Genomic DNA, 41,379 nt, shown 5'->3' with positions numbered 1-41,379 from the left:
GTATACGCGCGCGAGGAGCGAAGCATCGGCGCTCAATAGGCCGCTTTCTCTCCGGTCTTCCAGATGGTGCGGAGGATGATGGAGATGTCGAGCCAGAAGGTCCAGTGCTCCATGTACCAGATGTCGCGCTGCACGCGCCCTTCCATCTGCCAGAGTTCTTTGGTCTCGCCACGGTAGCCCGTCACCTGCGCCCAGCCCGTGATGCCGGGTTTGATTTGGTGGCGCAGCATGTATTTGTCGATCAAGGCACTGTATTGTGCGGTGTGGACGAGCATGTGGGGGCGAGGACCGACGAGGCTCATGTCGCCCAAGAAGACGTTGATGAGCTGGGGGAGTTCGTCGATGTTGGTGCGGCGCATGAGTTCGCCCACGTAGGTTTTGCGTGGGTCGTTGCGGGTGGCTTGTCGGCTGTCGGCATCGGCATTGACGCGCATGGAGCGAAACTTGTAGCACCAAAACTCCTTGCCGTCCTCACCGCTGCGCTTCTGCTTGAAGAAGATGGGGCCACGGCTGGTGAGTTTGATCCACGTGCCGAAAATGAGGAGGAGCGGTGGGAAGAACACGAGGAGAGCGAAGGTGGACATCACGAGGTCGAACGTGCGCTTGATGATTCGGTTGGTCATCTTCTCCAGCGGTTCGCGGCGGATGGAGAGGATGGGCACATCGCCGCCGAGGGTTTCAAACTCCACGCGACGCCTGAGATAGGTCGTCACGTTGGGCACGACGTAGAAGCGGATGAGGTGGTTTTCGCAGAAATTGATGATGGGCATAATCTCCGCCGACCGCGTTGAGGACAGTCCGCAGAACACCTGGTCGAGCCAGGGATAATGTTCGTGCAGATAGTTCACCGCACGCTCGGGAAGGCCGAGGTAGGGGATGTGGGCCGAGAAGGCGGAAACCTCTTGGTCGGCAAAATAGCCCATAGCGTTGTAGCCGGTGTGCTTGTTGAGCACCGTCTCTCGAAAGACGCCTTCCAAGCTCGCTTCATTGCCGATGAGCACAATCTGGCAACTGTTGCGCCCGCGCCGACGCACCACTTTGAGCAAGCGGCGCAGGATGATGCGACTGATGGCAGCCAGCACGAAGAAGGCGGGATAAATCGTCCAAAATCCACGCATCTCCCGCGCATTGTCCACAAGCAGATAGGTGGAAGGAATGCCGATGGCAGCCAAGAGGACGCTGCGCTGAAAGATGTTGCGCACAATCTGGTCGAGGCGCACGATGCGCAGATGGAGCACCACGCTGTTGCGGCCGATGAACAGCAGGTAGATGAGCGTGTTGAGCACAAAGAGTTTGAACACATCAAGGGTGAGGATGGTCTCAATGTCGCTGAGCCATCTGAAACCAATGAGGATGAGCAAGAGGAGGATTAAGTCCCCCACCATCACGAGAGCGGGGAGCATCCGGTCGAACTTTGTGGAGAATTTCATAGGTAATGAGATAAATGCCTATTTAAGGCCGAGAGGCGTTATGGGTATTGGGCAAAAGTAATCATTTGTTTTGATTTAGTAGAGTTTGCATCTACAAAAAGTTCCTTTTTGTATGAAATAAAACGATTTACTTGGAAAGGCTGTCTTTTTTTGCACAGTAGAAGTGGAGGAATTGCCCCTCTTTTCTTTCGCAACCGCACAGAAAATTGTAACTTTGCTCCACACAAACATACAACTCTTTTCCATCCATGAAACAAACCCAACTTCCCTTCCTCCTCTCTTCCATGGCCGCCTTTGCCATGGTGGGCGGTGGATTGTCCCCCCTCGCACTTGCGGCACAAAACAGCGACAAACTGCAACTCGTGCAGACCGGCCCCGGCAATCTGGCCAAAACCAAGATTTACGGTGCACGCAAAATCAACGACCACGCCGTAGAACTGCTCAACGAACGTGGGCAGAAAATCACCATCGACTTCTACGGCCCCAACATCTTCCGATATTTCCAAGACTCCGTGAGCAACGCTGTGCGAAAGCCCGTCGCCAAGCCCGAGGCCGACATCCTCGTGGAGCAACCCCGCAAGGCGGCCGGCGAGGTGCAGCTCGTCACTTCCGACCGCTACTACACCCTCGCCACAGCGGCTGTGGAGGTGAAGATCGACCGCGTGACCGAAACCCTTTCCGTGACCGACCTCCGCTCCAACCGCGAGGTGTTGCACACCACTGCCGCCCCGACTTTCCAACAAGAAGGCGTGGGACTGACGCTGGCGTGCGAAGACAATGAGTTCTTCTACGGCGGCGGTGTGCAAAACGGCCGCTTCTCCCATCGCGGACAACGCATCGCCATCGAAAACACCAACAACTGGGTGGACGGAGGTGTGGCTTCGCCCACACCTTTCTACTGGTCGACGGCGGGCTACGGTGTGATGTGGCACACCTTCAAGCCCGGTCACTACGACTTCGGCGCGGCAAAGAAGGGCGAGGTGGAACTCTATCATTTCGACAAATACATCGACCTCTTCTTCATGGTCGATGCGCAGCCCACGGCCTTACTCAACGACTTCTACCAACTCACGGGACACCCTGTCCTATTGCCCAAATTCGGTTTCTACGAGGGGCATCTCAATGCTTACAACCGCGACTACTGGACAGAGGCCAAGGACGGCAAGGGCTTCATGAAGTTTGAAGACGGCAAGACCTACAACGAAAGCCAAAAGAACAACGGCGGCATCCGCGAGAGCCTCAACGGCGAACTCAACAATTATCAATTCTCCGCCCGTGCCGCTATCGACCGCTACATCAAGCACGACATGCCGCTCGGCTGGTTCCTCCCCAACGACGGCTACGGCGCCGGCTACGGACAGACCGCCACGCTCGACGGCAACATCGCCAACCTCAAGAGCTTTGGCGACTATGCCCGCTCGAAAGGCGTGGAAATCGGCCTCTGGACACAGAGCGACCTCCATCCCAAAGACAGCATCGAAGCCCTCTTGCAGCGCGACATCGTGAAGGAGGTCAAGGACGCCGGCGTGCGCGTGCTCAAGACCGACGTGGCCTGGGTGGGCTGGGGCTACAGTTTCGGACTGAATGGTGTGGCCGATGTGGGCAAAATCATGCCTTTCTACGGCAACAATGCCCGCCCCTTCATCATCTCCCTCGACGGCTGGGCCGGCACACAGCGCTACGCCGGCATTTGGAGCGGCGATCAGACAGGCGGTGAGTGGGAATACATCCGTTTCCACATCCCCACTTTCATCGGTTCCGGACTCTCGGGACAACCCAACATCTCTTCCGACACCGACGGCATCTTCGGCGGACGCAACATCCCCATCAATGTGCGTGAGTTCCAGTGGAAGACGTTCACTCCCATGGCGCTCAACATGGACGGCTGGGGCGCCAACCCGAAGTATCCCGAAGCGTTGGGCGGAAAGAGCGTGGCACTCAACCGCTGGTACCTCAAACTCAAGAGCGAACTGATGCCTTATCTCTACACCGCTGCTCACGAGGCGGTGAGCGGACGCCCCATGATTCGCCCCATGTTCATGGAAGAGGCCAACGCTTTCACCCTCGGCAAGCGCACGCAATATCAGTTCATGTGTGGTGATGCTTTCCTCGTGGCCCCCGTCTACCAAAACACCGCCGCCGACAAGGAGGGCAACGACCGCCGCGACGGCATCTACCTCCCCAAAGGCACGTGGATTGACTACTTCACGGGCCACCGCTACGCCGGCGGACGCATCCTCAACCACTTCGATGCGCCCCTCTGGAAACTTCCCGTGCTGGTCAAGGCCGACGCCATCATCCCGATGACGAACCCCAACAACAACCCGGGCGAAATCCGCAAAGACTTCCGTGCCTACGAGATTTATGCCGACTGCGGAACGACGGCCGAAGAATATGACGACGACGGCCGCACCACGGCCTACCTCAACGGCGAGGGCATGACCACACAACTCCACACGAAGGTGAAAAAGGACGTGCTCACCCTGCACATCGACAAGGCTGTGGGCAACTTCGACGGTCTCGTCCCCGACAAGCAGACGGAACTGCGCATCAACGTGACGGCAGCCCCCAAGCGCCTCACTGCTCGTGTGGGCGAAAAGAAGGTGAAACTCACCCGCGTCGCCACCCGCGAAGCCTTCGACCAGGGCGACAACGTGTGGTTCTACGACGCGCGCCCCAACCTCAACCTCTGGGTGAAGCCGGGCGAAGAGAGCGTGGGAGAAGTGGTGAAAAATCCGCAACTCCTCGTCAAGGTGGAGAAGACCAATGTGAAGTACAACGCCCTCTCGCTTGAGGTGAAAGGCTTTGTCTTCAAGCCCGCCGAACACCTCCTCACCCACCGCGGCCCGCTCGCCGCCCCTGTGCTCGACAAGGGCCGGAGCGACCTGCAAGCCTACACCCTCACTCCGGCTTGGAACAAGGTGGACAATGCCGACTACTACGAGGTGGAGTTTGACGGACAGCTTTACAGCACCATCCGCGACACCCGCCTCCTCTTCGACCAGCTCACTCCCCTCACGCCCTACTCCTTCCGCCTCCGCGCCGTCAATGCCGATGGCGCCGGACCGTGGAGCACCTTCAGCCTCAACACCGTGAGCGACCCGCTCGAATGGGCGGTGAAGGGCGTGCGTGCGCAAACCACCGTGGCCAACCAAGGCGGGCAGGGCACCGACAAACTCTTCGACCGCGACCTCAAAACGATGTGGCACACGGCGTGGGACAACAGCAAGGCGCTGCCCTTCGACATGATTGTCGATCTCCGCGCCGTCCACCAGCTCGACCGCATCGAATACGTGCCTCGTGAGGGCGCCGGCAACGGCACACTCCTGCGCGGCACTTACGCTCTCTCTACCGACAGACAGACGTGGAGCGAACCGACCGCCTTCACGTGGACGAAGGACGATGCTCACAAAACCCTCGCCTTCACCGCCGACCAGACAGCACGCTACGTCAAGTTCCACATCGACGAAGCGGTGGGCGGCTATGGTTCGGGCCGCGAGATGTATGTCTTCCGCCGTCCCGGCACAGAGGGTGTCATGCAGGGCGACATCAACCGCGACAAGCGCGTGGACGAAAACGACTTCACCTCCTACATGAACTACACCGGCCTGCGCCGCGGCGATGCCGACTACGACTACGTGGCCATCGGCGACATCAACCGCAACGGCCTCATCGACGCCTATGACATCTCCTGCGTGGGTGTGGAACTCGATGGCGGTGTGAGCAATGCCAACACCAAGGTGAGTGGTGCCCTCGTGCTCACGCCTTCGGCCAAGGCCTTCAAGGCTGGTGACGTGCTGGAGGTGAAGGTGAGCGGCAAAGACCTCCACGCGGTCAATGCCCTCAGCTTTGCCCTCCCCTACAATGCCGACGAACTCGAATACCTCGGCCTTGACCTCAAGGGGATGAAGGAACTGGTGAACCTCACCTACGACCGCCTGCACTCCAACGGCAAGAAGGCGCTCTATCCCACCTTCGTCAATCGCGGCAACAACTTCCTGCTCGAAGAGGGCGCTCCCGAACTCTTCACCATCAAGTTCCGCGCCAAGAAGGACGGTCGCTTCAACCTCCGCCTCCAAGACGGCCTCCTCGTCGACCGCAACCTCGGCACCGTCAGCTTCGACTGACGCACGCCGTCTCCCGGGCGCTCATCCCGCACACTTCCAAGAAGCCGCATCGCTCCCACGATGCGGCTTCTTTGCGTCTTTCTGTTTTCCTTCGTGACAATGTGCTCAAAACGAAATCGGGCTGACCTTCAATCAGCACGCTTACTGCGACCGTCCTACCCCACGAGAACGTGGAGTGGTTCAAAGGCATTGCTTTCAGCAACAGCAGCCAACTATACGAAAGAGGAGACTTAAGCACTGCCATGGCAAAAAAACTCATCCTTCTTTTGAGAATACTCGTCCACTCCCTTTCGAGTAGGAGCGTTTTTATGTCACACTTTCCACCACTTTGCTGGACGAAAAGAGGCTTAAGGGTCAAACTCTCTTGTAGGACAATTCAAATTCTCTTATAAGACAATTTCGGTCTTCATAGGAGGAAGATGGATCATCGGTGTATTCAAATAAAAAAAGGCTTAATGGTCAAATGTACTCCTGAAAGAGGTCATAATGCTCTCTTTTTCATACCTTTGCAGGTACTCATAGTACTATAATGGAAATTCATCGTAAAAAAAGTGTCCCAAATGCGGTTCTCATGAAGTAATCCGCAAAGGAGTTAAAGGTGCAGCCTCATATTGGTATTGCAAGATTTGTCTAAGTTATTTTAGTGGTCGTTGGAAGGTCAATAAAGCAGCTATAGTAGAGTTCTACTTACAAGGACGCCATACACTGCATGAAACAGCCCAAAAGTATGGTATTCCAGTTTCTACTCTACAACGATATCTCAAAAACGCGTCCAAAACTCAGAACGTGACCCTTTCGATTCATCCCATTCCAATAACGCTACAAATGGAGGCCACGTATTGGGGTCGAAACTTTGGAGTCGTCATTTTTATGGATGCTTCAACGCACCGAGTCTTACACTATCGCTTCTTGCGTAGTAAGGAACGAGTTTGTGATTATCAAGCCGGCATTTCTTATCTCCAAAATCAAGGCTTTACAATTGGAGCCATTGTAAGTGATGCATTATCAGGCATTAAGGAGGCTTTTCCAGAGATTCCTTATCAGTATTGTCAGTTTCATCAACTTCAGCGAATACGACATTTGCTCACAACTAATCCACGTTTGCCTGTGGCCAAAGAACTCACGTCTTTGGCACACCGGCTTACACAAACGAATCATTTAGATTTTGAACAATCTCTTGAAAAGTGGGAGCAAAAGTGGAAAGATTTTCTACAAGAAAAGACTTATGGAGAAGAGGGTAAATGGCATTTCACTCATAGAAGAACGCGAAGTGCTTTTTACAGCTTAAAACGCAATCTAAATGCACTATTTACCTTTGAAAAATTCCCTATCCATCAGGTTCCGCGCACTAACAAGGCTATAGAGTCTCTCAATTCTGTATTGAAGATGAGATTGCGTATTCATCGTGGACTTTCGATAGAAAAGAGAGAACTGCTTATCGGAAACATATTAGGAGCTTTCAACCCCGATAAACACTAAGGATTTGAGCTATTCTAGGAGTACATTTGACCATTAAGCCAAGAATCCCTTCACGCTGACGGCAGGTTTCGTAACGGGTAATCCTACCCGCACCTACCAATGGCAGCGCAGTTTGGACAAGACCACGTGGACGAACATCGCAGGTGCTACGGACCAGACGTACACAGAGACGCAGCGCTATGGTTCGATTGTTTACTACAAGCGTATCACTTCTGCCGGTACGTGCTCTACGGAAAGCCCCATCATTACGGTGCGCTTCAAGAAGCGCTATCCTGCTATGGTGAATCCCCACCTACGCCAGCGTGTGCTGACGGAGTGATAAACTTACTTTTCTCTACAACTACGTAAGTGTACGTGGTTATTTGACCGAGGCCCTCCTGCCCCGAACGATGTATAGCTATTATGAGTTATAGCAATATGTGTGAGAGTACATCGTTACGGAAAGGAGCGGCCTCGGTTTTCTTTTTTTGGAGAGCCCATATCAGAATATCTTGTTTGCAGATAACAAAGCAGGAAAAGTTTTTCCTACTTTTTTGTTCGACCAAAAATGTTTACAACCCACTTTTTTGAGGAGAAAGTTCGTTTTCTCCAAAATAATTTGTTACTTTTGCTCAGTTTACCAAAAATGCCCACCTACTTATGAGCGAACTCCGAGTGATTATCAGCGGAGGCGGCACGGGAGGACACATCTTTCCGGCCATCTCCATCGCCAACGAAATCCGTATGAAGCGTCCCGATGCCCAAATCCTCTTTGTGGGGGCCGAAGGGCGCATGGAGATGCAGCGCGTCCCCGCTGCGGGCTACCCTATCGAGGGATTGCCGATAGCAGGATTTGACCGCAAACGCCTGTGGCGCAACTTCGGAGTGCTGATCAAAATCTTCAAGTCCAAACGCAAAGCGCGCCGCATCGTCCGCGAGTTTCGGCCGCAGGTGGCGGTGGGCGTGGGCGGCTATGCCAGCGGACCCACACTGAGTGTGTGCGGCGACATGGGCATCCCCACGTTGCTGCAAGAGCAAAACTCCTATGCCGGAGTGACCAACAAACTGCTTGCTCGCCGCGCTCGGCGCATCTGTGTGGCCTATGAGGGTATGGAGCACTTTTTCCCGGCCGACCGCCTTGTGCTGACCGGCAACCCTGTGCGACAAAATCTGCTCCACCCTGCCGCCGGTCGCGCCGAAGCCTTAGCCGCTCTCGGGCTGGAAGAAGGGAAGCGCACGGTGCTCATCATCGGCGGCAGTCTGGGCGCCCGTACCCTCAACGAAAGTGTGCTCCACCACCTGGCGCTGATTGAGGGGCAACATCACCTTCAGTTTCTGTGGCAGACGGGTAAGTTTTACAGCCAAGAAATTGCCGAGCGCCTGAAAGCCCAAGGTTGTCCGAAAAACCTCCACGTGACGGAGTTTGTCGCCGACATGGCTTCGGCCTATGCCGTGGCCGATTTGGTGATCAGCCGTGCCGGTGCATCGAGCATCAGCGAACTGTGCCTGCTGGGCAAGCCCTCTATCCTCGTGCCTTCGCCCAATGTGGCCGAAGATCACCAGACACACAACGCCATGGCACTGGTGCACAAAGACGCGGCGCTGCTGATGAAAGACGCCGAAGCCGTGGCACAACTCCTCCCGCTGGCTATTGACACCGTGCAAGACAGCGCCCGCCTGCAACTCCTCTCGCACAACGCGCAGCTGCTGGCCAAACCCCATGCAGCAAGCGACATTGCCGACGAGGTGATTCGGCTCGCCGAAGCAACCCAATCTTGAAAGGGCGTTTTTCCCACGAGTCGTTTTTCCACGAAAAAGAAAAAAGGAGAAAACGCTTGCACAACAAACGCTTTCTCCTCACTGCAACACTCCACTACTCACTACACGAACCCTCAACAGGTCATGACACCCTATACATCCGTCTATTTCCTCGGTGCCGGCGGCATCGGTATGAGCGCTTTGGAGCGCTATTTTCTCAAGCAAGGTCTGCACGTGGGCGGCTACGACCGAACCCCTTCGCCCCTGACCGACGCCCTGAGCAAGGAGGGCGCAGACCTCCACTTCGAGGACGACCCTGAGTGCATCCCCGAGAAATTTCGCCACCCCGAGCACACCTTGGTAGTCTACACCCCCGCCATTCCTGCCGACCATCGCGAGATGGCGTGGTTCAAGGCCGAAGGCTTTGAGCTCCGGAAGCGTGCCGAAGTGCTGGGCGTACTGACGCGCCAAAAGAAAGGACTTTGCGTGGCGGGGACGCACGGCAAAACGTCGACATCGGCCATGACCGCACACCTCCTCCATCAAAGCAGTGTGGGGTGTAACGCCTTTTTGGGGGGCATTACCAAAAACTACGGTACGAATTATCTGCTCTCTGAAACGAGCGACTATGTGGTGATTGAAGCCGATGAGTTCGACCGCTCTTTCCATCACCTCCGCCCTTACGCCACGGTCATCACCTCGGCCGATGCCGACCACCTCGACATCTACGGCACGGAAGCGGCCTATTTGGAGAGTTTCGCTCACTACACCAGTCTCATCCAGCCCGGTGGAGCGCTTGTCGTGCATCGCGACCTACGTTTTGAGGAGCGTCTGCAAACTGGTGTGCGCCGCTACGACTATGCCCGCACTGAAGGCGACTTCCACGCCGAAAACATCCGCATCGGCGGCGGGCGCATCGTCTTCGACCTCGTTTCACCCATCGAAAATGTGCGCGACATCGAACTGGGCGTCCCCGTGAGCATCAACATCGACAACGGCATTGCAGCTTGTGCTTTGGCACAGATTGCCGGGGTCGATGCCGACAGCATCCGCCGCGCCATGGCCTCGTTTGGTGGAGTGGATCGCCGCTTCGATTTCAAAATCAAGACGGACAAATGTGTCTTCCTCAGCGACTATGCACACCACCCGGCCGAAATCCGACAAAGCATCCTATCGCTCCGTGAAGTGTTCGACGGTCGCAAAATCACCGCCATTTTCCAACCCCACCTCTACACCCGCACCCGCGATTTCTATCACGAATTTGCCGACGCCCTCTCCATGCTCGACGAGGTGATTTTGCTCGACATCTATCCCGCACGGGAAGCCCCGATAGCGGGTGTGACTTCGCAAATCATCTTCGACTGCCTCCGTCCGGACATGCAAAAGCGCCTGGCCCACAAGGAAGACCTACCGCAGATTGTGGAAGAAGGCCATTTCGACGTGCTCGTCGTCCTCGGTGCCGGCGATGCCGACAACTATTGCGCACAACTGACCGAAATCCTCCAACGAAAATAAACGCTTTTCTTTCTCCTCGCTATGCGCACTGTGCTCAAACTTCTCCTCCTGCTGGGCATCACCGGCTACTTGATTTTCGTGGTGATTAAGTTCTCCACGCATCAGGACGCATCGCAGTGCAAAAGCGTCAACATCGTCATCGCCGACAGCGCACAAGCCACCCTCATCACCGCCGCCGATGTGGAACAGATGCTGCGCAAACACAGTCTCTACCCCTTGGGGTGGTCCATGAAGGACATCAGTCCACTCAAGATTGAACAAAAACTCAATGCCGACCCCTTCATCGAACACACCCTCTGCGTCAAAACCCCGGGGCAAAACGTACAAGTGGTGGTGAAACAACGCCTTCCCCTCCTGCGCATCCTCTCCGAGAACGGTGACGACTACTATCTGGACAACAAAGGCATTCGAATGGAAGCTCGTGGCTACGAAGCCGACGTGGCCGTGGTGACGGGACATGTCGACCACCGCTTTGCCAAAGTTCATTTGGTGGAACTGGGACGCATCCTCCACAACGACCCTTTCTGGCAGGCACAAATCCAGCAAATCAACGTCACTCCCCATCACGACATCGACATGGTGATGCGAGTGGGCGACCCAATTGTGCATTTCGGTGCACCCGAGAATTTTGCGCGCAAACTCCGCAACCTCCGTGCGTTCTACGAAAAAGTGCTGCCGCAAGTGGGTTGGCACCGATACAAAGAAATCTCCGTGGCCTATGGCAACCAAGTCATCGGCATCAAATCATCGCAAAAATAAAATATATCAGATATGGCAAAAGAGAACTCCAACAGCTTTGTGGCTGCCATTGTGCTCGGTTCTTCCAAAGTGACGGGCATCGTGGGGCGTAAAGAGCCCGAAGGCATCATCAATGTGCTCGCCTATGTCGCCATTCCCTCTGTCGACTTCATCAACAAGGGGTGCGTGTTCAATGTCGAGAAAATGACCACCAACCTCAAAACCATCCGTGAGCGGCTGGAGGAGCAGGTCAATCGCAGCATCGGCCGGTTCTACGTGGCCATCGATTGCAAGGCCACGCGCTCCATCATCCACAGCATCAACAAGGAGTATCACGAACGCCTCACCATCACCCAAGAGTTGCTCGACAACCTCCTCGTGCTCAATCGTGAGGAGAAAGCTGCCGACCGCCTCTATCTGGAATCCATCCCCTTCGAGTATAAACTCGGCACCATCGTCACCACCGAACCGCTGGGCGTGATGACCGAAAGCATTCACACACAATTCCTCAACATCTCCTGCAACGCCACTACGGTGGAAACCATCGAAACGTGCTTCCGCAAAGCCGGATTGCCCATCGAGCGCACCACTCTGGCCGCCACCCAACTGGCCACGGTGGTCACCTCCGAACAGGAGCGCACCTCAGGCTGCGTGTTTGTCGACATGGGCAGCGAAACCACCACGGTGGCCGTCTACAAGGGCAAACTCCTGCGCCATCTGGCCGTCATCCCCTTGGGAGGGGCCAACATCACCCGCGACATCGCCAACATCCTCAACTGCGAGGAGAGCGAAGCCGAAACCCTCAAGCGCACCTATGGCTATCCCGACATACAGCACCTCGACGACGACTCCGACCAAATCATCCCCTTGCGCGATGGCAACCGCACCTATAAGCAAGGCGACCTCTACGACATCATCGGGGCACGCGTGGAGGAGATAGTGCAAAACATCAAGCACCAAATCGACCTTTCCGGCTTCACCCGCGAAAATCTCGTCAACGGACTTTTCCTCATCGGTGGTGCCGCCCAACTGCCCAACATCGGCCGGGCTTTCGATGCCCACTTCAAGGACTGGAACATCCGTTTCTCCAAGACGCCCACCCGCCTGAGCGTGAGCTGCGAAAACCGCAACTTCAACGACGGCGGCACGTTCAACGTTGCCCTGGCGATGGTGGTAAACGGGGAGGCCAACTGCAACGCCGGCGAACGCACCGTGCAGAAGGACTTGTTTGAAAGCCATCCCACACCCACTCCTGCCGACCCCGCGCCGGAATCCGCTCCCACCCCTGCTCCCGAACCGGAATCGGAGCCGCAAGAGCCCACTCCCACGGTGAAGGAAAAGAGCAAGACTTCCATCTTCTCCAAATTCTTCTCCAAGACCAAGAAGACCCTTTCCGGGCTCGTCACCGAAGAGGATTAAAGAGAGGGCTAAAAATCTCACCTCCCTCTTTTGTGCTGTTCCACTTTCTCTCTCTATTCATTTTGCCATTATGTCCGACACCCTTTCTCCTGAACAAGATAAAGCCCTCATCCTCGACATCGAAATTCCGGAAACTACGCCCGCTGCCCCCCGTCCCTCGGCAGCGTCCGAGTCGCCCCGCAGCCATGCCGTAGATATCGACATTCCCTCCACAACCCCCAAAATCATCAAGGTGATTGGTGTGGGTGGCGGTGGTGGCAACGCCGTCAACTACATGTACCGCACCGGCATGCACGATGTCAACTTTGTGGTCTGCAACACCGACTCCAAAGCACTGGCCGACTCTCCCGTGCCCCACCGCCTGCAGTTGGGACACGAAGGTCTCGGCGCCGGCAATCGTCCCGAACGTGCCCGACAGGCCGCTGAAGAGAGCATCGATCAAATCCGCGAAATGCTCGACGACGGCACCAAGATGGTGTTCATCACCGCCGGTATGGGTGGGGGCACCGGCACCGGCGCTGCTCCCGTCATTGCCCACGAAGCCAAAGAGAAGGGCATCCTCACCGTGGGCATCGTCACCATCCCCTTCCGCTTTGAGGGCAACAAGAAAATCGACCAAGCCCTCGACGGTGTAGATGCCATTGCCAAAGAGGTGGACGCCCTCCTGGTCATCAACAACGAGCGCCTGCGCGAGATTTATCCAGAACTCACCATCCGCTCGGCTTTCGACAAGGCCGACAACACCCTCTCTGTGGCCGCTCGCTCCATCTCCGAAATCATCACCATGCACGGCATCGTCAATCTCGACTTCCAAGACGTCGGCACGGTGCTGCGCGAAGGCGGAGTGGCCATCATGTCCACCGGCTACGGCGAAGGCGAAAACCGCGTCACCAAGGCCATTCAAGACGCCCTCCACTCCCCGCTGCTCAACAACAACGACATCTACAACGCCAAGAAGATTTTGCTCGCCATCACCTTCTGCGCCGAAAGCAACGAAGGCGGCACCAGCGAACTGATGATGGAGGAGATGAACGAGGTGCACCAATTCATGTCGTCCTTCCAAGACGATGTCGAAACCAAATTCGGCCTCTCCACCGACAACTCCTTGGACAAGAAAGTCAAAATCACCATCCTCGCCACCGGTTTCGGCATGAACGCCGTGACCGGCATGCGCGAAAAGATAGAAGCACAGACCGAAGCCGAAGCCAAAGCCGCCGCCGAATGGCGCGTGGAGCTCGAAGAGCGCCGAGGATCGTACTATGGTTTCACCGACAACCACGGCGTGCAGCGCCGATTTGTCAAGGTGTTCCTCTTCGAACCCGAAGACCTCGAAAACGAGGAAATCATCACCCTCGTCGAAGCCATGCCCGCCAGCAAGCGCACCAAGGACTACCTCAACGGCATCAAATCCAAATCGACCACCAACCTACCCTTAAACCCCATCATCGATGCCTAACGAACTCATCGACCTTCCTGAAAAGGAAAAAGCGCCCTCTTCCGCTTCCATCATCAAGGTGATTGGTGTGGGCGGCGGCGGCGGCAATGCCGTGGGCAACATGTACCGCGAGCGCATCGAAGGCGTTCGCTTCTTGGTGTGCAACACCGATGCCAAGGCGCTGCAAGACTCTCCCGTGCCCGACCACATGCAGCTCGGCGAGGGACTCGGTGCCGGTGGACGCCCCGAGGTGGGAAAGCGACTGGCCGAAACCCACTTGTCGAAAATCCAAGAAGCCTTCGACGACAACATCAAGATGGTGTTCATCACCGCCGGCATGGGCGGTGGCACCGGCACGGGAGCCGCTCCCATCGTGGCCCGCGAAGCCATGAAGCGCGACATCCTCACCATCGGCATTGTCACCATCCCCTTCAAGTTTGAAGGCAATAAGAAAATCGACCAAGCCCTCGATGGAGTCGAAGCCATGTCGAAAGAGGTCGACGCCCTCCTTGTCGTCAACAACGAGCGCCTCAAAGAGATCTATTCCGACTATTCCGTGGCGGAAGCCTTCCGCAAAGCCGACGACACCCTCACCAAGGCCGTCCGCTCCATCGTGGAAATCATCAACATGCACGGCACGCAAAACCTCGACTTCCACGATGTCGACACCTGCCTTCGCGGTGGTGGTGTGGCCATCATGTCGAGTGGCTTCGGGCGCGGCGACGGCCGCATGACCAAAGCCTTTCAAGACGCCCTTGAGTCGCCACTCCTCAACGACCGAGAAGTCAAGCGCTCCCGCTCCCTACGCGTGGCTTTCTTCTATCCTCCCGAAGCCACCGGTAACAGTCTGATGATGGACGAGATGCAAGAGGTGGATTCTTTTATGGAGGGTTTCCTCCGTGATGTCGATACAAAATGGGGAATGGCAGAAGATCCCAACCTCACCGACGAAGTCAAAGTGACCATCCTCGCCTCCGGCTTCCGTCTCGACCCTGAGGAGGAAGAAGAGGCGCAAGAGGGCACCATCAGCCTCGAAGAGATGGAACACGAACGTGCCCTCGACGAGCGACGCCGACAAGCCTATGGCGACACCCAAAAGCGCCAACGCTACAACCGCATCTTCCTCTTCTCCTCCGAAGACCTCGAAAACGAGAAACTCTTAGAGGCGGTCGATGCCCTCCCCGTCTATAAACGAACAGAAAATGACATCCGCCACTTCCGCAGCATTGCCAATCAAGCTGCGGCTTTGGAGGTGATGGTCTAATCCCCTATCCCTACACATCCAATTATGCTTTTCGATCAAATCAGTGCCGACATCATGGCGGCCATGAAAGCCAAAGACAAAGTGCGCACACAAGCACTCCGCAACGTCAAGAAATACTTCATCGAAGCCAAAACAGCTCCCGGCAACAATGGTGAGCTCTCCGACGAAGCCGCCCTCAAAATCATTGCCAAACTCGTCAAGCAAGGTCGCGACACTGCCCAACTCTACACCGAGCAAAATCGTCCCGACCTGGCCGAAAGCGAACTGGCTGAGGTGGCGGCCATCGAGAGTTACCTCCCCAAACCTCTCTCCGACGAAGAACTCACCGCTGCTCTCCGCGACATCATTGCCCAAGTCGGCGCCACCTCGGCCAAGGACATGGGCAAGGTGATGGGTGTAGCCTCCAAGCAGCTCGCCGGAAAGGCCGATGGACGCGCCATCAGCACGAAGGTCAAGGAACTCCTGGCCTAAGGTTTTTCTCCTCCCGATGCTCCCTCACAGAGATGGAAGTTCCCCTGCGAAGTTCCATCTCTGTTGTTTTTAGTCTCCTCTTGCAAATGCCCCTCACAAATATATAGACATCTCGCCGGCCAAAAGCGCCACTCGCTCCCGACTTTAACACGGATTTAACACTTTGGGGCGAAAGTCCGGCACAGCATCAAAAGGCAGAACACGCACACCGGAACTCAGGAAGTGCCCAGCCACTTCGCCTCCCAAGGAGCGAGCCACATTTTCCTCAGAGGTAGTTTTGTTTTTCTCTGAAGTAGATGAAATTACCTCAGAGATAGTTTTATCTTTCTCTGAGGGGGGGTCGTTTTTCTCTGAGGGAGCCGGCACACGCCTCGGCTCGCACGCGTATACACTACACAATACCCACGTTTTTTACCTTCACTGCCTTCACCACACCCACCAATATGCGCGCTCCACCTCCCGAGATTTGCCGTTTGCCTTCACCTTTGCCTTCACCCATAAACCAAAGATTTTCAAGCACTTTCGCCTCTGGTGAAGGCAGTGAAGGCAAAAAACAGTCCCTATTGTAGGGTATACGCGCGCGAGGGCAGGATTCTCTTGACTGATGAACAAAGGTGAGATGAGGAAAGGGGGAAGCAAAGAGATATTAATTAATACTGAACACATACTTAGTTCCCACCCAAATAGAGTCATGTAACAACAAAATGAAGTCTTTTTTGTTAAAAGCGCCCAATAGTCAAACAATTATTGATTATCAATTTTGATAACAGAAATAATTGCATTATTTTTGTACCATTAAATCATGGCTGAACATTTATGAATATCACATCAGAAGACGAAGCTCTACTCGAATTATATGAAAATGGTAAGACATCAGACAAGAGATACAGAAGACTGCCGGTCCAAGTGATAAAAGGGTACAAGAAAGCCGTTGACTACATGAAAGCTGCTCGACGAATCGAAGATCTCTATCGCTTGAAAGGATTAAATTACGAAGCGTTGCATGGTGACAGAAAAGGACAAGAGTCTGTACGTTGCAATGACGCTTGGCGATTGATTTTCCAAAGTTCTCCTCTCGATGGAAGCATTATCATTACAGAAATAGAATTATTAGAAATATCATATCATTATGACTAAGTTTAGTTTTAATCAGGCAGTACCATTTGAGGCAACTCATGTGGGAGAAGTGATAAAAGATGAACTCGCTGCACGCAACATGAAGCAGAGCGAGTTGTCCGAACTCACAGGCATACAGAAGTCCATTCTGAATGATGTCATAAAAGGTAAACGTTCTCTGACACCCGAAATGGCATTATTGTTGGAAAATGCCCTCGACATTTCTGCTACATTTCTCATGAACATTCAAACCCAGTACGAACTTGACTGTGCGAAACAGAGTGAAAGAGTTGTGTTGCAAACTAAAATGCTGGAGATTTGGAATGTTCTCAAAGAACAAGTGAGTACGCAATTCTTTAGAAAGGTCGGTATTATCAAAGGCAACCTCATCGAGGATGTCAATCGCATCTTCGAGGTGTTTGGAGTAGATAATTTGGATGATTTCTTTGGTCTGAAAGCCAAGGAAATGGAATTGTCATATTATTATCGCAAGTCCGAAAAAGTAACAACCAATCCTGTTGATATTTTATCTTGGAAATACTATTGCTACTATCTTTCCAAAAACGATGAGTCGTTATTGGGAATCTTTGAGAAAAATCGTGTTTACTCACTGACTAAGGAGCTCAATAATGTTTTCAAGGAAAATTCAGGAACGGTCAAAAAAACAGGCAAAGTACTGAATAGGTATGGTATACGTTTTATGGTTGTCAAAAAGGTTGGGCAAGTACCTGTAGATGGAATGTCTTTCTGGATGGGTAATCATCCTACTATCGTTGTCACAGAGCGTATCTCATCTATCGACAATTTCGCCTTTACAATCTTACACGAAGTCGGACACGTTTATAGTCATCTTACGAAAGACGGAAAGGCTATGATTAATATGTTTGATGAAAAGAAAGATTCTGAAGAATATGAGGCAGACAATTTTGCTTTGAATGCAGTTGTCCCAAATGCTGACTGGAAAAAGTTCTTGGCAAGAACTCGTGATGTTGTGCCTTACAAAATTGCTCCTTACATTAAGGAGGAGGCTGACAAATATGAGGTAAATCCTCAAATTCTTTTTGGAAGGTATAAGCACGACATTGGTATATACAGAATCAGAAATTACTTTAATTCGAGAATTTTATAGTCGTCTAAGTAGGTGTTCAGAAAGAATTGACACAAGGGTAGTATCAAAGTAGAGAACATCCTACGATGAAGATAACTACGATTAATATTTAAGACCTTACTTATCAGTAAACAGCCACGATTTGCTTCTGATTCAAACAAGCAAATGGCTGTTTTTATTTTATGTAACCTGAGTTCGGTCTAAGAAAACGCCTTAAAAAGATTCCGCCAACTAGTTAAATAGTTGGCGGAAATGTTGGTCAATACAGACAGAGTTTGTAACTTTATAGGTGAAAATCAAAACGTTACAAATGGATTCTTCTGCATTGACACCTACAAAGGTACTCGAAATTTTCTACATAATCGACGATTTCTGCAAGGAATTTGAACCCCATCTCGCCAAAAAGCCGCTTCCGACCTCTGATAAGAAGAGGAGAAAGAGGGCTTTTGTGATGAGTGACAGCGAGATTATGACCATTCTCGTGGCTTTTCAACTCTCACAATATAGAAATCTCAAAGCTTTCTATCTCATGATTTGCCGGGAGTGGAGGAGTCTCTTTCCCAAAGTTCTATCTTACAACCGCTTCGTAGAACGTCAAAAAATGGTGGCCGTCAAACTCTCTTTGTTTCAGCAGATTCATTGTGCCGGCAAATGTACGGGATTCTCCATCATCGACTCTACGCCCATCAAGGTGTGTCATGTCAAGAGAAGTCATCGTAACAAGGTCTTCTTGGGAACAGCCCAAAAGAGCAAAGGAACCATGGGATGGTACCATGGTTTCAAACTCCATATCATCATCAACGACATGGGGGAAATCGTGGAATGGAAACTCACCAAATCGACGACAGACGACCGTATTCCTTTGAAAGAGAGTAGCTTTACGAAAAAGATATTTGGAAAGCTCTATGCCGACAAGGGATATATTTCCAAGAGTTTGTTTGACGAACTCTTTGTCGATGGCATTCATCTTGTGACCAAGATACGCAAAAATATGAAGAATCAGTTGATGGACATGAGCGATAAGATAATGCTTCGCAAACGTTCTCTTGTAGAAACCGTCAACGACGAGTTAAAGAATATCGTGCAGATTGAACACACCCGCCATCGGAGTTTCGATGGATTCTGCGTCAATCTTATAGCAGCCATCACAGCCTATCATTTCCTGACCAAGAAACCTAAGCTTGACCTCGAGATTATCGAGAGAGAAAGGTCGATTGCTTAGACCGAACTCAGGTTTTATGTAGGAAAAACGTTCGTTTCAGCGACATTTTCTACAAAGAGAGTGAAAAGACTCATCCAAGCGTCCTTCCAGATCGTCGGACAGAAAAAAACGTAACAAGACATGATACTTTGGAACCTCATCCACGGATGCCACCGCAAGAGCGAAGGGTGCCGACATTGCTACGTGTTTGCCCGCGATGAGCAACACGGCATCGACACCAACCTTGTGCGCAAAACGACCACCTTCGACCTGCCGATGAAGCGCAACCGACGGGGCGAGTGGAAAATCCCACCAGGCCGTCGGGTGATGACGTGCTTCTCGTCGGACTTCTTCCTCGAAGAGATGGACGCTTGGCGCAGCGAGGCTTGGCAGATGATGCGGATGCGCAGCGACCTGACGTTCTATATGGTCACCAAGCGCCCCGAGCGCATCACCTCGTGCCTGCCTCCCTTTTGGGAGGAACTGAAATCGCGCCTCTATCTCTGCTGTACGATGGAGAACCAGCGTTGCGTGGACGAACGTCTGCCCCTCTTTCTGCACACACCTCTCGTGCACCGCGAAATCATTGTCGAACCGATGCTTGAAGCCGTAGACTTCCACGGCAAGTTGGGAGGTATCGAACGCATCACGGTGGGCGGCGAGTCGGGGCTGAACGCCCGCCCCTGCCACTACGAATGGGTTTTGGACGTACGGCGTCAATGTCGGGAAGCCGGCATCGGATTTCACTTCAAGCAGACGGGAGGCAACTTCCACAAAGACGGAAAGCACTATCGATTGCCCCATCGCGTGCAACTCTCGCAGGCTGCCCGTGCCGGCATCGACCTGCCCTGATGGCGCAAGGAAGAAAGGAGGAAACGATGCCTTTTTTTGCAGTAGAAGTTGCTCCACTGCCGAAAAAGGCGTAAATTTGTATCGGTGAAACCTAAGTAGGTGTTCCAAATTAATGGATACCCTCTTTGTTTTCTTTTCCCCGTGAGAAAACTCCTTCTGCTCTGTGCCGGCGGTACGCTCAGCACACAAAACCTACACCTGCTGCCCCAACCTGAACGTGTGGAGCAACGCACTGCCCCACCCTTCCGAATCACCCCCGCAACGCTCAATAATCTCTCTGCCCACCGACACATGAACATCTCCCACGAACACTGGATGCAGCGCTGCCTCCAACTGGCACGCAACGGCAGTCTCACCACCTCGCCCAATCCCATGGTGGGCGCAGTCATCGTCTATCCCGACGAGCAAGGCGGGCGCATCCTGGGCGAAGGCTACCATATCCGTCCCGGCGAAGGTCATGCCGAGGTCAATGCTCTCCGCAGTGTGTCCCCGGCCGATAAGGCGCTACTCCCGCAGTCGACCATCTACGTCAGCCTTGAGCCTTGTGCCCACTACGGCCGCACTCCGCCCTGCGCTGCCCTCATCGTGCGCAGCGGCATTCGTCGGTGTGTGGTGGGTTGCGTAGACCCTTTCAGCAAAGTGGGTGGCCGCGGCATCAAGATGATGCGTGAAGCCGGAATAGAAGTCATTGTGGGCGTGCTTCGCGAAGCGTGCATCGACCTCAACCGTCGCTTCTTCTGCGTCAACGTCCTGCGCCGCCCCTTCATCACCCTCAAATGGGCAGCCAGTGCCGATGGGTTCATCGACCGCTGCCGTACCCTCGATGCCGAAGGCAACCCCATCGGGCGTCCGGCACAACTTTCCACCCCCACCACCCTGCTGCGGGTGCATCGGCTTCGGGCAGAACATGAAGCCATTCTTGTGGGACGACGCACCTTTGAACTCGACCGCCCGGCACTCACCGTGCGCCATTGGCCCGGTCGCTCTCCCCTGCGCTGCGTGCTGGGAAGTGTCGATGAGCGCGCCCTGCAAGCGGGTTTTCAGGCCTTTGCCGACATCGACAGTCTGCTGGATGCTTTTCGCCGCGACAGGGTGCAGTCGCTCTTTGTGGAAGGTGGCAGCCGATTGCTCCAATCGTTCATCGAGCGCGACCTCTGGGACGAAGCGTGGGAAGAACGCAGCACCGTCCGCCTCGGCGACGGCGTGCCGGCACCCACGATGCCTGCCGAGTTTGACCCCGAAGAAGAAACGCACTTCGGCACCCGCTACCGACATTGGCGAAGCCCTGTGCTGCAACAGCACTACGTGGACTTCTGAGCACAACAAGACCTCCCCTCAAATCCCGCGTCGAAAGAGTATGATTGTAGACATTAGGGCGACAACCAAAGACGTAAGGCATAAACCTAAATCATTCCACTCAAAAAGAATGTGATATTTTTTGTGTGTATGTTTTTTTTCTTTACCTTTGCACAAAATAAAAGAGTATGATAAAGTTCTTATTTCCTTTGGTATGTTTATTTTGCTTTTTCGTTTCTTGTCAAGAAGAGAATAGCAATATCGACCTCCTTAAAACGGCAGATGGTGGAGTGATTAAGGTAAAAAAAGAGGAAGTCATCTCTTTGGATCCTAAGAAGCTCAATTTTAGAAATTCGAGACCTTCGGGAGAAGGTCCCGTTATTGATACTTCTTATGGAGGGGTGACCACTTTAGAAAAAGAAGATTGGATAAGAATAAAATTCACCGACAAGGTTGAAGGTTTTGAAGCCAATAAAATCTACTATGCAAAGTATGCTGTTTGTTTGCAGAATATAGATATCCGTGGATATAATGAACTCACTCCTATTTATAGCAGAAAAAAGCACATGGGATTTCACCCATCAATACCTATAGAAAATATGGAGTTAGGTGCTCGAATAGATAACTGGGGTGGTAAAACCGCAAGATGTACAACTAAATTATTGTATATAGGATATGATGAGCAACTTCGTGAAGTAGATACTTACTATCCTATTCTTCCGAATAAAATTATTTGGTATACGGTTAAAAGTGTATACGATTGGAAATTATAAAATTAAAGTATTCCCTTTTGACTGGGGAATAAATTAGCACTATTCTGTTATCTATTAGAACATAAATTACATAATAGAGAATTTTATTGTACAATATAACTGCAATCAAGGAACTCAAAGCTCCTTGATTGCAGTTGTTTTTATTGATGAATTTGTAAAAGGTACGCGCACCAGCTACTTCCATCCACGAATAAACCTCAAAATATACCTATTTTCGGCCCTTATGGCTAGAAAAAACAAGGGTCAAGAAAGCCAGCAAATCCAGCCCAATAGAAGGGTGGAGCGAGGGTGGGGGAGGGGCATTTTTGCAAAGCGGACCCACACTTATGGAATGCAGAAAGGGCAAGGTAGGGGAGAATAGGACAAAAGAAGGAGGAAATAGACGTTTTTTAAGGAGAAGTCTTTGCCCTTCCCTCGGGAAATGCCTACATTCGCTTGGTCCTAACACAACAATACAACCAACACAAACCTCCCATACAAAAACTCATGAATACCCCTTCTTACGTACAAGGTGCGTCGAGCACACACCTGTTTGGCGAAACCATCAATAGCCACCTGCGCAACATCGTCGAAGCCAACCCGAACAACGATGCGCTCATCAGTGCCCACCAAGGCTATCGCGCCACTTATGCCGAATTCTACGAGCAAGTGGGGCGTGTGGCCAAAGGATTGATTGCCCTCGGCGTGCAGCCCGGCGAGCGCGTGGGCATCTGGTCGCCCAACTGCTACCAGTGGGTGCTGCTCCAATATGCCACGGCGCGCATCGGCGTCATCATGGTCAACCTCAATCCCGCTGCCCGCACCCACGAGTTGGTCTACGTGCTCAACCAGTCGGGCATCACCACGGTGTTTGCCGCCTTGCAGTTCAAAACGAGCAACTACAAGCAGATGCTCCGCAAAAGCCGCGTGAAAGCGCCCACCCTTGCCCGCGAAATCTATTGGGACGAGACGTGGGAACGCTTCTTGGCCGATGGTGAAAGCGTGAGCGACGAGACGCTGCGCGAGTGGGAAGACGCGGTGCAGTTTGACGACCCCGTCAATATCCAATACACCTCCGGCACCACGGGCAACCCGAAGGGCGTTACGCTCTCCCACCACAATATCCTCAACAACGGCTTCTTCATCGGTGAGCGCATGCACTACACCTCGGCCGACCGCGTTTGTCTGCCCGTACCCTTCTTCCACTGTTTCGGGATGGTTCTGGGCAACATGGCCTGCACCACCCATGGTGCTACCATCGTCATTCCCAACGATAGTTTCGACCCACGGGTCACTCTCGAAGTCGTAGAACGCGAGCGCTGCACCTCTCTCTACGGTGTGCCCACGATGTTCATCGTCGAACTGGAAGAGATGGAGAAGAAGGACTACGACCTGCGCTCCCTCCGCACGGGCATCATGGCGGGTTCGGTGTGTCCGCCGGAAGTGATGAAAAAGGTGAAGGAACTGATGAACATGCACGAAATCACCATCTGCTACGGCATGACCGAAACCTCCCCCGTATCGACCCAGACCCGCATCGGGGCACCCTTTGAGAAGCAAATCTACTCCGTCGGCACCGTGCAGGACCACATCGAAATCAAAATCATCGACCCCGACACCGGACGCGTGCTCCCACGCGGCAAAGCCGGCGAAATCTGCACCCGTGGCTACTCTGTGATGCTGGGTTACTGGAACGACCCCGAGTCCACCCAACGCGTGCTCGACGCGCAACGCTGGATGCACACCGGCGACCTCGGCTCGATGGACGAAGAGGGCTACGTCTACATCGAAGGACGCATCAAAGACCTCATCATCCGCGGCGGCGAAAACATTTCGCCCAAGGAGATTGAGGACTTCCTCTACACCCACCCCGGTGTCATGGACGCTCAAGTCATCGGTGTTCCCAGTGAGAAATATGGTGAAGAACTCATGGCCTGGGTTATCCTCAAAGAAGGGGTTACCCTCACCGGCGACGACCTCCGCGCTTTCTGCAAAGACCGCATCGCTCACTACAAGGTGCCGCGTTACTGGAAGTTTGTCACGGAGTTTCCGATGACCATTGCCGGCAAAATCCGAAAGGTCGACATGCGCGAAATCTCCGCCCGCGAACTGGGACTCACGGAGAAGAAGTAAGGGCACGGCCTTTTACATCCCTCTGAAAGGAAATGAGGTCTTAGGTAGAGCGATTTCTACCTAAGACCTCATTTCGTTTGTTTGCTCAACGGTGTTACCGTCGGTGGTTCAGGCAAACCAGAGCATGACGATGATTTGAGCGATGATGACGCGCAGAAACATGCCGAGGGGATAGACGGTGGCGTAGGCGATGGAGGCGCGGTCGCCGGGGAGGGTGTCGTTGACATAGCCCAAGGCGATGGGATTGGCCATGGCGCCGCAGAGCATGCCGGCCGTGGTGGCGAGCGACTTGTGGCGATAGTTCACCGCGATGGCGGCCACGAGGATGAGGGGTAGGGCAGTGAGGAGGGCGGCAATGCCAATCCATTTGAGCGCCGCCGGCTGCATCACCGTGGCCAGGAAGTCGCCACCGGCATCCAACCCCAGGCAGGCCAGATACATCGAAAGGCCGAGCGAACGCAGCATCAAGTTGGCCGACTGTGTGGTGTAAGCCACCATGTGCAGGCGCGGGCCGTAGCTGCCGATGAGGATACCCATGATGATGGGTCCGCCCGCAAGCCCCAGCCGGACGGGATAACTCAGGCCGAAGTTGAGGGGGATGCTCCCCAGCAGCAGACCGAGCGTGATACCGATGAAGATCGTCACCATGTTGGGCTCTTCGAGATGTTTCACCTCATTGCCCAATTCGTCGATGACCTGTTCCACACTGTCCTTCGTGCCCACCACGGTGATGCGGTCGCCGATGCGCAGCATGAGTTCGGGCGTGGCCAGGAGTTGGAGGTCGGCACGCTTCACGCGGCTCACCGTCACGCCGAAGCGGTTGCGCAAGTGGAGGTCGCGCAGGCGCTTGCCGTTGATGCCCGAGCGAGTGATGAGGATGCGGCGCGAGACGAGGTGAGGGTCGATGGTGTTCCAGTCGATGTTCTTCTCCATCCAGTTGGTGTCGTCGTGGCTACCGAAGAGTTTGGTGAGCAGGTCGACCTGCGTCTTTTGGGTGATGACGAGCAGGCGGTCGCCCTTCTGGATGACAGTGTCGCTGCCGGGGAGGATGACTTCGCCCTCGCGCCAAATGCGCGACACGACAAACTTGGCATGGGCAAAGCCAGTGACGATTTCGTAGATGGTGAGGCCGAAGAGGGCGGGGTTGCACACGCCGTAGGAGGTGATGAAGGCTTCGCTATCGCTGTCGCTGTCGTCGGGGTGCTCGTGGCGCTTGAGCCACCCTTTCATCACCACCAGCACGATGATGACACCAATCATGCCGATGGGGTAAGTCACGGCGCAACTCAATGCTGCCACGGCCGAGGGTTGCCCCAGCTGCTTGAGCGTCTGTTGGGCGGCACCGAGGGCAGGCGTGTTGGTGGTGGCGCCGCACAGCACGCCGATGAGGTCGGCAAAGGGGAGCCATCCGGCGGCTGCCATGGCCAGCGTCATGAGCGTACCGAGCAGTACGATGCCCACCGAGAGTACATTTAGTTCTGTGCCGCCGTGCTTGAAGGCACTCATGAAGCCCGGACCCACTTGCAGGCCGAGGGTGTAGACAAAAAGGACAAGCCCGAAACTTTCGGCATAGGAGAGCATCTGAGGGTCGAGCTCCAGTCCGAGCGCACCGGCCAAAATGCCGGCAAAGAACACGAACGTGATGCCCAGACTGATGCCCTTGAAGCGAAATTTCGCCAACGAGAGCCCTAAGGCACAAACGGCCGAAAGGACAATGACGGCCTGAATGGCCGAGGGCGTGGTGAGAAGGTCGATGAACCACATGATGAAATCTGCGGGAAAGAAAAGCAGTGAAATAAAAGGGGAGCAAGCTCCGAGAAAAAGAGTGTTTTTGGGAGGGACGCGGCCCTATTGCCGCAAAGGTAGAGAGTTTTTGATGAACGAAGAAAGATTTACCCACTTTTTTTGCACTTTCCACCTTCATCGGCCGATTGCAGGCCGTTTTCCGCGCTGTTTGGGCGTGGTGGCGCCTTCTTCCGAGAGGAGTGCTGCTTTCTTTCTCCTTGTGCAGTGTGTTCCGGGTCGTTGGCTAATGAAGTTTTCTTTCAACGTGTAGAAAATTCCATCACGTAACGAGAAGACGACGGCGGCACACGCACCGGAGCACCGGCCACAAAGGTCGGCGGCACTGCAAAAGCCGCAAATGTCTACTTCCGACAACTGCTTTCCCGCAAATTCCTCCTCCAAAATGACACTTCGCATAAAAAAAAGTAGAAATAAAGCGCTTTGTCAAAAGTTTTACCTATTTTTGTACTCTCAACAAAACACGAACTACAATATGAAGAAAGCAGATTTACTGGACCGTAAGATCCTTAGAATCATCTCCATCGACGCCCGCCGCAGTTTCAAGGAGATTGCTGCACATTGCGGTGTGTCGCGCGCTGCCATCCATCAGCGTGTCGTGCGCATGATCGAAAAGGGCATCATCACCGGAAGCGGCTATCAGGTGAGTCCGAAGTTTTTGGGTTTCGGCACTTGCACCTACATCGGCATCAAGCTCGAACGCGGCTCGATGTACAAGCAGACGGTCGACCAACTCAACAAAATTCCCGAAATCGTGGAATGCCACTTCACCACCGGCCCTTACACCGTCTTGGTGAAACTCTACTCTCGCGACAACGAGCACCTGAAAGACTTGCTCAACAACAAAATCCAAGAAATCCCCGGTGTGACCTCCACCGAAACGATGATTTCGCTCGAACAGAGCATCTCACGCACCGTCCCCATCCTCTTTGAAGTGGAGGACTACCTCGACAAGAACGGCCCACTACCCATCCACCTTGTCGATGAGGTCGAAGACTAAACACTGAGCACGCTCGGCGTGCTTTTCCCTTTCTATCATTCTACAAACTATGACCCTCTACTATCAAGGTGCCTTGCTCGGACTGTGCACCTTCCTCATCATCGGCGTTTTCCATCCGATTGTCATCAAGGCTGAGTACTATTTCGGCACGCGCTCTTGGTGGGCGTTTCTGGTGGCCGGCATTGCTGCCGTCATCGGTGCGCTGTACATCCAAAGCGTCTTCTATAGTGCCGTCTTGGCCATTGTCGGTTTTTCGTGCCTTTGGAGCATCATCGAAATCTTTGAGCAGCGCCAACGCGTCATCAAGGGCTGGTTTCCGATGAATCCAGAACGCAAACACACCTATCCTGCCGACGCTGTGCCTTATCAGGGCAAGGCCAAAAAGAAATAAGCGCTATGAACCACGATTTAGCAACGCTCTATGCGCAACACACGGAGCGTTTTGCCCCGAAGCGGCCGCTGATTGCCATCACGGGCAATTTCGGAGAGAAAGGTTGCGAACTGGCAGCCGGCTATTACGAGTCGGTGCTCGCGGCCGGGGGGACACCTCTCGTCCTTCCGCCTTCGGCCGACCTCGCAGCCCTCGAACCGCTTCTCGACCGCATCGACGGACTCCTCCTCTCGGGCGGTGCCGACCTCAATCCTCTCTGGATGGGCGAAGAGCCCATTCCTCAGCTCGGCGGCATCAACCCTGTGCGCGATGGTCAAGAGTTGCTGCTCGTGCGTCTCGCGGCCGACCGTCAAATCCCGATGCTCGGCATCTGTCGCGGTATGCAGGTGATGGTGGCGGCCTTGGGCGGTCGCGTCTATCAGGACACCGCTGTGCAGCGTCCCACAGATGCACCGTTGCTCGTCAAACATTCGCAAACGGCACCGCGCAACGAAGCCACCCATGGCGTGACGATTGAGCCCGACAGCACTTTGGGCCGACTCTTCGGCACGCACATCGCCGTCAATAGTTTCCACCACCAGACGGTGGCCGACCCCGGGCCACGACTTCGCATCACCGCTCGCGCTGCCGACAACGAAATCGAAGCGGTCGAAAGCACCGAGCACAAGAGCCTTCTGGGCGTGCAGTGGCATCCCGAGTGCATGGAGCGCGAGGTGATGCGGCCACTCTTTGCCCACCTCGTCGGTGAGGCCGAAAGCTATCGCTGTGCACGGGATTTTCATGACCGTCATCTCACGCTCGACTCCCACTGCGACACACCGATGTTTTTCGACCGCGACATCGACTTCAATCGGCGCGACCCCCAGATTTTGGTAGACATCCACAAGATGACCGAAGGAGGACTGGACACGTCCATCATGGTGGCCTATCTGGCACAACAGGGACGCAGCGAAGCCGAACACCGCCAAGCCACCGCCCGCGCCAACAACATCCTCGACCGCCTCGAAGCCATGGTGGAGCGTTGTCCGCAGGCGCGCCTCGCCTTTACGCCGGCACAACTTTATGCCAACAAGGCGGCCGGCCTGCACAGCATCATGCCCGGCATCGAAAACGGCTATGCCTTCGGCACCGACCCGGCCAACGTGGAGCGCTTCCGCCGGCGAGGGGTGGTCTACACCACGCTCTGTCACAACGGAAACAACGAAATCTGCGACTCGGCACGTCCCGGCAAGCACGATCTCGAGCGCTTCCCCTCCACACAAGGAGCGGAACACGACGGCCTCTCTGACTTTGGTCGCACGGTGGTGCGGGAGATGAACCGCGTGGGAATGATGGTCGACCTCTCCCATGCGGCCGAAAGCACCTTCTACGACGCGCTCTCCTGCTCCTCGCTCCCCATCGTGTGCAGCCACTCTTCGGCACGCAGCCTGTGCGACCATCCGCGCAATCTCACCGACCATCAACTCCGTGCTTTGGCCGAAAAGGGTGGGGTGGCACAGTGCACTTTCTATAAGGGCTTCCTGCGCACCGACAGCGACAAGGCATCCATCGACGATGCCGTGGCCCACATGCTCCACATGATTGCCGTGGCCGGCATCGACCACGTGGGCATCGGCACCGACTTCGACGGCGACGGCGGTGTGCCGGGCTTGGCCGATGCTTCCGAACTGCTCCACCTCACCCGCCGTCTGCAAGCCGAGGGACTGACCGACGGCGACCTTGAAAAACTTTGGGGCGGCAACTTCCTCCGCGTCATGCAGGCAGTACAAGAGGCGGGCGAAATCAAACTTTGAGGAAAATCATCCCTACCTTATTTTATCACAAAATATGAACACGAAACTTCTCTTCTTCCTTTGCCTCGCGCCTTTGCTCATGGCCTGCAAAGGCAGCAAATCCAGCGGCGATACCCCTGCGATTGACTCTGCACTGGTGTGCAAGGTGCAGTTTGATGCCGACTCTGCTTTCCACTTCGTCAAGGAACAATGCGATTTCGGCGCACGCACGCCCAACTCCACCGCCATTCAACGCTGCGGCGACTATATCGTCGCCAAATTCCGCAGTTACGGACTCGACATTACGGAACAAAAGACCACTCTCAAGGGTTGGGACGGCACTTCTCTGCGCTGTCGCAACATCATTGCCGCCTACAAGCCCGAAGCCAAAGACCGCATCGTCATTGCGGCCCACTACGACTCCCGCCCCTGGTCCGACCAAGACCCCGACTCCACGAAGCACCGCCTGCCGGTCATGGCGGCCGACGATGGCGCATCGGGCGTGGCGGTGATGCTCGAATTGGCGCGCCACATCCACCGGCTCAATCCGGCTTTCGGCGTCGACTTCGTTTGCTTTGATGCCGAAGACTACGGTGCTCCCTACTGGGCACCCGAATCCGCCCGCAATGATGAAAATACCTGGTGTCTCGGTTCGCAATATTGGAGCAAGAACCCCCATCGTCCCGGCTACACAGCCCGTTTGGGCATCCTTCTCGACATGGTGGGCGGCCGCGGCAGCAAGTTCCACTACGAGGGATTCTCTCTCCAAAACGCACAGGACGTGGCCGTCCGCGTGTGGGACGCTGCGCGCTATGCCGGAGCAGCCGACTTCTTCCCCCAAGCCAACGGTGGCTATGTCACCGACGACCACATCCCGATGAACACCATTGCGCTGATTCCCACCATCGACATCATCCCCTTCAATCCAAACGGCGGCTTCACGCCTCATTGGCACACCACCACCGATACCCCGGACAACATCGACCCGGCCACCCTCCGCGCCGTCGGACAGACGGTGTTGCAATTCCTTTCTCAGGAAAAGTTGTAGTGCTCGCTTTCTAAAAACATCAAATCACCCATTTACCACATGACCATCAACGAAATACAAGACGAAATCATCGAGGAATTTACCGAGATTGAAGATTGGATGGACCGCTACCAGTTGCTCATCGATTTGGGCGAAGCGTGCGATGCCCTTCCGGCCGAAGAAAAGAACGAGTCGAACCTCATTGACGGATGCCAGAGCCGCGTCTGGATTGTGTGCGACGAGCACGCCGACGGCATCCTCCAATTCCGTGCTGAGAGCGACGCCCTCATCGTCAAGGGCATCGTGACTCTCCTCCTCCGTGTGGTCAACGGTCATACGGCACAGGAAATCCTCGATGCCGACCTCTATTTCATCCGCGAAATCGGGCTGACCGAGCATCTTTCCCCCACACGCTCCAATGGTTTGCTCGCCATGATCAAGCGCATCAAGATGTATGCCCTTGCCGTCTCCGTGCGCGGATAAGGCAGTTTTCATCCCCAAAAAGAGGGTCGTTTGCACTCAGTGCTTCACGCCCATCACACCACAACCAACGAGGAGGTGCCCCGGCATACGGAGCACCTCCTCGTTGTGGGTAGGGTAGTGTCGATGTTGAGAAAGGAAAGCATCAGCGGCCGCCGCGCTGTCGCAGGCGGTCGATGTTGCGCTGATGGGTGTTGTTTTGACGCTTTTGCTCCTTTTGCTTGATGAGGCGGGCAGGCTTCTGCTTGTTGAGCGGAAGGGCTTTGACATTCCAAGCGGGGTTGCTGTCCCAGTTGGCGCGCACCTCGATTTCCTCAGGATAGTAGTAGACCTCCTCGGGAGGCGTGTGGGTGTCCCAGCGGCCGGGCGTCCATCGGCCGTCGCCGTTGTGGTCGAAGAAGCAACGGAGGAAGTATTTGCCGGGGCGGATGTAGTAAAATTCCGCACGGCCGTCCTGTGCAAGCACCTGTGTCGTGGGATTTCCGCTCTGGTCGAGCAGTTGCACGATGGTCGTGTCGGAGGCTTGGGAGAGGGAGACAAAGAGCGTACCGTAGTCTTCGAGTTTGCCGATGGAGAAGGAAGAACGCACGGAATCGTTAGACAGCCCATAGAGGCTCGTCAGCGCTCCCGATTCGAGGTGCAGTTCGTATTGCTGCCCCGGTCGCCATTCGGCCCTCAGACGTCGCGCAAGGAGGTTGCCGGGCAGACTGTCCAACTCAAAGGGAGCTTCGCGGAAGGTGCTGTCTACTTTGAGCCGCAGATGGATACGTGTCGTGTCGAGGCGCGCAAGGGGCTGCTCGAACTTCAAGGTGAGGTTTTGCGCGGGGCTGATGGTGCGGTCGGTGGGCAGTTGCGTGGGTAGGAAGACCACGGGCGGCTTTTCGTCGGTGTAGTCCCCGCGCTTGTGGCGCCGTTCGCGCTGCTTTTCCCACTTTTCGAGTTCTTTGGCCTTCTCAGCCAGCCGTTTGGCAAAGGTGGTGCGGGGCACGAGTTCGAGGGTGTCGGTCTTCAGATAAGGGCGTTGGAGCGAGTCGTCCCACTCTTCGAAAGTGTAGGCCAGGCGCAGCGTGTCTTGGCGCAGGAGAGTGGTGTCGGCCAACCAGTAGGTGAGGGTGTCAAGGGCGAGGTTGCGATTTTCGACAAAGGCATTTTCGGACTTGAAGTTGAGCCCTCTGAGGGTGGGAACGTGGGTCGATGGAGCGGTGAAGAAGGTGGTGAACTGCTCCGGCACATCGCGTTGCGCCTTGAGGAAGTGGCGCGGCTGGCGAGCCTCCTTGAAGGCCGTGACCACGACATCGTCGGGCGTGAAGTGGGTGAAGGGGATGACGCGGATAGAGTCGTAGCGCACGGAGTCTATCCACAGCGTGTCGTAGCGTGTGTCAGGAAAGGACGATGGGACGAGCTTTTTGTCGAGAAAACCGATGATTTCACTCGGTTGTGAGAAGCGATAGTCGGCATCGGCATCTTGGAGGGCAAAGATGCGATATTTCCGAGTGGGCGACACCCCTTTGATGGAAAAATAGCCTTGTCCGTCGGTGCGTGCCACACGTTCGAAAGGCGTTCGGGTGAAGGCGGTGTCGGCATCGCTCGTGTGGAGGCCGACGAGTATGCCCTTCATCGGTTCGAGGTCCTCGGCGTTGAGCACGTGTCCCGAGATTTGCATCGTATCAGTCACTGCGCCCGTCGAGAAGATGTAGGTGTATTGCCCGAGTGGGTTGCCTTCGTTGTTGTCGGTGATGGCATCGGAAAAGTCGACCGTGTAGGTGGTGTTGGGGATGAGCGAATCGAGGATTTCGACCGTCACACGGCGTCCCGACACCTTAATTTCAGGCTGCTCCTTCTGTGGGGGCGACACCGTAATCTTTTCGTTGGCATTGTCGACCTTGATGAGTTCGTCAAACACGAGGGTGAATTTCGTGCGCTTCCCACCGGCCACCTTTTCAGGATTGGTGGCCGAGACGATGCGCGGCGGAGTTTCATCATAGGGGCCGCCATCGGGGCCGCTGCCTTGATTGGCACAACCCACCACGGCAGCAAGGGCGGCAAGGAGGAGGAGGAAGAGGAAAGGAATGCGTTTCAAGGGAATGTTATGTTTGAAATGGAAGAAGAAAAATAGGGTTTCCGAAGTCTCTATAGGACGCTTGTTTGAAAGGGGAAGCGGAGGGGGTGAATTTATCTCAGAGGTAGTTTTTTTTAGCTCTGAGGTAGAAAAAACTACCTCTGAGGTAAATTTTTCTACGACCTATATAGTTTTTCGCACCAAGGCAAGGCGGCGTTCGTGGTTTGAAAAATCACCTGCCGACGGCCCTATGCTACATCATGGCTATGATCTGCTCGATAATATCGCGGTGGTTGGCGAGGCGGGGCACTTTGTGCTGTCCACCGAGTTTGCCACGACTTTTCAGCCAGTCGTTGAAGAGGCCTTCGCGGGCGGGGAGAATTTCGAGACGTTGGAGGGTGATGTCTTTGTAGCGCTTGGCCTCGTAGTCGGAATTGATGCGCTGCAAAGCGTCGTCAAGCGCAGTGGCAAAGGCTTCGAGATCCTGTGGTGCGCGGCGGAACTCGATGATCCACTGGTGGCGACATTTGCCTTCGGCGTCCATGAAGACCGGTGCGGCGGTGTATTCGCTCACCTCGGCTCCGGTGGCTTGACAGGCTTGTTTGAGTCCCTGCTCGGCATTGTCGACCATGAGTTCTTCGCCAAAGGCGTTGATGAAACTCTTGGTGCGTCCCGAAATGATAAACTTGTAGGGGCGTGTGCCGGTGAACTTCACCGTGTCGCCAATCTGATAGCGCCACAATCCGCAGGAGGTGCTGATGACAAGGGCGTAGTTTTTGCCCACTTCCACTTCCCAAATGGGGAGCACGGTGGGATGGTCGCTACCCACTTCTTCGAGGGGAATGAATTCGTAGAACACGTCGTAGTCGAGCATGAATTCCATGGCTTTGTCGGCCGGGTCGGTCTGCAATCCGAAGAAGCCTTCGGAGGCGTTGTAAGTCTCCATATAGTGCATCTTCTTTGAAGGTATCATACGGAGGTACTGTTCGCGATAGGGAGTGAAGGCCACCCCACCATGGAAGAAGACTTCGAGGTTCGGCCACACTTCGTCGACCGTCTTGGCTCCCGTGATTTCGAGCAGCCGCGTCAGTACGGCCATCATCCACGAAGGAACACCGCTCAACGAGGTGACGTTGGCGTGCATCGTTTCGCGGGCAATGCGGTCGCGCTTTTCTTCAAAATCGGCCAAGAGAGCCGTCTGCTTCTTCGGAACTCGGAACAGGTTGACGAAGGTACTCACGTTTTCGTTGAGAATGGCACTCAAGTCGCCCACCAATGCCGTTGGCGAATTGTAATTGGGTTGGTGGCTACCGCCCAATATTAACCCTTTTCCGGAGAACAAACGGCTCTCGGGATAGTTGCGGAGATAGAGTGCCACAGAGTCGCGGCCGCCGGCATAGTGCAGGTCTTGGAGACCTTGCGCACTGACGGGAATGAATTTGCTCTTGTCGTTGGTCGTTCCCGATGACTTGGCATACCACCGCACTGCACCGCGCCACAACACATCGCGCTCTCCGTGGCGCATCCGGTCGATGTCGGTTTTCAGACTTTCGTAGTCGTTGAGCGGCACACGTTCGGCAAAATCCTCATAGCCGCGCAGCGTGGCATAGTCGTAACGCTCGCCCCACTCGGTGCGCGCCGCTTGGCGCAGCAGACGTGCGAGGACTTCACGTTGCAGAGTTTCTGCGCGCTCGGCAAAGGAGTCGATGATACGCACACGATGGGCAAAGAATTGGCGAACGAGGGGGGTGATGTTGAGCATAGGAGGTTATTGATTGAGATACTGTTCCAGCACGATGAGGTCTTCGGGATAGGTGAGTTTGAGGTTGGTTTCTTCACCGCGCACCAAAGCGATATCGACTTCGGGGGCGTAGCGAAACACCACACCGCAATCGTCGGTGCCGCGGAAGTCGGGGTCGAGCATGGCTCTCCGATAGGCTTCGCGGAGGGTGTCGGCGTGAAATCCTTGCGGGGTTTGCACGCGCCGCAGTCGGCTACGGTCGGGCACGGCAATGGTGCGCCCCTGTTCGTCCACCTCAATCATGGTGTCGGTGGTGGGCAGGACGACATTCACAGCCGCGTGCGTTTGCAAGGCTTGGCACACTTCGCTGATGATGCGTAGACTTACCGCAGGGCGCACCGCATCGTGGAAGATGAGATCTACGTCGGCTCCTTCATAGGCACGAAGGGCCGCCAGCGAAGAGTCGTAGCGTTCCGCTCCACCGGTGAACCAGTGGCGCAGTTTGGGGTGAGGATTTCGCTCCACCACACGGCGCATTTCGTCGAGCCATTGCGCGTTGGCGACAATCGTAATTTCATCGATTTCGGCACAGGCTTCAAAGGCCGCGATACTGTGTTCGAGCACCGTTTTTCCGGCCAGAGTGAGGAGTTGTTTGGGACGGTCGGCACCCAGTCGGCTGCCCACGCCGCCTGCCAAGAGCACGGCTATGTTCTTTCGCATTTCGAGAATTCGGGAAGAGGGGAGTTGGCACGCATGGAGCAGGCGCGTGCGTTGTATATTCAAGGCAAAGTTACCACTTTCGACCGACATCGACCGCGCTTTCTTCTTTTTTTTGCCCACACGGCCTGAAATGTCGCCTAAATCGAGGTGCTGTGAGAGTTCAATGCGCTATAAGTAGATGTTCAAAATTAATCGTAGCTATCTTCTTCGTAGGGTGTTCTCTACTTTGATGCCATCTTTGATTCCCTTTTCCGCCATTGTCTGGATTGGTCGGCACATTTCAGTCTACATCATATTGTGCCCCATTGCCCTTCGGAAGTTGAAGGACAATGGGGCACTTCTTTTTGCACAAGCGCTTTGATGGTGGACATCAGATGAAAACAAACAGCCGGCGAATTTTCTTAGGAAAGTTCGCCGGCTGCTTTTGTGCGCCACAAAGCAAGAGGGAAACTTAAAACTCTTGACCGAGGATGAAGTGGAAGTGGCTGCCGCCAATCTTCTGGCCGGAGGGAGCGTATTTGTCAAAGCCATAGGCCCAGTCGATACCCATCAGACCGATAAAGTTGAGGAACAAGCGGACACCCACACCGGCCGACTTGCGAAGGGAGAAGGGGTTCATCTTGCTCACGTCCGTCCAAGCATTTCCGGCTTCGACAAAGCCGAGGGCATAGATGTTGGTGGAAGCTTCAAGCATGAGGGGATAGCGGAGTTCGAGACCGAGACGCGTGTAGGCATAGGCGTTTCCGGTGTTGTTGCCGGCGATGGAGCCGTTTTCATAACCGCGCAGGGCGATGGTCTCTTGTCCGTAGGTGGTGTAGCCGGTCATACCGTCACCACCGACGTAGAAGGTTTCGAAGGGCGATTTGCGGTGTTTGTTGTAGGCGCCAACGATACCGAAGTCGGTGCGCGTCATGATGACAGGACAGTGCTTCAGACTCGAATTGAGGGCGGTGTAGGTGCGTAAACGGAGTATCCATTTGTGGTATTCCAACCAGCGATATTTCTCTTGTGCCTCCTTGTCGTAGGTCGAACTGTTGTAGTTGGTGGCCAGTCCCTGATAGTTTTTCCCATCGAAGAGGGAGTAGGGTGGAGTGAGGGTGAGTTGGAAATTGAAGTCCGAACCGCTGCGGGGGAAGAGGGGGTTGTCGGTAGAATTGCGGGAGAGCGTAAAACCGACGTTGAAGTTGTTACTGTTGCCGTTGGAGATGAGGAAATAGTTACGGTTCCAGTTCTTCATGTTGTAGCGCGTGTAGCCGACATTGACCATAAATTGGAAATAGTCGTCGGGCCAGTGGAGGCGCTTTCCGAAGCCGACATTCAGACCGATGATGTCCATGTATTTGTCGGGGTCGTAGTAATTGGCCGCGTTGTAGTAGCTGCTGTTGGTGCCGTAGCCGGCGTAATACTGCGAATAATAATTGCTATAATTGTTGTAATAGTTGGAACTATAATCGGACTGGTGCGAATAGAACGCGGAGAAGGAGAAGTGGTTGGGCCGCTTTCCACCGAACCAGGGATCGGTAAAGGCCAAAGAGAAGTTGGTGTAGTAGCGACCGTTCGTTTGTGCCGACAGTGAGAGGGTTTGTCCATCACCTTGGGGAATGAAGCCGCCGCGCTTGTAGCCTTTAGTATTTAAAAGGTTTTGGAGGGAGAAGTTGGTGAACTTCAAACCGGCACGCAGGAGAACTCCCGTTTGTCCCCAACCGAGGGAAAGCTCGACTTGGTCGCCGCCTTTGGTGGCGAGAGGGTAGGTGATGTCTACCGTTCCGGTCTGTCCGTCAGGACGAATGTTTTTGAAAATCTCCTGGGTGAGGTATTCCGGGTCGAACTGTCCCATCGAGGCCAGTTCGCGCACGGTGCGCTGAATGGCTTCCATCGAGAAGAGGTCGCCGGGCTTGGTGCGGAGTTCGCGACGGATGACGTGGTCATACACGCGGTCGTTGCCGGCAAATCGGATGCGGTTGAGCGTGGCTTGTGTGCCTTCGGTGACGCGCATTTCGAGGTCGATGCTGTCGCCTTCCACATTGACTTCAACGGGCTTGATACTGCTGAATACGTAGCCATTGTTGTAGTACTGATTGCCCACGGCATCTTCGTCGGCTTGCAGGCGCTTCATCATGAAGGTTTGATCGTAGAGGTCGCCTTTCTTCATTTTGAGGGTAGCAGCCAGTCCTTCGGAGGGATAGATGGTGTTGCCCACCCAGTTGATGTTGCGCACATAATACTTCTTGCCCTTGCGGATGTCGAGATAGATATCGACGTGCTTAGCATCGATCGGCACGACGGAGTCGGTCACCACCAAGGCATCGCGATAGCCCCAAGAGTTGAGTTTGTCGATGATGAAGCCTTTGTCTTCTTCATACTTTTCAGGCAGGAACTTGCGCGAACTGAATGTAATCCACTTTTTGAACGTCGAGCGGTCGCTCGTCTTCTTCATGGCGTTTTTAAGGGCACGAGCTTCTTTGGGGTCAACACCCGTCATGAAGATTTTGTGGACGGTGATTTTGTTGTTTTTCTTGACGTCGATGTCCACCAGCATTTTGTGGGTGTCGGTGGGATCTTCGTGCTGTACGATGTTGACTTCTGCGTTTTTGTAGCCCTTCTCTTCGTAGTATTTCAGAATGCGGCGCTTGGTTCTGTCCACCAAGTTGGGCGTAATTTGATTGCCGGCACGGAGGGGGATACGTGCTTCGATTTCCTCTCTTTCCGTCTTCTTCATCCCCGTGAAGTTGATGGAGGTGATGCGGGGCTGTGCGGTGAGGCGGATGTGGAGATAGATGGTGTCGCCCACGAGGCTGTCGGCGTCAATCTCCACATTGGAGAAAAGCCCTTGCTTCCAATAGTTGCGGATGGCCTGACTGATGCCTTCGCCCGGCACCTCATAAGTACTGCCCACTTCCAACCCGGCAATGTTGAGCAGCAAATCGTCGTCATAGCCTTTGATACCATCGATGGCCACACCGCCCAAGACGTACTTTTGAGGCTGTGTGGAATAGATGATTTCGGGTTTCACCTTGGTCTGTGCCGCACTTGTCAAGGCAAAAAGGGCACACACCATGAACAGAAGAGAAGGGTGCAGATATTTCATAAGAAGCGATTGTTCAAAAAAGAAGAAGGAGAGTCGTTGCTATCGGGCAGCTATGATTGAGGGCCGGCCACTTGCTCGGAAGTTTTGCCAAAGCGCCGCTCCCGATTTTGATAGTCGGCGATGGCGGCCTGCAAGCAGTCGGGCGTGAAGTCGGGCCAAAAGGTATCGGTGAAATAGAGTTCGCTGTAAGCCGCCTGCCAAAGCAGATAGTTGCTTAGGCGAAATTCTCCCCCGGTGCGGATGAGGAGTTCGGGGTCGGGCATGAAGGCCGTGGTGAGCGCCCGACTGATGCACGTCTCGTCAACAGCCTCGGGACGCAATGTCCCTGCCGCCGCCTGCTGCACCAGTGTGCGCACAGCCTCGGTGATTTCCCATTTTGAGGAATAGGAGAGCGCCAGCACCATCGTCATTCCGGTGTTGCCGGCGGTGTTGCGTACACAACGATCCAGCCCTTCTTTCACAAAATCAGGCAGACGGTCGCGCTCGCCGATGATGCGCAGACGCACGTTGTTCTTCATGAACAATTCCTCTTCGAGGCTCTCGATGATGAGCGCCATAAGTGCCGAAACTTCGGGCGCAGGGCGATTCCAATTTTCAGTGGAAAAGGTGTAGAGCGTGAGGAACTTCACGCCCAAATTAGAAGCGGCCTCGGTGATGTCGCGCACTCGTGCCGCTCCCTCTTGGTGTCCCATGGAGCGATCCAGACCGCGGGCTTTTGCCCAGCGGCCGTTGCCATCCATGATGATGGCTATGTGTTGAGGGATGCGGGAAGAGTCGAGTGCATTCATCATATCAGTCTGCTTTGTTGCACGCCGGACAGCGTGGGGAGATGTCGTAGGTGAGCGTGACGAGGGTCAGCCCATAGTGGTCTTTGTTGCGAAACATTTCGCTCTTGATGCCCTTCGGAGCTTCAAGCCCTTCGAGACGGTCGGAAAAGGTGAGGTGCATCGTCCAGTCGAGGGCCAGGTTGAGCCGTGGTGCGAGTTTATACTTCACCCCAATGCCCAGGGGAAAATGCGTCGTAAAGGCTTTGCCGGCATCGCTGTAGGTTAATCCAAAACCCAGTTGGAAGAAGGGCACAAGACGTTGCAGGTTTTCGTAGCCGGAATAGTAGCCATAAGGCAGAAAGTGCAACTCATAGAGCACACTGAGGTCGGTGATGCCGCCCGAGAAGCGATGGTTCAGCCGCCGGGGCGTGGGCTGGGCGAAGGTGTCGGGATAGAAGTCCTTCACGCCGCTCACATCGCCGCTGATGCGCTGATGGGTGAGCATAGTCTTGACGGCCGACCGCGGGTTGAGCACAAAGCGCAACAATGCCCCACCTGCCACATTGGGATGTCCGAAGGCGGTGGAGTTGGCATCGTTGAGCATAAAGTTGCTCCCCAAAGCCACACCAATCTCTTTGGTGTAGAATTCACGTTCCTGCGCCTTTCCTACCAATGCACCACACCCCATCGGCAGCAGAAGCAGCAACAAGCGAAACAGTGTGATGGCCATAAGAAAAGACGTTGAGTGAAACAGCGATTTTATTTTTTCGGCTATTTTTTCGGTGCTTTGTAGAAAATCGTGGGGACGCTCGTCCAGCCGAGGCGGTTGAGATGGGCGCGCCACACTTCCGTGCCGTTGATGCGCAGCCAGAGGTTATGCCGGCTGTCCAGGGCGGCTTCGAAAGTCGTGCCCACCGGAAGACCGGCCGGCAAGCGCAGCGAAGGATGGGCTTTCCACGTGCGACCGCGGTCAATGCTGTACTTCACCACCACCTTTCCCGCAGCATCAAGTCCTGCCAACAGATAGCCATCGTCGAAAGCCAACAGGCGGGCTTGGGTGAGGAGAGGGGCTTTGTACTTCTCGTTGTCGATGGAGGGAAGATAAGCCCACTTGAACGTATACTTTCCCGTAGCATCGATGTAGCGCTTATAGAGCACCGCGTTGCTTCCGGCATGGGCGTAGAGCAACACTTCTTGCAGATTGCTGTTGGTGCGGGTAGGCTGGGCAGCACCGGTCATGTTGGTGAAAGGCTGCACCTCGGCCGGAGCATCAAAGGCTTCGACCTGCACATCACTCCCGTCGGAGAGTTTCGAGATGAGCGCCCAAGGGCTGCTCTCCAAAGCATAGGTGCGTCCCAAAGCCGTGAAAGTGCCGGCCGCTGGAATTTCGAAGTTTTGTGTCGCCCATTCGGCCGCTGTACGGGAAGTCCACACCACGCTGTCGCCCTCTTCGCGATGAGCCCGTAGTTCAACTCGATAGGTACGTTTCGAAACGCCGTCGGCCCCATGGATGGTGATGTCGCGAGGTTGGGAAAAGTCGAGCGTGTCTTTAAGCGAGAGGATGGTATCCTTGCCCGTGGTCAGCGATTTGAGGGTGTAGCCCCCGATGGCGGTGAGGCTGCCCACCAGCACCTTCTTGAGGTTGGTGTGTGTCGGCAGCGAGTCGACATTATAGATAAAGTTGTGCTGCTGGTCGATGGTGAGCGGATAGTTGGTCGCCGTCACCTTGACGTTGTAGGTGCTGTCGCGCTTCCCATCCTTGGTTCGAGTGGTGAGCGTTCGTGTGATGTGCCCCATTTTCATTCCGGTCAACACACATTCATTGGACACCTCCGTTTGCGTGGTGTCGTCATTCATACAAGCTGTGAAAAGCCCTCCTGTGGTCAGGGTGATGAGCAGGAAAGTAAGCGTTTTGGAGGTGTGGAGCATGGACATATAAATAAATCTTACCTATCTCTTTCTAAATGGGATAAAGTAAGGATAGGGTAAGGGTATGATACTTTAATGTGCAAAAATAAAAAGACTTTTCCCAAGAGAAAAACAAAACGCTCTTTTTTCGCCCTATTTTAAGGTTTTTATATAGGTTTGTTCTACTCCGGCCGCTGTGCAGTTTGTTTTGCCGGCCTTTTCTCGGCAAGGCAAGGTTCTCCCTTCTTCGTTTTCCCCTTTTTCTGTTCTTTCTGCTTTCCTGCCCCATTTGTCCTCATTACGTCCTCTTTGCCCCACCGTTTTCCCCCACAGCCTTTTCTCCCTTCCTTTTTTCTTTCGACTTACTTTGAAAAGAGAGAATGATCTTCAAAAAAAGATAGTTGAGTCAAGAATGAAAAATAACGGTTGGGGATAGTGTGGATAAGGCGTAGAAAAGGATGAATATAGGATTGAAAATGGGGCATTTACGACCTACTCACCTCTGGGGGATAATCTTTCATCAATATGGGGAAATCCGGCTGAAAAAACG

At 54.4% G+C, this 41,379-nt stretch carries 32 protein-coding genes; 22 read left to right on the top strand and 10 right to left on the bottom strand.

From position 1 onward, the window contains the following. Positions 1–32: 32 nt before the first annotated feature. Positions 33–1,430 carry an undecaprenyl-phosphate glucose phosphotransferase gene (locus H8527_RS06150; protein WP_187546541.1) on the bottom strand — a complete coding sequence of 466 codons (1,398 nt, stop codon included), beginning with the start codon at positions 1,428–1,430 and terminating at the stop codon, positions 33–35. Between the two features lie 248 nt (positions 1,431–1,678). Here H8527_RS06150 and H8527_RS06145 point away from each other — a divergent pair, with 248 nt between their 5' ends. The 17 genes from H8527_RS06145 to H8527_RS06060 all read left to right on the top strand — a co-directional run bounded on the left by H8527_RS06145 (position 1,679) and on the right by H8527_RS06060 (position 24,073). Further along, positions 1,679–5,557, top strand: a complete 3,879-nt coding sequence (locus H8527_RS06145) for a TIM-barrel domain-containing protein (RefSeq protein WP_187546539.1) — start codon at positions 1,679–1,681, stop codon at positions 5,555–5,557. Between the two features lie 870 nt (positions 5,558–6,427). After that, the gene (locus tag H8527_RS06135) at positions 6,428–7,036 is read left to right on the top strand and encodes a transposase (protein WP_222935124.1); all 609 of its coding nucleotides are present in this window, start codon (positions 6,428–6,430) and stop codon (positions 7,034–7,036) included. A gap of 112 nt (positions 7,037–7,148) precedes the next feature. Continuing rightward, entirely contained in the window at positions 7,149–7,355 is a 207-nt protein-coding gene (locus tag H8527_RS06130) for a hypothetical protein (RefSeq protein WP_187546535.1), read from the top strand. A gap of 320 nt (positions 7,356–7,675) precedes the next feature. Further along, the gene (gene murG, locus H8527_RS06125) at positions 7,676–8,794 is read left to right on the top strand and encodes an undecaprenyldiphospho-muramoylpentapeptide beta-N-acetylglucosaminyltransferase (RefSeq protein WP_187546533.1); all 1,119 of its coding nucleotides are present in this window, start codon (positions 7,676–7,678) and stop codon (positions 8,792–8,794) included. 123 nt (positions 8,795–8,917) lie between these two features. Continuing rightward, the gene (gene murC / locus H8527_RS06120) at positions 8,918–10,288 is read left to right on the top strand and encodes a UDP-N-acetylmuramate--L-alanine ligase (protein WP_187546531.1); all 1,371 of its coding nucleotides are present in this window, start codon (positions 8,918–8,920) and stop codon (positions 10,286–10,288) included. A 21-nt stretch (positions 10,289–10,309) separates the two neighbouring features. Continuing rightward, positions 10,310–11,047 carry a cell division protein FtsQ/DivIB gene (locus H8527_RS06115; RefSeq protein ID WP_222935123.1) on the top strand — a complete coding sequence of 246 codons (738 nt, stop codon included), beginning with the start codon at positions 10,310–10,312 and terminating at the stop codon, positions 11,045–11,047. Between the two features lie 12 nt (positions 11,048–11,059). Next, a complete protein-coding gene (locus tag H8527_RS06110) occupies positions 11,060–12,445 on the top strand; it encodes a cell division FtsA domain-containing protein (RefSeq protein WP_187546527.1) in 1,386 nt (461 codons plus the stop codon). 70 nt (positions 12,446–12,515) lie between these two features. Further along, the gene (gene ftsZ, locus H8527_RS06105) at positions 12,516–13,901 is read left to right on the top strand and encodes a cell division protein FtsZ (protein WP_187546525.1); all 1,386 of its coding nucleotides are present in this window, start codon (positions 12,516–12,518) and stop codon (positions 13,899–13,901) included. Continuing rightward, positions 13,894–15,144: a cell division protein FtsZ gene (gene ftsZ, locus H8527_RS06100; protein WP_187546523.1), complete on the top strand. Its 1,251-nt coding sequence runs from the start codon at positions 13,894–13,896 to the stop codon at positions 15,142–15,144. Before ftsZ (H8527_RS06105) ends, ftsZ (H8527_RS06100) begins: the two co-directional genes overlap by 8 nt. 21 nt (positions 15,145–15,165) lie before the next feature. After that, on the top strand, positions 15,166–15,615 hold the full coding sequence (locus H8527_RS06095) for a GatB/YqeY domain-containing protein (RefSeq protein WP_187546547.1): 450 nt from the start codon (positions 15,166–15,168) through the stop codon (positions 15,613–15,615). A gap of 816 nt (positions 15,616–16,431) precedes the next feature. Then, on the top strand, positions 16,432–16,752 hold the full coding sequence (locus H8527_RS06090; protein WP_187546521.1) for a type II toxin-antitoxin system RelE/ParE family toxin: 321 nt from the start codon (positions 16,432–16,434) through the stop codon (positions 16,750–16,752). Then, the gene (locus H8527_RS06085; protein WP_187546519.1) at positions 16,745–17,860 is read left to right on the top strand and encodes a HigA family addiction module antitoxin; all 1,116 of its coding nucleotides are present in this window, start codon (positions 16,745–16,747) and stop codon (positions 17,858–17,860) included. The genes H8527_RS06090 and H8527_RS06085 overlap by 8 nt, the downstream gene beginning before the upstream one ends. A 289-nt stretch (positions 17,861–18,149) precedes the next feature. Then, complete coding sequence (locus tag H8527_RS06080) at positions 18,150–19,061, top strand: IS982 family transposase (protein ID WP_187546517.1); 912 nt, start codon at positions 18,150–18,152, stop codon at positions 19,059–19,061. Between the two features lie 120 nt (positions 19,062–19,181). Beyond that, on the top strand, positions 19,182–19,892 hold the full coding sequence (locus H8527_RS06075; RefSeq protein ID WP_187546515.1) for a DUF5131 family protein: 711 nt from the start codon (positions 19,182–19,184) through the stop codon (positions 19,890–19,892). A gap of 141 nt (positions 19,893–20,033) precedes the next feature. Continuing rightward, positions 20,034–21,209 carry a bifunctional diaminohydroxyphosphoribosylaminopyrimidine deaminase/5-amino-6-(5-phosphoribosylamino)uracil reductase RibD gene (gene ribD, locus H8527_RS06070; RefSeq protein WP_370539230.1) on the top strand — a complete coding sequence of 392 codons (1,176 nt, stop codon included), beginning with the start codon at positions 20,034–20,036 and terminating at the stop codon, positions 21,207–21,209. A gap of 167 nt (positions 21,210–21,376) precedes the next feature. Further along, on the top strand, positions 21,377–21,961 hold the full coding sequence (locus H8527_RS06065) for a hypothetical protein (protein WP_187546513.1): 585 nt from the start codon (positions 21,377–21,379) through the stop codon (positions 21,959–21,961). Positions 21,962–22,447: 486 nt separating this feature from the next. Beyond that, positions 22,448–24,073, top strand: coding sequence for an AMP-binding protein (locus H8527_RS06060; protein ID WP_187546511.1), 1,626 nt, complete (start codon positions 22,448–22,450; stop codon positions 24,071–24,073). A 108-nt stretch (positions 24,074–24,181) separates the two neighbouring features. On the opposite strand, the gene H8527_RS06055 is transcribed toward H8527_RS06060, so the two are convergent. Both H8527_RS06055 and H8527_RS09735 read right to left on the bottom strand, forming a co-directional pair. Beyond that, on the bottom strand, positions 24,182–25,837 hold the full coding sequence (locus H8527_RS06055) for a putative transporter (protein WP_187546509.1): 1,656 nt from the start codon (positions 25,835–25,837) through the stop codon (positions 24,182–24,184). A 156-nt stretch (positions 25,838–25,993) separates the two neighbouring features. After that, on the bottom strand, positions 25,994–26,275 hold the full coding sequence (locus H8527_RS09735; protein WP_222935121.1) for a hypothetical protein: 282 nt from the start codon (positions 26,273–26,275) through the stop codon (positions 25,994–25,996). A gap of 76 nt (positions 26,276–26,351) precedes the next feature. Between H8527_RS09735 and H8527_RS06050 the strand changes: the two genes are divergently transcribed. From H8527_RS06050 to H8527_RS06030, 5 genes are read left to right on the top strand one after another with little or no spacing between them, the layout of a single operon-like run. Continuing rightward, a complete protein-coding gene (locus H8527_RS06050) occupies positions 26,352–26,876 on the top strand; it encodes an Lrp/AsnC family transcriptional regulator (protein WP_187546508.1) in 525 nt (174 codons plus the stop codon). A 49-nt stretch (positions 26,877–26,925) separates the two neighbouring features. Then, on the top strand, positions 26,926–27,267 hold the full coding sequence (locus H8527_RS06045; protein ID WP_187546507.1) for a DUF4491 family protein: 342 nt from the start codon (positions 26,926–26,928) through the stop codon (positions 27,265–27,267). Positions 27,268–27,272: 5 nt separating this feature from the next. After that, a complete protein-coding gene (locus H8527_RS06040) occupies positions 27,273–29,060 on the top strand; it encodes a gamma-glutamyl-gamma-aminobutyrate hydrolase family protein (RefSeq protein ID WP_187546506.1) in 1,788 nt (595 codons plus the stop codon). A 34-nt stretch (positions 29,061–29,094) separates the two neighbouring features. Next, a complete protein-coding gene (locus H8527_RS06035; RefSeq protein ID WP_187546505.1) occupies positions 29,095–30,087 on the top strand; it encodes a M28 family peptidase in 993 nt (330 codons plus the stop codon). A 39-nt stretch (positions 30,088–30,126) separates the two neighbouring features. Continuing rightward, entirely contained in the window at positions 30,127–30,549 is a 423-nt protein-coding gene (locus H8527_RS06030; RefSeq protein WP_187546504.1) for a SufE family protein, read from the top strand. Positions 30,550–30,691: 142 nt separating this feature from the next. On the opposite strand, the gene H8527_RS06025 is transcribed toward H8527_RS06030, so the two are convergent. The 7 genes from H8527_RS06025 to H8527_RS05995 all read right to left on the bottom strand — a co-directional run bounded on the left by H8527_RS06025 (position 30,692) and on the right by H8527_RS05995 (position 40,856). Beyond that, a complete protein-coding gene (locus tag H8527_RS06025) occupies positions 30,692–32,626 on the bottom strand; it encodes an Ig-like domain-containing protein (RefSeq protein WP_187546503.1) in 1,935 nt (644 codons plus the stop codon). 232 nt (positions 32,627–32,858) lie between these two features. Beyond that, complete coding sequence (locus H8527_RS06020) at positions 32,859–34,367, bottom strand: GH3 auxin-responsive promoter family protein (protein WP_187546502.1); 1,509 nt, start codon at positions 34,365–34,367, stop codon at positions 32,859–32,861. A gap of 6 nt (positions 34,368–34,373) precedes the next feature. Beyond that, complete coding sequence (gene ispD / locus H8527_RS06015; RefSeq protein ID WP_255498534.1) at positions 34,374–35,156, bottom strand: 2-C-methyl-D-erythritol 4-phosphate cytidylyltransferase; 783 nt, start codon at positions 35,154–35,156, stop codon at positions 34,374–34,376. Between the two features lie 361 nt (positions 35,157–35,517). Next, complete coding sequence (locus H8527_RS06010) at positions 35,518–38,154, bottom strand: outer membrane protein assembly factor (RefSeq protein ID WP_187546500.1); 2,637 nt, start codon at positions 38,152–38,154, stop codon at positions 35,518–35,520. A gap of 50 nt (positions 38,155–38,204) precedes the next feature. Beyond that, positions 38,205–38,945, bottom strand: coding sequence for an isoprenyl transferase (locus H8527_RS06005; RefSeq protein WP_187546498.1), 741 nt, complete (start codon positions 38,943–38,945; stop codon positions 38,205–38,207). 1 nt (position 38,946) lies between these two features. Continuing rightward, on the bottom strand, positions 38,947–39,651 hold the full coding sequence (locus H8527_RS06000) for a DUF6089 family protein (protein ID WP_187546496.1): 705 nt from the start codon (positions 39,649–39,651) through the stop codon (positions 38,947–38,949). Positions 39,652–39,692: 41 nt separating this feature from the next. Beyond that, complete coding sequence (locus H8527_RS05995; RefSeq protein ID WP_187546494.1) at positions 39,693–40,856, bottom strand: DUF6242 domain-containing protein; 1,164 nt, start codon at positions 40,854–40,856, stop codon at positions 39,693–39,695. Positions 40,857–41,379: the final 523 nt, after the last annotated feature.

Origin of the sequence: Alloprevotella sp. Lung230, assembly GCF_014385435.1 — a bacterium.
GTDB lineage: Bacteria > Bacteroidota > Bacteroidia > Bacteroidales > Bacteroidaceae > Alloprevotella.
The sequence above is the reverse complement of the archived record's forward strand: the minus strand, read 5'-3'. Positions and strand labels throughout refer to the sequence as shown.

Bases quoted from the DNA above. Each gene is read 5' to 3' on its own strand.
- H8527_RS06150 (WP_187546541.1), bottom strand. From the start codon at position 1,430: ATGAAATTCTCCACAAAGTTCGACCGGATGCTCCCCGCTCTCGTGATG.
- H8527_RS06145 (WP_187546539.1), top strand. From the start codon at position 1,679: ATGAAACAAACCCAACTTCCCTTCCTCCTCTCTTCCATGGCCGCCTTT.
- H8527_RS06135 (WP_222935124.1), top strand. From the start codon at position 6,428: ATGGATGCTTCAACGCACCGAGTCTTACACTATCGCTTCTTGCGTAGT.
- murG (WP_187546533.1), top strand. From the start codon at position 7,676: ATGAGCGAACTCCGAGTGATTATCAGCGGAGGCGGCACGGGAGGACAC.
- murC (WP_187546531.1), top strand. From the start codon at position 8,918: ATGACACCCTATACATCCGTCTATTTCCTCGGTGCCGGCGGCATCGGT.
- H8527_RS06115 (WP_222935123.1), top strand. From the start codon at position 10,310: ATGCGCACTGTGCTCAAACTTCTCCTCCTGCTGGGCATCACCGGCTAC.
- H8527_RS06110 (WP_187546527.1), top strand. From the start codon at position 11,060: ATGGCAAAAGAGAACTCCAACAGCTTTGTGGCTGCCATTGTGCTCGGT.
- ftsZ (WP_187546525.1), top strand. From the start codon at position 12,516: ATGTCCGACACCCTTTCTCCTGAACAAGATAAAGCCCTCATCCTCGAC.
- ftsZ (WP_187546523.1), top strand. From the start codon at position 13,894: ATGCCTAACGAACTCATCGACCTTCCTGAAAAGGAAAAAGCGCCCTCT.
- H8527_RS06090 (WP_187546521.1), top strand. From the start codon at position 16,432: ATGAATATCACATCAGAAGACGAAGCTCTACTCGAATTATATGAAAAT.
- H8527_RS06085 (WP_187546519.1), top strand. From the start codon at position 16,745: ATGACTAAGTTTAGTTTTAATCAGGCAGTACCATTTGAGGCAACTCAT.
- H8527_RS06080 (WP_187546517.1), top strand. From the start codon at position 18,150: ATGGATTCTTCTGCATTGACACCTACAAAGGTACTCGAAATTTTCTAC.
- H8527_RS06075 (WP_187546515.1), top strand. From the start codon at position 19,182: ATGATACTTTGGAACCTCATCCACGGATGCCACCGCAAGAGCGAAGGG.
- H8527_RS06065 (WP_187546513.1), top strand. From the start codon at position 21,377: ATGATAAAGTTCTTATTTCCTTTGGTATGTTTATTTTGCTTTTTCGTT.
- H8527_RS06060 (WP_187546511.1), top strand. From the start codon at position 22,448: ATGAATACCCCTTCTTACGTACAAGGTGCGTCGAGCACACACCTGTTT.
- H8527_RS06055 (WP_187546509.1), bottom strand. From the start codon at position 25,837: ATGTGGTTCATCGACCTTCTCACCACGCCCTCGGCCATTCAGGCCGTC.
- H8527_RS09735 (WP_222935121.1), bottom strand. From the start codon at position 26,275: ATGCGAAGTGTCATTTTGGAGGAGGAATTTGCGGGAAAGCAGTTGTCG.
- H8527_RS06050 (WP_187546508.1), top strand. From the start codon at position 26,352: ATGAAGAAAGCAGATTTACTGGACCGTAAGATCCTTAGAATCATCTCC.
- H8527_RS06045 (WP_187546507.1), top strand. From the start codon at position 26,926: ATGACCCTCTACTATCAAGGTGCCTTGCTCGGACTGTGCACCTTCCTC.
- H8527_RS06040 (WP_187546506.1), top strand. From the start codon at position 27,273: ATGAACCACGATTTAGCAACGCTCTATGCGCAACACACGGAGCGTTTT.
- H8527_RS06035 (WP_187546505.1), top strand. From the start codon at position 29,095: ATGAACACGAAACTTCTCTTCTTCCTTTGCCTCGCGCCTTTGCTCATG.
- H8527_RS06030 (WP_187546504.1), top strand. From the start codon at position 30,127: ATGACCATCAACGAAATACAAGACGAAATCATCGAGGAATTTACCGAG.
- H8527_RS06020 (WP_187546502.1), bottom strand. From the start codon at position 34,367: ATGCTCAACATCACCCCCCTCGTTCGCCAATTCTTTGCCCATCGTGTG.
- ispD (WP_255498534.1), bottom strand. From the start codon at position 35,156: ATGTCGGTCGAAAGTGGTAACTTTGCCTTGAATATACAACGCACGCGC.
- H8527_RS06010 (WP_187546500.1), bottom strand. From the start codon at position 38,154: ATGAAATATCTGCACCCTTCTCTTCTGTTCATGGTGTGTGCCCTTTTT.
- H8527_RS06005 (WP_187546498.1), bottom strand. From the start codon at position 38,945: ATGATGAATGCACTCGACTCTTCCCGCATCCCTCAACACATAGCCATC.
- H8527_RS06000 (WP_187546496.1), bottom strand. From the start codon at position 39,651: ATGGCCATCACACTGTTTCGCTTGTTGCTGCTTCTGCTGCCGATGGGG.
- H8527_RS05995 (WP_187546494.1), bottom strand. From the start codon at position 40,856: ATGTCCATGCTCCACACCTCCAAAACGCTTACTTTCCTGCTCATCACC.